The sequence below is a fragment of the Bacillus sp. JZ34 genome (assembly GCF_053903205.1).
This window is the reverse complement of sequence record NZ_CP096403.1, coordinates 3219901-3273869: the sequence shown is the minus strand read 5'-3', so window position 1 is coordinate 3273869 and position 53969 is coordinate 3219901. Positions and strand designations below refer to the sequence as shown.

Below are 53969 nucleotides of genomic sequence, written 5' to 3'. Positions count from 1 at the left end.
GACGGCTTCATCCCGCAACGAAGGAAGCGATCGAATATGCAAAGAAGAAAGGTGTATATGTTACGCTTGTGACGAACAGACATTTTCGCTCCGCTCAAAAAATCGCCAAATCTTTAAAGCTGGATACGAAGCTGATTACGCACAGCGGAGCGATTATAGCGGACAAAATCGACGAACCTTTATTAGAAAAAAGGATTTCCGAAGAACAGACATTTAACCTTGTTCAAATACTGGAAAGCTATGATTGCAATATCAGAATCCTCCATGAAAAATATTCGATTGGAAACCGGAAAAAAACGAATTCAAACCTGCTGGGGAAAACGATGATTCACCCGTCTGACCCGATTTTTTATCCCGTCCAGTTTGTCGATTCGCTGAGCGACATGCTGATGGATGAACCGGTCAGCGCACCGGTGATCGAGGTTTATTGCTCAACAGGACAGTCCGAAGAAATCAGGCAGACGATCACAAATGCATTTCCTCTCGTCGACATCATTGGAGCGGGGGAAAAAATGCTGATTGTCCATAAAGGGGTTTCCAAAGAAGCAGGCTTGACGATGCTCGCCGCCGACCTTGGTCTAAAAATGGAAGATGTCGTTGCGATCGGCCATGAAATCGACGACCTCCCGATGATCGAGCTTGCCGGACTCGGAGTCGCAATGGGCAATGCTCCTCAGAAAGTCAAACAAAAAGCGGATTGGGTGACGCGCTCCAATGATGAACAGGGCGTCGCTTATATGATTAAAGAATACTTCAGAATGCAGCAAAGCAAAGGGTTTCTTAAAAAATTCCATATTAAAAAAGTCTGATTCTGATAGAATCCCCGCTTTCAACTCGAATGCGGGGATTATTCATTCATCGCTGCCACGTAGGAATGTTTGTTTCCCGGATTGATTTTGGCCATTTATTTTTGTACACTAAAGAAAGTTTTGAAACGAAAAAGGTGATGACATTGCGCATTTATATAGAAGGGCTCCAAGATGAAAGGTTCCAGAGACCGCTTGAGCATATAGCCAACTTATTCTTTGAAGAAAGCGAAGTCGCTTTTGGCGAAGAAGCGCCGGCAGACCTTGCGATCGTTCTCGGCTACGACCGGGAAGAGAACGGCGTCAAGGCTTCGGGTATGATAAAAGATACGGACATTAGAGCGGAATATGCAAAAAACATTGACCCCAAACTGACGGAAAAGGAAGCGTTTAAGCAGGTGAAAAATACCGTTTCCTACGTTTTTTTGAGCATGCTTCAGGAGCATACCGGAATCATTCAGAAATGGGGGATTCTCACCGGTGTTCGTCCGACAAAGCTGCTTCATAAAAAGCTGGAGAGCGGCATGCCAAAGGAAGAGGCACATGCCGAGCTGAAACGGGATTATTTAATTCACGACGAAAAAATCGAACTGATGCAAAACATCATTGACCGTCAGCTGAAAGCGGTACCCGATTTGTATGAGCTGAGTCAAGAAGTCAGCATTTACATCGGCATCCCGTTTTGTCCGACGAAGTGCGCCTACTGTACGTTTCCGGCGTATGCGATCAGAGGACAAGCCGGACGGGTCGGCTCATTTTTGTGGGGGCTTCACTATGAGATGCAAAAAATCGGCGAATGGCTCAAGGAGAACGATGTCAGAATAACGACCGTGTATTTCGGCGGCGGAACGCCGACAAGCATTACCGCTGAAGAAATGGATCTATTGTATGAAGAAATGTACCGTTCATTTCCCGATGTAAAAAACATCCGCGAGGTCACAGTTGAGGCTGGACGGCCCGATACGATCACAGAGGAAAAGCTCGCAGTCTTAAAAAAATGGAACATCGACCGAATCAGCATTAATCCCCAGTCTTACGAGAATGAAACGCTGAAAGCGATCGGACGCCACCATACGGTCGAAGAAACGATCGAAAAGTATCATCTGTCGCGAAATGCCGGCATGTCGAACATCAATATGGATTTAATCATCGGCCTTCCGGGCGAAGGGGTAAAAGAATTCAGAAACTCTCTTTCCGAAACCGAAAAATTAATGCCCGAATCATTGACCGTCCATACGCTGTCATTTAAGCGCGCGTCTGAAATGACGAAAAACAAACATAAGTATAAGGTGGCTGACCGCGAGGAGATTGTCGCGATGATGGATGACGCTGTCTCGTGGACGAAACAGCACGGCTACCATCCCTACTATTTGTACAGGCAGAAAAACATTCTCGGCAACCTGGAGAATATAGGCTATTCCCTTCCCGGCCAGGAAAGCATCTATAACATCATGATCATGGAGGAAAAACAGACGATTATCGGGATCGGCTGCGGAGCTGCGAGCAAATTCGTCGATCCGGAAACGGGAAAGATCACACACTTCTCCAACCCGAAAGACCCGAAAACGTACAATGACAGATTTGAACACTATACAAACGAAAAAATCCGCTACTTGTCTGAGCTTTTTCAGAAGGAGGCAAAAAGCGGTTCTCAACAGGAATAGAAGCTGCTGCCGGTATCGCCGGCAGCTTTTTTATTGCGGAATCAAACCGGAATCGGCAACAAAAAAAGGTTTTAAAGGGCGAAGGTGGAATAGTTTAAACAGTATCAATTGTAAACGTATTCACGGAGGTGCAAGATGGAGTATATCAAATGGAAAGACGAAGACGGGATTTTTGAAATTGTGCTGAATCGCTCTGAGGCGTACAATGCCTTGAATGAAAAAATGCTTGAAGAACTGAATGAAGCTTTGCGTATTGCAGAGGAAAGCGAATCGCTGCTTCTCCTTGTGAGAGGCAGCGGCAAAGGATTTTCGGCAGGCGGAGACATTAAGATGATGCTGTCTTCCGGAGATCAAGACAGCTCTGCCCGCGTCATTGACACAATTTCTGAAATTGCGGTGAAGCTTTACAGCATGCCGAAGATGACGACAGCGGCTGTCCACGGGGCGGCCGCAGGTCTGGGATTAAGCCTCGCGCTCAGCTGCGACCATGTGCTGGTCGAAAAAGAGGCGAAGCTGGCGATGAATTTTATCGGCATCGGGCTTGTTCCCGACGGAGGCGGACACTTCTTTTTAGAGCGGAGAATCGGTGAAGCTGCGGCCAAAGAATTGATTTGGAGCGGGAAACAATTGACGGGGGCCGAAGCGCACGAACTTCGGATCGCAGACGCTGTATTCAGCGGGGACTCCGGCCGTTTTGCGCGCATCTATCTTGAAAAGCTTCTGCACGCTCCGCTGGCAGCGATGATTGAGACAAAAAAGATCTATCAGGCGCTGAATGGCGGTAGGCTGCAGAAAACGCTTGAACTCGAGAAAGCGGCCCAAATGAAAATGAGGCTGACAAGCGACCATCAGGAAGGAATCCGCGCATTTTTAGAAAAGCGCCAGCCGCAATTTAACCGTCAGCAAGTATAACAAGAGGGCCCGACAGGAAATTGACCTTGGGAAATGATGTGCAGAAGCAATTGTAAAAAAATTTAAGTTTCTATAAAATGATTCATAAGGACACAGGTCTGTACGAAGTCTTGGGAGGCGGGGAAATTGAAACAGAAGATTCCATCTGAATACGTTGCTAGTAAGCTGAATGATTGGTACAACGCCATTCGGAAAAATCAGATCGCCGCCAGTGAATCATTGAAAGCGGAAATTTTAAATGATTTTCAAGACATGGAAGAAAATCAGGACGTCCTGCTCTACTATTCGCTGCTCGAATTCAGGCATAAGCTGATGCTCAGCTATTTGAAACCACAAAAGACTGAAAATATTGAAAAAAACCTCCGCGACTTAGAAGAGAAAAAGGACCAAATGACAGGTTTACTAAACTATTATTACTGGTTTTTTAAAGGGATGTATGAGTTCAAACAAAAGCGGTTTGTCAAAGCAATCGGCTGCTATAAAACGGCTGAACAAAAAGTCAGCGCCTTGGAAGACGAGGTTGAAAAAGCGGAATTTTATTATAAGCTGGCGGAAATCTACTATTATATCAGCCAGAGATATTTATCGATCAACTATGCGACGCTCGCTTCCGACATTTTTAACCGGTATGAGACGCTAAAAGAAAAAAAGATTTTCTGCGATTTTATCATTGCCGGCAATTGGGTTGAATCGATGACATACGGACCAGCGCTGAAAAGCCTGGCCAACGCGCTTGAAGACGCCGCGAAAATCAAAAACAGCCATTTGACGGCAGCCGCTCATTTTAATTTGGGAAATTGCTATTTCCATCAAGAATCGTACCGGGAAGCCTCAGATCATATGGAGAGCGCCCTTTCCATTTTTGAACAGGAAAGTTCATCATATATTCCAAAAGTGCTGTACAACTTAATGTACGTCCGTCTAAAACAGGGAAATCATGTCGGAGCGGCCGACTGTTATGAAAAAGGCATCCGAAGTGCGGCATCGCTCGGAGATGAAGAACACGCGGCCAAGCTTAACATTCTATCCGGGCTGTATTTGGACGGCGGGGATCGGAAAGCCGTGGAAATCGGATTTGATTATTTGGAGTCAAACCATTTATATGCCGCTGTTGAAGAGCTGGCTTTAGACGCAGCCCAGTACTATAATCAAATGGAGCGGCTTGAAGATGCCATTTTTTACTATGAGAAGTGCGCTCAGGCAAGACGAAAAATCAAAAGGGGAGATGCGTTGTATGAAAGCTAAACTGTTGTTCGTCGCGGTGTCGCTGGCTGTTGTGTTAACGTCTTCAGGCTTTTTGGCAGATGCGGGAAAAGCTCCTTCCTTGTACGCGGACAAAATGATCACGACTGACAAGGAGGCCCGAGTTTAAGAACATGATTTCATCTGAGAATGAGCGGGCTGACGCAGCGAAAGAATGGACGATGTATATTACAGTTTCTTGCCTTTTCATCCTGATCGTCTCTGTGATTTGTTTTTTCGCTCCAGCCTACAGCTTGCAGGATCTGCTGTTTCGACTGTTTGATGCCGTCATCATCTGTGTGCTGGCGGTCAATGGCCTTTATTTTCTGCGAAAAAATAAAGGCGTCGCTTGCTTATCGTTTTTACTCTGTTTCATCAACATGGGACTGCTCATTGTTATGATGATCCACTAGTGTTTGGCGGATTAAAGGGCAGGCGGCAGCGGGAGACCTTCCCCAAAAGAGCCGCCTTGCCCCGTATTTTAGTCAGCTCCGGAAAACAATGATTTTACCGGACGAATGTACTACCCGGTGTGTATGCTCCAAAAATTGCTTTTCCTTCAGCATTCCTCTTCCTTTCTCTTTCGCTTCTTCATCATCGGCCGCTTCAAATCGCTCATTCAAAAGCGTTTCTCCACCAGTATCGAAAACGGTTACATAATAATTTTCCATTTCTCTTCCCCTTTCTCAAAATATGATCTATTTGTTTAAAATTATATAAAAATCAAAAAAATCCTTTTTAAAATGGTATGACTAACGTATGATTGTAAATTGGAAGGAGGAGTTATTATGCTCAAAATCGATCACGTCACGAAAAAGTTCGGTTCATTTACAGCTGTAAACGATCTGACGCTGGAGATTCCAGACAAGCAAATGTTCGGTCTGCTCGGCGCCAACGGAGCAGGGAAAACGACGACATTCCGAATGATATTAGGCCTTTTGAATGCGACAGAGGGTACTGTCACATGGAAAGGACAGCCGATTAACTACGGTATCACAAACAGCATCGGCTACTTGCCCGAAGAGCGCGGACTGTATCCGAAGCTGAAGGTGAAAGATCAGCTCGTATACCTTGGCCGCCTGAAAGGCATGACAAAGCAAAATGCGCTCAAGGAAATGGAGAAGTGGCTCGAACGCTTCCATATTACGGAGTACGCCGACAAAAAGGTTGAGGAGCTCTCCAAAGGGAACCAGCAAAAAATTCAATTCATCACGGCCGTGCTGCACAAGCCGGAGCTTTTGATTCTTGACGAGCCGTTCAGCGGTCTCGATCCGGTGAATGTCGAGCTTTTAAAAGACGCGGTCATTTCTTTGAAAGACGACGGCACTTCGATTGTATTTTCAAGCCACAGAATGGAGCATGTCGAAGAGCTGTGCGAACACGTCTGCATTTTGCAGCGCGGGACGCCTGTCGTTCAAGGGAAATTAAAAGAAATCAAACGTTCTTTTGGAAGAAAGAATGTCACGATTCACGCAGACGGCGACTTGAGCTTCTTGAAAGAGGCGGACGGCATCGTCAAATGGCGGGATCATTCCGAAGGAGTCCGCCTGCAGGTCGAAAATGAAGAAGTCTCTCAAGAGCTGTTTACAATGCTTCAAGGACGCGGGTTTATCAGAAAATTTGAACTTGAAGAGCCTTCTTTGCATGATATTTTCGTCGAAAAGGTAGGTGCCCGTTATGAATAAGTTTTGGATTGTTCTTTTTCATACATATCTCAGCAAGCTGAAAACAAAGTCGTTCATCATTTCAACGGTGATCACGCTTGCGCTTGTCGTGCTCGTCACAAATCTGGGATCGATTATTTCCATGTTTGATGACGGCGGAGAGGGTGATAAAATCGCCGTCATTGACCGTTCAAATCAGCTGTACGACACGTTTGCCCAGCAAGTGAAAGCACTCGACACTGATGAAGCGCTGGAAGTCGAAAAAGCGGATAAACCGGAAAAAGAGCTTGAAAAAGACGTCAGAGACGAAAAGCTCGAAGGCATTTTAATCCTGGACAGAGATAAAAAAGGCGTGCTGAAAGGAACGTATAAAGCGCTCGAAATCGCTGATTCCACAGCTGTCTCCACGATTGAACAGGCGCTCTCACAAGCAAAGGTTGCCGTTGGAACGGCTGAATTGAACGTACCACAGGAAAAGCTGAGTGAACTGTTTACACCGGTAAAAGTCAACAGTGTCGCCTTGAAAGAAGGAGCGAAAACCGAGGAAGAGCTTCAAAAGGCGACAGGGCTTGTATATGTTGTGCTGTTTGTCATCTATTTTTCGGTTTTGACGTACGCGTCAATGATCGCGACAGAAGTTGCGACGGAAAAGTCTTCCCGCGTGATGGAAATTTTAATTTCCAGCGTGCCACCTGTCCAGCAAATGTTCGCCAAACTGTTCGGCGTCGCTCTGTTGGGATTGACACAGATTGCCGCGCTGTTTCTTGTCGGCTATCTTTCGCTCCAGTCCAGCCAGGAAAAGGGAGGGGATGCAGCCGATATGATTAAAGGATTTCTTGACATTTCCGGCGTACCTACTGCAACGCTTGTGTACGCGGCCATTTTCTTGATGCTCGGCTACTTCCTCTATGCAACTCTTGCGGCATTTCTCGGAAGCGTCGTCAGCCGGATTGAAGATGTTCAGCAGATGATTTCGCCGATGATTCTGCTGGTCGTCGCAGGATTCGTAATTGCCATGGTCGGGCTAAGCACACCAGATTCAACGTTCATTACCGTTACTTCATTCATTCCGTTCTTTGCGCCAATGATCATGTTTCTCAGAGTCGGCGTGCTTGATATTCCGTTTTGGGAAGCGGCACTCGGCATCGGCATTACCGCTCTCACCATTGTGATTCTCGCCGTCATCGGGGCGAGGGTGTATAAAGGCGGCGTGCTCATGTACACGAGCGGCGGCGGATTGAAAAATATCAAACAGGCACTTCGTCTGTCGAAAGATCGATAATGAAAGAGAAAAGCAGCTTGAAAGAAAAGCTGCTTTTTTCGTGCAAAGAGTAGAACGTGCATTCGCTTTCAACCCGTGATAGAATGGGAGCAGAATATTTTATGAAAAGGAGCAGAAGATTGACAAACATCACTTTCATTCATGCGGCCGATCTGCACCTGGACAGTCCGTTTCACGGCATCAGCCGGCTACCCGAAGAGGTTTACCGGCGGATCAAAAACAGCACATTTAAAAGCGCTGAAAATGTGTTTAAGCTTGCGATTGATGAAGAGGCCGACTTCATTTTGCTTGCCGGCGATCTTTTCGACGAAGCAAACCGCAGTTTAAAAGCACAGATGTTTTTGAGAAAGCAATTTTTAAAGCTGAAAGAGAACAACATCCAAGTCTATGTGATTTTTGGCAATCACGATCATCTGGGCGGCGATTGGACGCCGATTGATTGGCCGGACAACGTCCACATTTTCTCGTCGGAAGACATTGAAGAAAAATCGTTTTACAAAGACGGCCGGCTCGCCGCAAGCATCTACGGCTACAGCTATCCCGAGCGCTCTGTTTTTGCCAATAAGGCTGCTGAAATCAAAAAAACGACCGACGCGCCCTTGCATATCGGCATGATTCATGGGACGCTTTCCGGGGAGAGCGGCCATGATCCGTACTGTCCTTTTTCCCTTCAAGATTTAAAAAACGGCCGGATGGATTACTGGGCGCTTGGCCATATACATAAAAGACAGGTCATTTCAGCCTCCGAACCGGCGGTGATTTATCCGGGAAACACGCAATCGCGGCACATGAAGGAAACGGGAGAGAAAGGCTGCTATCTCGTCAATGTTTGCGGCGGAGAACTGTCCTTCGAATTTAAAGCCTTATCGGATGTTCTGTGGGAAACGGCCAGCATCGATATCTCAGAGACAAAGCAGATGACAGAGCTGATCAGCCTGATGCAGGATGCCCTTCAATCTTTCAGAAACAGAGGCAAGCCGGCATGCGTCAAGGTGGTATTGACAGGAGAAACACCCTCTTATTTGGCGGAAGGACAGGCCGGCATCGTGGACGAGATCCTTGACATCTTCCATGAAGAAGAGCGGGAGGAAGACGCGTTCATCTGGCTTACCGCGATCGAAGATCAAACAGATGCCGCCTTGTCTGGAATTGAACGGGACGCTTTTTTTCAGGAGCTATTGCAAGAAATGCAGGAATTTCAGGATTTCAGCCTGATTTTTGACGATTTGGAGCGGCATCCGGTCTTTAGAAGGCACGGAGAGCGGTTTCATGAAGAAGACTTCCGGGACATTCGCGCGCAGGCGGAAAAACTGCTGCTTCATGAACTGAAGACATTGAAAAGATAAGGGAGGGTGCAGGGTGAATATACATGCGATACATATATACGGATACGGTAAATTTGCCAATCAGACATTTCGCCTGTCTCCTTCAAATCTGCATTTGGTCTACGGGCTCAATGAAGCCGGGAAAACGACGCTCATGTCGTTTATTGAAAGCGTGCTGTTCGGTTTTCCGAAGACGAAACGGTATGAGCCGAAAACGGGCGTTATTTACGGGGGGATGCTTGAGGTCGGGCACCCTGATTTGGGGCAGATCCGGATCGAACGAACGGCCGGAAAGCCTGAGCGGGTCACCGTTTATCTGGAAGACGGCAGCACGAAGCCGGAAGGTTTTTTAAATGAGCTGCTGTCAGGCGTCGACAGACAGCTGTATAAAGCGATCTATTCATTTGACGTGTTCGGCCTTCAGGAAATTCATAAATTCAACCGCGACAAAATCGGCCGTTTTCTGCTGTTTTCGAGTCTGTTCGGCTCTGATGCGATTTCAAAGATGGATGCCGGCCTCGTGAAAAAGCAGGAAGAGCTGTTTAAACCGAACGGCCGGAAACCTGAACTGAATCAGGAGCTCGACCGGTTAAAAAAGCTTTCCGAAGATTTGAAAAAAGCGAAAGCGCGGGAAGGCGACTACCACCGCCTGTTAAACGAAAAAAAAGGCGCTGAGGCCTCAATAAAGGACAGCGGACAACTGCTAAAAGATCTTGAGCATCTCGTCTCACAAATCGAGCAGGCGATTGAGATTCTGCCGGCAGCCGCGGAAAAACGCCAGCTGGAAGAGCAGCTCGCATCTTTCGGCGGCTCAGGGGAAAGCCGTTTCCCCGAAGGCGGACTTTTTGAGCTTGAAAAGCTCGAATCCCACCTGCATCCAAAAGCGGCTCAGCTGAAGGCGCTGGAAGAGAAAAAGCGCCGTTTGGAACAGCGGGCCGCCGCTTTTGCACCGGCTGAAGACTTTCTCGAGCACGAAGCGGAAGAGCTTTTAAAAACATATCCGTTTTACCAGTCGTATTCCGAAAAAATCGCGTCTTTGACTGATCAGCTTCACCAGATTAACGGACGGGTTCAAGCGGGGCTTAGGCGCCTGAAAATCGAGGAATGCGATATCCTCAATGCGGACACCGCGTATGAATATGAGTGGAAGCTGCAGGAAACCGCTCAGGCATACATCGAGCTGCGTGAACTGAAACGGTCGCTTGACGAACGCTTTGAGCAGGCGAGAGCTGATCTGGAGGAAGCTGAACAGGCCCACGCCGCTCTCAGCAATGAAGTGATGCCGGAAGATGTCCGCAAGCAAAAGGAGGAAACCCTCAGCCGGCTTGCGTCCGCCGGCGGCCATGCCGGAAGGCGGGAAGAGCTGCTCCTTCAGCTGTCCTATCTGAAGCAAGAACAAAAGGTTCGGATGAAAAGAAGAAAGACCGCTTTTGCAGTAGCGCTTTGTGCTGCTTTTGCGGCAGCTTGTGCGGCGCTCTTTTTCAAGGAGTGGTTCCCGGGCGCTTTACTCGTGCCGATCTTGCTCATATTTGCCGCTGTTGTTCTAAAAAAGCCCGAGCCTTCCGCGGCAGCGGCTTTTATTCAAAAACAGCTGGACGACATTGATCGCAGCGGTACAAAAAGCGGAGTGAGTGACAACGCTTTGAGGGAAGAGCTGTGGAAGGACGACCAAACCCGGCAGCTCCTTATCGCAAAACAAGCAGAGCTCAGACAGAGAGAAGCGGAATATGAAAGAGCGATTCAGAAGTTCGAAGCGTGGGAAAAGGATATCCGTCCGTATCAGGAGAAGACCGAACGCTATTTGAGAGAGCTGAACCTGTCAATCGACCCGTCATTTTTAGCCGATGCGTACGCTTTGATCAAGGAACTCCGAGAGGAAATGTTGAAAAAGCGGGATATCGAGCAAGAGCTGAGCCGCCTTCAGGCTAAAAAAGCATCCTTTGAATCGGAATTGAGAAAGCTTGTCTCATCTCTCGGCCGCGCTGGCGAAAGCGTCCAAGAGCAGGTGTTTCTACTGAAAAGCGCGCTTGGTTCCCAAAAAGAAAAACTTCGGCAAAAACAGGAAGCGGACGTGTCTTTAAAGCATACCGCCGAACAAATCAAAGAGCTGACAAAAGAGACGGAATACTTCCAATCCCAAATTGGCGAACTCTTTCAAAAAGCAGGGGCGGACGGCCGTGAGATGTTCATCGGTCTGGCGAAGCGCGACCAAGCCAAAAAAGAATTAACGGCAAGGCTCGGGCAGCTCAAAAGAGAGCTCGGCAGGCAGGACGAGAAGGCCGTCATGCTTGCATCAGAACACTCTCTTGCAGAACTGAAAGGAAAGCTGGCCGAGGCGCAGGAAAAAAGAGCCCGTATAGAAAATAAGCTTGCAGAAGAAAGACAAAAGGCGGCGAATGTCCATGCGGAACTGGTCAGACTTGAGGAATCGGGAGCGGTATCCGAGCTCGCCTATCAGACCGGAATGCAAAAAGAGCGGGTCGCCGAACTGGCCAAAAAGTGGGCTGCCGTCAAGCTGATCCGGCAGGCGGTCAAAAACAAGATCGATGAACATAAGAAGGTTCGGCTTCCGAAGCTGTTACAGACGGCTGAAACATTACTAAACCCATTGACTGCCGGGCAATACGAAAAAATTTATTTTTCTGAAACAGATGAATCCATGATGGTCATGCGGAAAGACGGGGCTGTTTTTTACGCCCACGAACTGTCCCAGGCAACTTGTGAACAGCTCTATTTAGCGATCCGATTCGCTCTGGCCCTCTCCCATCAAAAGGAAGTCAAATTGCCGTTCCAGCTGGATGACAGCTTTGTCCACTTTGACCGGGAGAGGTTTAAACAAGTGCTGAACATCTTAAAAAAGCTTTCAGGCGAAGATCAGCAAATTTTGTATTTTACGTGTCATGAACATGTAAGAGAAGCTTTTCACGACGAAGATGTGATCCTGCTGCCTTCCGTCATGAAAAAGGTGGAAGTGAAGGGTATAACTAACAAATAAAAGTGTGTGCTATAATGATTTTATGTAGGAAAACGGAGGGAGCTTTATCATGGCAAAAGGTATCATGCTGCACGAAGTTGGCGAGCAGGTTGATTTGTATTTGCTCATTAAATCGTCAACGAAAGGAATCGCGAGCAATGGGAAACCGTTTTTAACGCTGATGCTCCAGGATCAGTCCGGAGATATAGAAGCGAAGCTTTGGGACGCCAAACAGCAGGACGAAGTGACCTACGGCCCGCAGACGATCGTGAAAGTGGTCGGCGACATTCATCATTACCGCGGGCGGAATCAGCTGAAGCTGAGAAACATCAGACCTGCGGGCGACAATGACAATGTCAAAATCGATGACTTTCTTGAGACTGCACCGATTCCCAAAAACGAAATGATGGATGCGGTCACTCAATATATTTTTGAAATGAAAAACCCGAGTATTCAGCGAATCACGAGGCACCTCGTCAAAAAATACGGCAAGGAATTCATTGATTTTCCAGCTGCGACGAAGAATCACCACGAGTTCGTATCAGGTCTCGCATACCATGTTGTCTCCATGCTGAACCTGGCCAAATCGGTCGCAGACCTGTATCCGTCGCTCGATCGCGACCTATTGTACGCAGGTGTTATTTTGCATGACCTTGGAAAAGTAAAAGAACTATCCGGACCGGTGTCCACGACCTATACTGTCGAAGGGAATCTGCTGGGGCACATTTCGATTATGGTGACAGAAATTGCAAAAGCAGCCGAAGAGCTTCAAATTGATTCAGAAGAAGTGCTGATTCTCCAGCATTTGATTTTAAGCCATCACGGCAAACCCGAATGGGGCAGTCCAAAGCCGCCGATGGTCAAGGAAGCGGAAATTCTTCACTATATCGACAACCTTGACGCGAAGATCAATATGATGGACAGAGCGCTCGAACGGGTCAAGCCGGGAGAGTATACCGAACGCGTCTTTGCATTGGATAATCGTTCCTTTTACAAGCCTGTTTTTCACAAATAAGCGTCATAACTTGTCTCCCTTTTGCATAATGTCTGATATACAGTTTATTCAAAAAAGGGGGAAAAGCCGTGCTGCTGTTTCCGTGGTGGGTGTACCTTTGCATCGTCGGCATTATTTTCAGCGCCTATAAGCTGATGACGACGGCAAAGGAAGAGGAAAAGATCGATCAGGCTTTTATCGAAAAAGAAGGCCGCATTTATATCGAACGGATGGAAAAAGAAAAAGCACAGCGCATGAAGCGTTCATTGGATGAAGATCAAGAACAGCATGAAAAATCGGCTGATAGTCATTCCATCGCATAAAAAAAGCTGTCCGGCCCCGCGAGGGGAGGACAGCTTTTTTGGCGTCAGCTGCTGCTGCTTGTCTGAGCTTGGCGCTGGTCGACTTGTTTTTTCAACTCTTTGTCTTTTACTTTTAGATCAGCATCTTTGACAAGTTTGTCGATAACAGATTGCAGTTCAGTTTGATCGTTTTGTTTTTGTTCTTGGACCTCTTTTTTGAGATCTTTTTTCATGTCTTCATATTTGCCGCGCTCTTCGTCTTTCTTAATGATGTGATAGCCGAATTGCGATTTCACAGGGCCGCTGATTTCGCCGGTTTTCAAAGCAAACGCAGCTTTGACGAAATCCTTGTCCATGTTATCTTCCTTGCCGACCCATCCGAGGTCGCCGCCTTTTTCGGCTGTTCCGTCAGTTGAATACTCTTTTGCAAGGTCTTCGAATTTTTCGCCTTTTTTCAGCTTTTTCTCAACTTCTTCAGCCGTTTTCTTTTCCTTCACAAGAATGTGGCTCAAGTGGATTTTGCCTTTCAGGCCGTCATAATATTCTTTTACGTCATCATCGGTTACTTTTATGTTATCCTTTGCGGCTTTTTTCATGAGAAGTTCGTATTTGATCTGTTCTTTGACGAAGTCTTCGCCTTTCTGCTCAATGAGCTGGTTGAGCTGGTCACCCATCGACTTTTTGTACTCGTTCAGCTTTTTGTCGATTTCTTTGTCGGAGACATTGTATTTATCATCGAGTACTTTTTGCTGAACGAGCATGTTCAGTGCGTCCGCTCCGGCATTGTCTTTTAATGTTTGATAAAGGTCTTCTTTTGTAATATTTCCAGCTTTTGTTTCTGCAACAACCTCAGAGTCTCCTCCGCTGCATGCGCTGAGAGCCAGCACACTTGTCGCTGTAATCGCCGCAATTGCAATCTTCTTCATAAATGCAAACACTCCTAATCATAACAGTTTAAACTTTCCTTTGAATTGTATCATATCATATTCTGACATGCTGTAAAAAGATTTTCAACAGAGGGGCATCCGTCTAGTCAAATTTTCTTTCCGCTCATACAAATATATTGATCAAGAAAAGGAGGTCAATAACATGAGCGGAGGATACTCAAGCGGTTTTGCTTTATTGGTCGTGTTGTTCATTTTATTAATCATCGTTGGTGCAGCTTATCTGTACTAAAACCTTAGAAAATGAGAAAAGAACCGTCATTTTTTCAGGCGGTTCTTTTCTTTTGGACGATAGCCTAATCGTTTCATGACATTCGTGCATACACTAATGTAACGACTGGGGCAGAGGAGGTGTCAATATGGGCGACGGTTATACAGGAGGTTTCGCTGGCGGCTTTGCGCTGCTTGTGGTACTGTTCATCTTATTAATTATTATTGGTGCTTCTTGGATATGCTAATCAACAAAAGGATAGCTGCCGGATCAATACGATCGGCAGCTATCCTTTTTTTCTTTACACCGTAAAGGAAATCTCAATGAATGATGAGATCAATAAAATTAAGATCAGCACATTAATCATTCTAAACACCTTATCCTGCCGTTCTTCAGGAATCTCTCTGACAAGGCATAAAGAGTTTGTAAGCTTGTTTATGTTGAAGACAGTAAAAACCGCAAACAAGATGAAATAAAAAAGGATGATAGGAGATCCCCCTCTCTGTTTCTGCTCCATACTACATTACCAAATATTTATTAAAAAAGATAGAAAATAGACTGAAAAAAAGGATTTTCCAAGTGCCGAGCGGCTGGATTATTTTTGTATTAAAATATCAAAATCGTCGGCTTCCTGATCGACATAGCAGTTTTTAGGCGCTTTGATCAGTTTCCAGGCAAACAGAAAATCAGGCAGACAATAGCCGAAATGAATGCTTGAAATGATGCAGAAATAATGAGCAAAGCTCGGCATCACAGCCCCCGCGTAAAATAAAGCAGGCGTGATGACGAAAAAAGGGCAGAGAAGAGAGACAAGCATCGTGTTTTTTGGAACTTCTCTCCATGTTCTCATTTTCAACCAATAAATCTTTTTTTCTATTTTTTTCTTGCTGATCAACGGCAAGATATGAAGAATTTTATGGGCAATTATAGCCGCAACCAATAGTCCTGCAAACAAAAGGGCATGATCGCCTCTCTGAACAGTTTGCGGATGAATCAGCTGCATCGCTAAATATTCGGGAATAAAAAATAAAATCATTAAACTGACGGCAGTGAGCACGATGCGCATGCCTCCATAATCTTTAACGAGATTGATGGTTTTCCAGCAACTCATAAATGACATCCTTCCGTTTCAACAAACTGTTATATGAAATCCTCAGAATAATTTACTCCTCTGGATGAGAAAAATCAATCCCTTTTTCGAAAAAAATTTCGTCATTTTCCAAAGAATTTAGAAGGGTGTAAAAGGAACAGAAATCTCCCGTGTTGAACTTTCATCAGAAGGGAATATCGGCTAAAATAAGAGAAAGGGAGAGAAGGGACAAATATGAACTCTATGGAGCAACGCCTTGAGCGGCTGGAATATTACATCAAACTGTTATTGAACAATGCGGATATGGAAGAGTATCCGTATTATAAAATGTTGATCGAAAAGGGCTTATCAGAGGAAGAAGCAAAGGAAACGGAAAAGCTGTGCGAAGAGCTCTCCAAGGAGCTTGAAGAACAAAAAGCGCAAGGATATGTGATGTTCGATCATCTCCTCACGCTTTTTGCGGGACAGTTAAATGAAAAACTTGAAGTGCACGAAACGATTTTCGCCCTTCACAGACAAGGTCTGTACAAACCGCTGATGAGCGAATTCATCAGCATTATCAGGCAATACGATCTGGCTTAGTTTTTAAGAGGCTCAAGCGGTTTGTCCATCTCTATCGATTCCCCGGCTTCTTTTGCTTCTTGTTTTTTCTTCATTTTGCCCTCTTCGCTCGTAAATTCACTTTCGATGTTTGAAAACGATTTTTCGAAAATTTCCATGAAATCATCGCCGTAAATATGGCGGATGATCGACATCATCTCGACGATTTCTGGAAACTTCCCGTACAGCTGATGAAGGGGCTGAGCGCCTTTTAAGACGGCATTCCGGGTCGGATCGTAAGACTCGAGGATTTTAAGGAAAACGTCTTCACCTTTCGGAGTCAGCTGAATGTAAGTGTTTCGTTTGTCATTCAACTTTTTGGAAAACTCCAGGTAACCTCTTTCCTCAAGTTTTTTTGAAAAATTAAACGCTGTGGATACGTGCATGACGCCGAACTTGGCGATTTCCGAAATGGATGCACCGTTCAGCTGGTAAGCGATCCACAAAATATGATGCTCGTTAATGTTCAGATCATAAGGTTTAATCCACTGCTGCCAATCCTTTTCTATTGACTTCCAAAGCGCCTTGCTAAGCTGTGCCATTCTTTGACTGAATAAAAGGGCTTCTTTCACCGTATAGGGCTCTTCCGCTCGATTCATTCACTTCACCTGCTTCTCTTTATCTTATAATTTCTATTATGCCAATAAAATAAAGATTAATAAAGATGTAAATTTACGAAATTTTTAAAAAATCCAGCTTTACGGTGTGAAATCAGGATTTTACCCAAAAAAAGAGCGTGAAAATTTTCCATTCACACCCCTTTTTTAAGGTTCATTTTTTTCGCTGAGTATATTAGTTTTGTAAGGTTTTCTCCAGCTGTTTTATCTTTTCTTCAATCTCAGCGATTTCCTTTTTTAAGTCCTGCTGGTGAGGTTTGATTTCCTCGCGCCATTCCTGGATGGACGTTTGCAGTTCGCTGCCGACGTCTTTGATGATTTCCGCGCCTTCTATGGCGGTTTTGACGAATTGCTCTTTTAATGCGATTCCGTCGTTTTTCAGCCTTTTGACGGTGTCTTCCCATTTACCGCAGTTGGCTTTTAGCTGTCCTCTCAAGTTTTTTCCTGAAGTCGGCGCGGTCAGCAATGCTGCAACACCGCCAATAACACCGCCTACAATCAGTCCAGCTGCTAAAGATCGGCCTTTTGACATGTACATCACCCCGGTTATATTTTTAAAGATCAGGCTTGGCAGGCGCCCGTCTTCTCATGATTAGATACTGGCGTTCGAGCCGGGCCATCCGTTTCTCTTCTTAGAAACTTCTGCATAGCTTGCTTTATTTTAGCATACTTTTAAAAAAAGGAGGGAGAGGGTTGTCTGTCATTATCATTGTTTTGACAATTTTAAGCGCTGTGTTTACCGCCGGCTCCTTTTATTATTTAAGGCTTCTCGGATATTCTGCATCTTACCCGCCGAAACGCATTCTTAAACAAAAAGCGCTTTTTTGCACGGGAAGCGCAGGATTGGCGCTCCTGCTCCTTTTTTTTATTCAGCTTCTTATATAAAATATCGGGCGGATTCCCCTTTTTTTGACCATCAAAATGAAAAAAACCTCTTCAAAAAAAGGATAACCCTTTTCAAGAAGAGGTTCTGGTTTTATTTGACTTGTTCAATCAGCCTTGAGCGCTTCATGATCGACTGCACGATCGGGAAGATGACCGCCATGGCGATCGTGTTGATCAAGGCAGCAGGTAAAACGACAACAGAAAACAGGGTAATGAACCCCTGGTTTCCAGGCAGGCCGACGATGAACAGCGCAGCCGTAAGGAAAATGGTTCCGGAAAGAACCGTTCCTGCAGCAGTTAATCCGGCGGCGGCAAGCGTTTTGCTGTTCAGCTTTTTCACAAGCAGAAATACGCCGAAGAACATCAAGGCTGTTAGCGGTTTGTCGATGATGTTGGGCAGCTGTCCTCCCGGAAAAGCCGTCGTCAACGCGGAAATGACGCCTGTCACGATTCCGATGACAAGAACATTTTGCAATCTAGGGAACAAAAGGATTCCCATAAACATCATGATCAGCATCATATCCGGCTTCATTCCGTAGAAAAAAGGCGGAATCACAGCGTGAAGCGCCGCTCCAATGGCGACAAACAGGGCCATAGCCACTAATTCTTTTGTTTTCATGTCTATTCTCTCCTCATCTAGGCTCTTTTTACGCTTTCCAATAATATGCTCGTCATTTATTGCGAAAGCTTTCTAGTAGTATATCAAACTTTCGAAGGAATGGGGAAGCCTTTTTCGCCATCTTCCATCATCAGGATAAACCATCAGTTTTCTTCGCGGAATTTCTTCATAAAGGCCGCCAGCTTTTCGCAGTCTTCAACAGATACGGCATTGTAAATCGAAGCGCGGCAGCCTCCGACCGAACGGTGTCCGCCAAGCCCTGACATTTTTTCTTCCTTTGCCTTTGCGATGAATGATGCTGTCAGCTCATCATTTTTGAGCGTAAAGGTGACGTTCATGTTTGAGCGGCTGTCTTCTCTCGCATGGCCGCGGTAGAATCCGCCGCTTTCGTCGATCGCGTTGTATAAAATACCGGCCTTTTCTCGATTGCGTTTCTCAATGGCATCGAGGCCGCCTTTTTCCTTGAGCCACTCCAGCACGAGAGACAGCATATAAATCGCAAAAGTCGGAGGGGTATTGTAGAGAGAATCCGCTTTGGCATGTGTTGAGTACTTCAGGATTTTGGCAACTTGCTCGTTTTCTTTGCCGAGCCAGTCTTTTTTCATGATGACAACGGTCACCCCTGACGGTCCGAGGTTTTTCTGAGCGCCGGCATAGATGATGTCAAATTGGGAAACATCGATTTTTCTGCTTAAAATATCGCTGGACATATCAGCGACAACCGGAATCGGAGCGTCAGGGAACTTTTGCCACTGCGTTCCGAAGATCGTGTTGTTGGAAGTCAGGTGGAGGTAAGCACCGTCTAGCGGAATCTCCGGTACTTCGGGAATATAGCTGTACGTATCTTCTTTACTGGACGCGATGATCGATGTGTTTCCGAAGAGCTTCGCTTCGGCGAGCGCTTTTTCAGACCAGGCGCCTGTCATTATGAAGTGCGCCGTTTTGTCTTTGGAGAGGAAGTTCATCGGAATCATTGAGAACTGAAGGCTTGCTCCGCCTTGCAGAAACATGACTTCATAATCATCAGGTATGTCCATCAGTTCCTTTAACAGAGCTTTCGCTTTTTGATGAACGGCGTCATACTCTTTGCTGCGGTGGGACAGCTCCATCACGGACATCCCCGCACCGTTGAAATCAAGAAATTCGTCTTTCGCCTTTTGCAGTACTTCTAAAGGCAGTGCTGCCGGTCCTGCGTTAAAGTTCGTTGTACGTATCATCACAATCGCTCCCTGTTCATGTATAAAAATATAAAACCATCCTAACATAAAAGGTTCCGGTTATACATAAAAAATTTGAATTGTGTGAAATATAGAACAAAGTCTATTTAGTCGTGCCGGGCGATCTGATAAATGTGGAGTTTTTTTGAACGAAAAAAAGACGCCGGCAGCTGCCGGCGCCCTTGGACAATGTCTCGATTACAGGTGCTTGTTGATGGAAGCTGCAATGTTCTGCAAGTCTTCCGGTGAATAGTCGTCCGCATGTGTTTTCCAGACGGCTCCGAATCCGTCTCCTTTGCCGTAGCGGGGGATGATGTGCATGTGATAGTGGAAGACGGACTGCCCCGCTTTTTCGCCATTGTTATTCAGAAGGTTTAAGCCGATCGGCTCGTATTCGTCTTTGATAGCTTGGGCGATTTTCGGAACCGCTTCAAAAAATTCCCTTGAAACATTAGGTGTCATTTCGTAAATATTGGTTTTATGAACTTTTGGAATCACAAGCGTATGCCCTTTTGTGACTTGGCTGATGTCGAGAAAAGCCAGTACATGTTCATTTTCAAATACCTTTGCACAAGGGATTTCTCCGTTTATGATTTTGCAGAAAATACAGTCGCTCATACTTTTCCTCCTTTTTCCATCAGGGAAAGGTTATGTATAAGCAACATATTACCACAATTTGCGCGAAAACACGAAAAACAGGATGAACGGCTCCAACGTTCACCCTGCCTGAAGAAGGTACGCTTTAACGAAGAAACGTTAACTGCCTTTTGCAAGCACCCCATTTTCGTCAAAATGAAAGCTTGTAACGCCTATACATTTCCTGCGACAAACACCTCATTTGATCGTCACACCTTTTTTATATGACGGAGATGTCAAATAAAGCAGGTGCTTTCTCAATTCAGTGGATGAAAGAAATTTCTAAGCTTGACATGTTTCATACTCAGGAACTCTTGCCGATTTTGTCTTTGACAAACACCTCATTCGCCAGAGTTGATAAGCTTTCCCTTCTTCAAGAATTAGAATGTCCTGATGCGCATTCGATTATTCGTTTTATTTTAAGGCCGAAAAGCGGGAGGGAAAACGTTTCAAATACATTCTTGTTTTTGGTACTATTAAGAAAAATGCAGGAAAGGAACGAACGTATGTCACTACTGACTGTTAATGAGTTAACTGGAGGGTATACAAGAAACCCGGTGCTGCGCGATGTTTCATTTGCGATTGAACGGGAGCAGATCGTCGGGCTGATCGGTTTGAACGGAGCGGGGAAAAGCACGACGATCCGGCATATCATCGGCTTAATGGAACCGCACAAAGGATCGGTTGAATTGAACGGCAAAACGTTCATGGACGATCCGGAAAGCTATCGTTCCCAATTTACGTTTATTCCGGAAACGCCGATTTTATATGAAGAGCTGACATTGAAGGAGCATTTGGAGCTGACGGCGATGGCGTATGGCCTTTCGAAGGAAACGTTCGAGAAAAGGCTTCCGCCGCTTTTGAAAGAATTCAGAATGGAGAAGCGCCTGAAATGGTTCCCTGCCCATTTTTCAAAAGGTATGAAGCAGAAGGTTATGATCATGTGCGCTTTCCTTGTCGAACCCGACCTGTACATTATAGACGAACCGTTTCTCGGTCTTGATCCGCTGGCGATCAATGCCCTTCTCGAGCGGATGAACGAAGCGAAGAAAAACGGCGCGGCCGTTTTGATGTCGACGCATATTTTGGCAACGGCAGAGCGGTATTGCGACTCCTTCATTATTCTTCATAACGGCGAAGTGCGGGCGAAAGGAACGCTTGATGAGCTCAGAGAGCAGTTTTCGATGGAAGAAGCGAGCCTCGACGACCTGTATCTTGAACTGACGAAGGAAGAGAGCTATGAATAGCATTCTGGGGATTTGGAAGACAAGAATTGAGGAGTATGTCAAAGAAACAAGATCATATTTGAAATACATGCTGAATGACCACCTTGTCATCGTCATGATTTTTTTCCTTGCAGGAGCTGCGAGCTGGTACAGCAAATGGCTGAAAGAGATGCCCGAAGGTTTTCCCGCCTATTGGGTGATGGCCGTCATCTTTTCGTTCATTTTGACAGGCTCATACGTCCGCACGCTAATTAAAGAAGCGGATCTCGTCTTTTTGCTGCCGCTCGAAGCAAAGATGGAGCCGTATTTTCAGCAGGCTTTCCGATTCAGTTTGTTGACGCAGCTTTTTCCGCTGGCCGCCGCGGCCCTCGCTTTGGCACCGCTCTATTTTGAAGCGAGCGGCCAGGCATTTTCCGCGTACTTCATCTTGCTGATTCAGCTGCTCGTCTTAAAAGGATGGAACACAGCGATGCAATGGCGGATGACGTTTTTCGGCGAAAAAAACATGAGGGTCACCGACTGGATTGTCAGACTGCTTCTCAACACGATCGCGATCTATTTCGCTTTAGCGTCTTCATACGGATTTGCAGCAGCTGTCTACCTGATCATGGCCGCTCTGTATGTGTATTTTAAAATGATCGATAAGAAAAAATCGTTTAAATGGGAGCTGCATATTGAAGACGAAATCAGAAGAAAGCAGCGGTTCTACAGAATTGCGAACCTATTCACAGACGTTCCCCATCTTAGAAAGCAGGCGAAAAGAAGAGCATATCTCGATTGGATGCTCCGGTTTATTCCGTATGAACAGCGCCGGACATTTACATATATGTACGGAAGGGCCTTTATCAGATCAAACGACTATTTCGGTATCGTCGTCAGGCTGACCGCAATTTTTGGTATCATCATCGCTTATTTTTCGACATATGAGTGGGTTTCTGCGGCGCTCATCGTCTTTACCATATTCATTACAGGAATTCAGCTGACACCGCTGTTTGATCATTTTTCACATTTGTCCTTGCAGGAGCTTTATCCCGTCAAAGCTGCAGAAAAGCGGAAGAGCTTTTTCGGTCTGCTTCACATTGTTCTGAGCGTCCAGGCGCTTGTTTTATCTGCCGTTGCCGGAGCCATGATGCAGTGGACCGGGATGCTCGCCGGACTGGCCGGCTCCGCATTGCTTATATTTGTAATTTTGAAGCCTTATTTCAACAGCAGATTGAAGAAAAATGCCAAGAGATCATGAATCCTTTTCTTTTTAAGCAAGTATGATGAAAGAAGAGGTGAGAGGCGCATGAATGAAAACCAGCTTTATTTGGAGGAAGCAATCCGCTGGAAAATGAAGTTTCTCAGAAAGCCGTCGATGGCTGAGCGGATGTCGAAAGGCGTGCAGTCGAAAATCAACGCCCGCATTCCCGCCAAAGTTCATAAAGCGATAACAGAAAGCATTAAAAAGATGGTCGAGGCCACTTTGCTCGGCTCGAATTTGACGACTTTTGACAAGAAAACAGGCACGCTTTCGCTAAGGGAAAAAGATGAGCTGGCTCAGAAGACGATCGCCCAGTATCAAAAGGCGGCTGCCGTTGAAGGGATCGGAACAGGCGCAGGCGGGATTTTTCTCGGACTGGCGGACTTTCCGCTTTTGCTCGGCATCAAAATGAAATGCCTGTTTGAATTGGCGTCGATTTACGGATACGATATCAAGGAAAAAGAAGAGCGGATGTTTCTTCTGTATATTTTTCAGCTCGCCTTCTCAGGGGAAGCTCACCGAAAAGAAATTTTCCGTATGATTGAACATTGGGAAACCGAAAAGCGCGAAATCGATTGGCTGGCATTTCAGCAGGAATACCGGGACTATCTCGATCTTGTAAAGCTGTTTCAGCTTGTGCCGGGCTTCGGCGCGGTCATAGGCGGAACGGCTAACTATAAGCTGCTTGGGCATCTTGGGGAAACAGCGAGACACGTTTTCCATATGAGGTTGATACATGAGACAGCCGGATATTGATGATCCGGCTGTTTTTTGCTTTTTCGGTTGTTACATTGCAGGCGTTTCGCGGAGCGACTGCTCTTTCTCCTGATAGGAGACAGCGGCATTTGCCAGCACCTTGGCTGCGATCAGCAGCGCTTTTTCATCAAGATCGAATTTCGGATGGTGGTGGGGAAACACCGCGTCCGGATTTTCAGGACGGGCGCCTGTAAAGAAAAATGTCCCTTTGACGCGCTCTAGGTAGTAAGCGAAATCTTCCCCGCCCATTTGCATGCCGCTTTCCTCAACGTTTTCGACGCCTTCTGTCTGTTTAGCGATTTTTGCGAGAAAAGCCGTTTCTTCCGGATGATTGCAGACAGGCGGATAGCCCCTTTCGAAGGAATAGTCACAGTCAGCGCCATGCATGCCGCATATACCTTTTGCAATCTGTTCAATTTCGTTTTCAATCAAGGTGCGGATTTCATCATTGAAGGAACGCGCCGTCCCGATTAAAACGGCTTTATCAGCGATTACATTAAAGGAGTTTTCGGCAACAAATGAACCTATCGAAACGACTGCCGGCTGAGTCGGATCGAGCCTGCGGCTGACAATCTGCTGGAGTGAAGCGACGATCTGCGATCCGATCAACACGGCGTCTTTTGTTTTATGAGGCTGTGCGCCATGCCCGCCTTTGCCTTTAATCGTAATCGTAAAACGGTCCGCAGCGGCCATGATCGGTCCTGTTCGATATTGAACGGTTCCCGTCGGCTCAGTAGCCCACAAATGGGTTCCGAAAATCACGTCAACACCGTCAAGACAGCCGTCTTCAATCATCGGCCTGGCTCCGCCCGGGGAATATTCCTCGGCGTGCTGATGGATGAGGACGATCTTTCCTTTTAAACGGTCGGCATGTTCGTTCAAAATTTTCGCGAGGACGAGCAGGGTGGCCGTGTGCCCATCGTGTCCGCAGGCATGCATCACTCCCGGCACCGTCGACCGGTAAGGCACATCTTTTTCATCATGAATGGGCAGCGCGTCAAAATCGGCTCGAAGCGCAATGACGGGGCCGGACGATCCGCCTTCGATGTGCGCGAGAACACCGCCCCCGCCGACATTGGTGCGGATAGGAATACCGAGCGCTTCATAGTAAGAAGCGATAAATGCGGCTGTTTTCTTTTCTTGAAAAGAAAGCTCCGGGTGCTGATGAAAATGACGCCTCAATTTGACCATTTCATCGTAGTGTGCATCAAGCTGCTCATTAATTTGTCGGATGAATGCGGATGCGCTCAAAAAAATTCCTCCTTTTAGGAATGACAAGTTTTTATAATTTTATGACAACTGAAGCCGCTGTTCAACCTTGCTGTCACGTTTTATAGAAGAAAAATGGCGGCAATCGTTGTGACAGTTAATCCGGCTGCTACAGGAATAAAGTTTTTTCTGGCAAGATCGAACGGGTCCACTTTACAAATCGCTGCTACCGGAATGAGCGCCCATGGCACAAGCGTAGCGATACCTATGAAAGACATATAGTTATTTCACGGACAGAATCAGGATCTCCCGGGGCTTTCCTGTACCTCTTTTGTATTCATCTTTTGTATCAATAACCATTTGAGAGAACAGGGTTGTCATCATTTGTTTTCGTTCATATTCATTGGCGATTTCCCATAGTGAGCTAATGTTTTCCGCAATGTAAGTTATGTCTTCGGACTGATCGGCGCTTTTTTTGTATGCTCTCAATTGTGAAGTGATCTCTTTCTCTTCTTCCCTAAGTTTTTCTGTTTTTGTTACTAATTCATCTATATCAATGATATCTCTTTCATACATATTTTTTTGTTTTTCTAGCTTCTTTTCGATGTTCGCTAAGTTATTTTCCAGCTCTTTGATTTTTTCATCTAATGGATTTGTCGCGACGTCTGCCTGCGGGCTGAGCTCGGAAATTAGGTCATCGAAAGACTCGAAAACTTTTTGTACTAAATACTTCTCAAGGACGATATGGCTAGTGCAAGATTTTCCTGCTTTTTTGCCTGAGCATCTATAGGTTTTTCCTGCCGGTGTTTTATGACCAGACATTGAGCTCCCACATCGGCCACATTTCAAGATTGATGAAAAATAGTAATTGCTTGTCTCTCGTTTTCCACCGGCGCCCCGTCTTTTCTCTAAAATCTCTTGTAGTTGCCAAAATTCATCTCTTAGAACTATTCTTTCGTGCTCACCTTCGTATAAAGCCTGTTCCCTTGGCGGTTTTTTAGCCGCTTTAGGGCTATCATTATGTGTGAGGTATCCGGCATATACGGGGTTATTAGCAATCCCTCTCACAGTATCCACATGCCATTGGCCGCCATTCTTAGTGCTATACCCTGTTTCTGTTAGCCTTTTTGCAATAGTGTAGAAGCCGAGGGTCTTTGCCATGCTAAATATCAATTTGACCACTTTGGCTTCCTCTGGATTTATTATGAGCTCATCGTTTTTATAGACATACCCATATGGGGGGAGCCCGCCAGGCCATTTACCAAATTTCACTTTTTTCTCAATCCCCATTTTTACCCGCTCAGCAAGATTTTCTCTTTCCCATTGAGCTATGGCCGCAATGAGGGTAATAAACAGCCTCCCCATTGCGTTTGTTGTGTCGTAAACTTCTGTGGCACTCTTGAATTTACAGCCATTTTCATCGAGCATTTTTAATATTTCGTACAGATCAATTACAGATCTTGTTAAGCGGTCTAAGCGATAGACAAGCAAGACGTCTATCGTTCCCTTCTTAATAGCGTCTTTCATTAAGTTAAACTTTGGTCGGTTTAAATCTTTTGCCGAATATCCATCGTCTATGTAGGTTTCATAGTTTTCCCACCCTTGGGATTTACAAAAAGCCTCAAGTTTTTCTTTCTGAGCATCAAGCGAGTAGCCATGCTTAGCTTGTTCATCCGTACTCACTCTTATATATAGTGCAATTCGCATAATTTATGGGCTCCTTTGTATTTCTGATAAAATTGGAATAGAACATATGTTCTAATTGTGGTAATATAAAGAATATCAAAAGGTATTCGTTTCTTCATCTGCTAAATGGTTTCAAAAGCTTCAAATTTTTTTCAAGATCAAGGAGGCAGTAAATTGAAAAATGACATGGGATCTTTAAAAAAAGAATTGCACTTATTAATTGACAAGACCGACTCCGCGGAGCCTTTAAAATTAATACTTGTCTTTGTCAAAAGGATTTTATTAAATGCCTCTTAAAAAAAAGCAGCCTTTTTGCTAGGTTGCTTTTTTGTTTACCAATATTTCCACCATGTCTTTTACAACTTCAAACTCCTTCCCCTCTAATTGAAACAAAGCCATAACCAAATCACGAACTTCTTTTTTATCATCCTTGAGTAAGTCCGCAAGCTTCTCAACAAATAACTCTTCCTCAGTTGTGGAACTATACATCTCTCCTGTGCCATCCCTCAGCCATTCTTCATTCACATGGAACTGTTTGCAAATTGACTTAATGTAAACATCTCTTGGGGCAACTCTGTTGAGCTCAATGTTTTCTATCACGCCTCTGCTTACTCCGATACGTGCTGCAAATTTTTCGCGGGATAAATTTTCATTCTCCCTGATATTTCTAATCCTTTCAGCTATCACTTTTTTAACACCTCCTTCACAAAGATTACTAACACAAGACAAGTATACATTAGTTGAATTACGTTGACAACGTAAAAAAATAAAAAACTACGTTGACAACGTAAATTAAGGGTGCTAAACTTACGTTGTGAACGTAATTCGAACCGTGAGGGGGTGAATCGTATGGGAAAAGAGCTGACTGAAGTCGATCTGACATTAATTGACAAAATTCGAGAACTAAACGATGTCGAGCTTGGTTATTTGAAGGGCTGGGTCTATGCCAAATTGGACAGCGGGCAACGGCAAAGTCGCCCTACAGAAAAGGAGGTTTCATAAAAAATGACAGTAGGAAAGATTGAGATTACGGAAGAAAAGGTTCGTAAATTGAAGCCTATATTTGAAAGTATAGTCTCTCGTAAGTATGGAAGGGATATCAGATTCACGACATTAACAATGGGCGGCATTACCATAGAGGCGCCGCCTCCTGGAAAGCGGGTGTAAATGATGAAAATTGTACCTAGGCAATGGCTGGCTTTAAGCCCGGCAGCCAAAGCAAACCTGATCATCGCAGAATTCCGAGAAAATTGCAGGCATGAAAATAGAGAAACAATTCCTATTTCAGGATCATATGAGGCATACACCGTCTGCCATGATTGCGGAGCTGAAATCTAGGAGGGTTGAAGGTAAATGCACAATCCATACGACTACTACATTTCGCCGGAAGAGTTTGCAAAAGCCGAAGCCAACGGAATAAGTAAGGATACCGTTGTGGGGAGAATCCGCCGGCAAGGGTGGGATAAACAGCGCGCCCTATCCGAACCAGTCAGATTTGCCGACCGGTCTAGATTCGCCGCAGATTGGGCTATTTATGGGAAGGTTGCTGAAAGAAACGGGGTATCGAGGGCGGCTTTCCGTGTGAGGGTGTATCGAGGGTGGAGCGCAGAAAAAGCGGCCTCAACTCCAAAAGTAGAGAAAAAGGAACAAATAAAGCGAATGACTGAACGATCACCAAGAACGAAATATCGTAAATTCCCGGAAGAAGTCATAAAGCTGGCTGAATCAAACGGAATCCGGTACGGGACTTTAAGGAGCCGCGTGACTCGTGACGGGTGGGATATGCAAATCGCAGCGACAACACCCGTTATGACGCAGCAGGAGATTCAACGAAAAGCCGTTCAAGCCTTTAAGCGTAAATACGGAGATAACCCGATGGGGGCGTTATTTCCAAAAATTAAGGGGGTGAAGGCATGAATTTAGACAAATTCCTTAAAAATGACCGCGAAAAAGCGGAAGAGCTTCTGAAAGCAACCCACACTCTTGTTATTGAATCTATGTTAAAGGCCTGGATTGATAAAGACTACACTGCATGTGTAAAGCACGCAGCCTTGATCATTTCACATTGTCAAGACCTTAAACGCATGGAGACTTGTAAAGCGCTACAAGAGACATTAGATGCTCTTTCAGGAAAAGAAATAAGCCGCCTTGGCAGAGGCGACCTAAATCAAATCAAATAACGTCGTAATTATACCATGCGGCTAAAACTTACGAAACAGGAGGTTTTACCAATGACAGGGATCATGACGGTATCGCAAGCGAACGCGTATTTTCAGGAACTAAACCAAGCAAAGAAAGACCGTACGGCACTAAGCTCAAATATTAGTACCCGGACTGCAGCCCTTATTGCTTTTCTTAGACAGAGCGGCCCAATTCTTGTCTATCGAGAAGACAAAGCGACCATTATTGAAGCTGTGAAAAAGGTTTCAGTTAAATTTGATAAAGCTCAGCTTGGCGCAGCTGTAGGGCTTCCGGCTTCTGCATTAAACCCTATCAAGATCGCAGAGCTTGTGGAAGCAGGGAGGCTTTCAGCAGCACAAGTTGAAGCCTGCCGGTACGAGGAAGAAGACTACAAGCTGAAAACACGTAAAGCAAAAAAGAAAGAGATTGCGGCATTCCGCAATAAAAAATAGGAGGTTATTAATCTATGGATATCAAGGTGAAAATCGAAGTGCCAGGACTGCCTGACGCTATCCACGCATTAGCCCAGGCCTTATCCGGAACTCAAGTTAGCACAATTAAAGAACCAGCGGTAAGGGCAACAAAGGTTGAACCCGGGTCAACTGTTACGGCGGAAAAAATTGGGCCCCTTCCAGACAAAGCACCAACATCGACAAAGAGTGAAAAGGCAGATGTGGAGCCGGAGAAAACAGAGCCTGCAAAGGTAGATACATCCCAGGAAATTGATATCAAGGTAGTTCGTGAGAAGCTGGCCGCAAAAACGCAAGAAGGCAAACAGGCTGAGATAAAAAAACTGTTTGCGAAGTTTGGTGTCAAGAAGCTATCCGAAGTCCCGAAAGAAAAATATGCGGAATTGCTTGAGTTGGCGGAAGAGCTATGACAAAAGCACACGCTGATAGATCTCATGCCCTACTGTCGGCGTCGGGCTCAAAACGTTGGTTAACTTGCACGCCTAGTGCACGACTAGAGGAGCAATTTGAAGAAGAAACAAGCGCGTATGCAGAAGAAGGAACGCTGGCCCACGAGATATCAGAAGTTTTGCTTGAGTATCACACTAGGCAGATTGCAAAAGCAACCAGGACGCGCCGGCTAAACAAACTGAAAAAGAACGATCTGTATTCTGATGCCATGCTGGAATACGTCACAAATTATGCAGATATTGTGATTGAAAAGTTTAATGAGCTTGCAGCGGAAAAAGGAGAGGCAACGATCCTGCTTGAACAGCGCCTAGATTACAGTAAATGGGTACCTGAAGGTTTCGGGACGGGTGACGCTCTGATCATAGCAGATGGGGTTATAGAAGTAATTGATTTGAAATATGGCAAGGGCGTCCCGGTGGAAGCAGAAGAAAATACGCAAATGATGTTGTACGCATTAGGCGCTATTAATCAATTTGAAATGCTTTATGACATTGAACAAATTCGTATGACAATTGTTCAGCCGCGCCTAGATAGCGTGTCGTCTTATGAGCTTTCTATTGAAGAGCTTATGACGTGGGCTGATGAATACGTCAAGCAGCGGGCAGAAATGGCCTGGAAAGGCAAGGGAGCGTTTAAAGCCGGTGAACATTGCCGGTTCTGCCGAGCCAAGGCGACATGCGCTGCAAGGGCAGAAAAGAACCTTGAACTGGCAAAATACGACTTCCAAAAGCCGGAGCTCCTTTCTAAAGAAGATCTGGGACAGATACTCCTAGAGGCTGAAGAACTGAAGCGATGGGCCAAGGATGTTCAAGATTATGCCCTAGCCCAAGCGGAACACCACGGGGAGAAAATACCAGGCTGGAAGCTTGTTGAGGGTCGAAGCAACCGGAAATATGCGGACAGAGAAACTGTAAGAAACACCCTTTTGGCTGAAGGTTTTGAGCCAGACCAGATCCTTACACCAAGGGAAGTCTTAGGGGTATCGGCTCTTGAAAAGAGCATAGGCAAAAAAGCTTTCAATGAAATATTGCAAGATCTCATCATTAAGCCGGCGGGGAAACCGACGCTAGTCCCTGAATCGGATAAGCGTCCGGAATTAAATTCAACGGAATCGGCAATTGCTGACTTTCAATAAAAAGACGGAGGGTTAAAACATGTTCACATTAAATATTGAGCGGCGCCCTAAGCTCCGTAAAACAGAATCGACATTAAACGCAGATTTTTGGATGAACGCTGACGGTGAAATCCTTCCGCTTGATGGATTAGAAAAAGACTACTTACGAAACATCTTGCACTTCTTATACAGAAAGCGGGATTGGTATTGGCTTAATTGCAAAGATACAGATCTTATGGAAAAGTTTCGAGACGGTGATGAATTTTTTCAGCATGTTATCAGGAAAAGCAGATTGTGGTCATCTATTATTAATCAATTAAAAGTGCCAGACGATAGTTTCAATTTCAACTTCAGTACACCTGAATAATTCTGATGTCGATCAAAATTGATCTCAATAAAAAACAAAAACAAAGGAGACATGCAAAATGGCAGTTAACACAAACACAAGCACAAAGGTAGTTACAGGAAAGGTTCGTTTCTCTTATCTTCACGCTTTCGAGCCGCACGCAATTGAGGAAGGGCAGGAGCCAAAATACAGCACATCAATTTTAATTCCTAAAACAGATAAAGAGACTTTGAGAAAAATTAAAGCCGCAGTAGAGGCGGCAAAGCAAGCAGGGGCCGGCAAGTGGGGCGGCAAAATCCCAGCCAATCTTAAAACACCGCTGCGGGATGGCGACGAGGAAAGACCGGATCAGGAAGAATATGCGGGGTGTTACTTCTTGAATGCTTCCAGCAAAACAAAGCCGGGAGTTGTTGACAAGCAGCTTAACAAAATTATTGACTCAGAAGAGCTATACAGCGGATGCTATGGACGCGCTTCAATCAATTTCTATGCATTTAATACGGCTGGAAATAAAGGGATTGCTTGCGGCTTGAACAACATCCAAAAGCTTGAGGATGGGGATTATCTCGGCGGACGTTCCCGCGCTGAAGATGACTTTGATGCTGTGGACGACTATGAAGATGAAGAAGAAAGCTTTTTAGACTAAGAGGGGCTTTGCCCCCTCACTTAATAGAATAGGAGGGCTTATGATGCGGAAAATCATCTTTGTAATATCTGAATATAAAGACCTTTATGATGATGAGGGCGAAGCTTTGGCAACATTCACCGAGAAAGAGGAAAAGGGGCTGCTGAATTATGTAGGCGACCTTGTGACCTCTGATGAGCGTTCATTGAAACAGATATTCGAAGTAGATGTACAAAAAAGTGTGCTGTTTGAAATGGAGCCGAAACTCTCCAATGGAAAGTTAAAAATCGAATACGTGGATCAATAAACGGTTTAGCGGGGGAGGCCAATATATGTTTAATCCTTTGGACTGGTATATCACACCTAAAGAATACGAACGTGCAGCACAGAACGGTGTGAGCAAGGAACTGCTTGAGCGGAGGATAAGGCGATCAGGCTGGGATAAAAAGCGGGCCATCACTACGCCAGCATTAAAGCGGATGCCATTATCTGAATGGGCCGATGTAGCAGAATCAAATGGGATATCAAGAAAACGCTTCTCTTGTCGGATCAACAATCTAGGCTGGGATGAAGAAAAGGCCGCAACTGTTCCCGTGGCCGAAACTAAAGAGAATATGAGAAAAGCACAGAAAAAATCTCCGCGAAACAAATACCGAATCTTATCCCGTGAGTTAGTTGAACTTGCTCAGGAGAATGGAATCAAATATGACACTCTGCTTTATAGGGTTAGAAAAAGAGGTATGAATCCGCATGAGGCAGCAACGATGCCGGCCAGATCAAGTGCAGAAGTTGCCGGGATCGCTCTCTCAGCCTATCTCGAAAAATACGGAAATACAAACTCTTTATTTTTCCAAAAAAGGCGGCAAGCAAATTGAACACATTATCAATTGACATAGAAACATATTCAAGTGTTGATCTATTAAAATCAGGCGTTTACGCCTATACAGAAGCACCGGATTTTGAAATTTTACTGTTTGCCTATGCTTGGGATGATGAGCCTACAAAAATTGTAGATCTGGCCCAGGGCGAAAACCTGCCGTATGAAGTCATGTCGGCCCTAGTCAGTTCCAAACTGATTAAAAAGGCTTTTAACGCAAATTTCGAAAGGGTTTGTATCGCGAAACACTTCAATTTATTGCTGCCAATTAATCAATGGCGTTGTACAGCTGTGCATGCGACTACATTGGGGCTACCGGGAAATTTGGACGGGGTTGCTAAGGTGTTAAAACTTGAAGCTCAAAAGGATGCATCCGGTAAATCATTGATCCGTTACTTTTCCGTTCCTTGTAAACCGACAAAGACGAACGGCGGACGGACTCGAAACCTTCCTGAACACGATCCGGAAAAATGGGAGCAGTTTAAAGCGTACTGCGTCCAGGACGTTGAGGTGGAAAGGGCAATAGGCAAGAAGCTTTCAAAGTTTCAGCCTATGGAGTCTGAGCAGCGCCTTTGGGTGCTAGATCAAGAGATAAATGATAGGGGCGTCCGGGTAGACGGTGATCTTGTAAGGCATGCAATAGCCTGTGATGCCGCTTATCAAGAAAAGCTGGTGTCAGAAGCAAAGGAGCTTACCGGGCTTCCCAACCCGAATAGCGCAGCTCAATTGAAACAGTGGCTTGAAGATCAAGGGCTTACTGTCACAAGCTTAGCCAAAGACAATATACCGAAACTGATTGAAAGTACGGAAGATGAAGACGTCAAGCGAGTTTTGCAGCTTAGGCAAGAAATGTCCAAAACGTCTGTGAAAAAATATCAGGCGATGGAAAAGGCACTTTGCCCTGACGGGCGCATTCGTGGCCTCCTTCAATTTTACGGTGCAAGTCGTACAGGTAGATGGGCCGGTCGATTGGTGCAGGTTCAAAACTTACCGCAAAACAAAATCGCTGATCTGGATACAGCGAGAGAGCTTTTAAAAGGCGGCTATTATGAAGCGATTGAACTTTTATACGGCCAGGTTCCTTTTGTACTGTCTCAGCTTGTCAGAACAGCCTTTATACCATCGGAAGGTAATGAGTTTTACGTCTCTGACTTCTCTGCCATTGAGGCGCGTGTGATTGCCTGGCTTGCTGGTGAAAAGTGGCGCCTGGATGTATTCAACACACATGGGAAGATATATGAGGCGTCAGCTGCCCAAATGTTCAAAATCCCGATTGAATCAATCACAAAAGGCAGCCCGGAAAGACAAAAAGGTAAAGTAGCTGAATTGGCGTTAGGCTATCAGGGAGGAAAAGGGGCCTTAATTCAGATGGGCGCCCTAGATATGGGGCTTTCAGAAGATGAGCTTCCGGATCTGGTTGAAACCTGGCGGACAGCAAATAAGAAAATCGTGAAGTTTTGGTATGACGTTGAGGCGGCAGCAATCAAGGCAGTCAACGAGAAAACGATTGTAAAACTTCAGCACGGTCTGTGTTTCTCTTGCGAATCCGGTATTTTGTTTATACAGCTGCCATCCGGCAGACGGCTAGCTTACGCAAATCCAAAGCTAGAAATTGATAAGAGGTTCGGAAAAAAAGCCCTCACTTACGAAGGAAAAACAACCACAGGAAAATGGGGCCGCCTAAACACATACGGTGGCAAGCTTGTCGAGAACATTGTCCAGGCGGCGGCCAGGGATTGTCTAGCGGTCGCGCTCATGCGATTGGATGAAGCGGGTCATAAAACAGTTATGCACGTACATGACGAAGCTGTCCTAGATGTCCCAAAAGGCAGAAATGAACTTGAACAAGTGGAAGCGATCATGGGCCGGCCTATTTCCTGGGCGAAAGGGCTCCCGCTTACCGCTGACGGCTTTGTCACTAATTACTATAAAAAAGATTAATAGGGGGGCAGTGGGATGAAAGAGAAATACGCGATGTATGACACATTCACAAATGGAGTGGAGTTTTACGAAAGAGAAGAAGAGGCCCTGAAAGATTATGAACAGTTGGAAAAAGACATTTCTGGCATTTGCGATGAAGACACACCCGAACACGTCTTTCTATTCCAGGTCATCAAGCAGGGGGAAGTCAAATAATGCAAAAGATAAAAAGGCTCTTTTGCCGGATACGGGGTCACAACTACGGTCTATTTAATATCTGCGACACCTGCGGGAAGCTGAAGGAAAAGCAATGGTGGAGAGATTGCGGATGACCAGGCGCGTCATACAATGGTCGGCTATAGATTCCGATCGAAAGCGTCTACAGGTTATTACCATCTTTGAGGAAGGTTTAAACAAACAGGACGTAAAACGGGAAGTGCCATTTAGCAGATGGCACAGCGTACTATACAGGACGGAAAGGGGTAAACGCTATGAATTCAAATAGAGATGCTATGATGTCGGATAAAAATTCAAGGTTTGATAGTGAAGTAGTTACCTGGAAGATGACGGAGGAAGAGCGGCTAGCCTACATCAAAAAACACCCAATCATTCCGGAAGAACAGCCATCACCTACTTACGAATGGAAAACAAAAGAAGGGAAGTTATTGCCATGAAAAAACTATTAAAAACCATTGTTACACTGTCACTCTTGCTTTCTGGAACGCTTTTATTCTCACAATCTGCGGCGGCTGTTTGGTCGCCGTGGCAAAAGGAAGCATTCGGCCATACAGCGAGGGTTTTTACTGATGATACCTATTACTATTCGGGAGCGAAAACGGTTGACTGGCGGGCTGAAAAGAAAGGATCAGGGACGCTTTATTATACGGCGGGCGTTTATAAAAAACGTTCTGGCGGCGGATTAACTGATACAAACCTGGTACAGCGCGGATATTTCAAGCATTCAACACCGCTAAAGTCTTTCAGCGTTACAGAGATCCGGAAACGTACCGGGAAAGGGGCATACGTGATCCAGATTGATTGCTACACAGATGCAAAGAAAAACAATTATATTGGCACGTTTGAATCGAAAAAGTTTTATATCAAATAACTTAAAAGGAGCTGTTAATAATGGGCTTTTTGGAACTGTTGACATTAATATTTATTCTTTTGAAGGTGTTTGGGCAAATTGATTGGAGTTGGTGGCTGGTGTTCCTGCCTGTCATCGTTTCCTTCTCTTTCTATATCATTTGGATCTTGTTTGCGGCCGTCGCCTACAGAAAAGTTAAAAAGCGAGTCAATGAAGAGTTTGGAGATTGAAAATATAGCGGCCGTCGCTCTGGCGGCCTCTAATTGAAAGGGGAAACGTTCAATGTGGGGCGTGCACCAAAGACTTGCGGAGCTGTGGAGCCTTAGCAAACAACGGAGGTTGACAGCCGAGGAAATGAGTGAATTTAGGATCTGCCTGGATGCAAACCTGAACAAGTGCTGGAAGGTGGCCGTCTTAAAAAATCAGTCCTTGATTGCACACATGACAAAGGATGACGATTGGCAGCACGATGTATGCAGTCAACTTGAAGAAGTGTATGTGGATTTCCATTGATTATTACAGGAGGGATCGCCGTGTCTGTTCAATTCAGCAAAGCCCGGGGCGCCGTAGTAGATTCCCAAAAAAGGGTTGTTGTTATAAATGGTAGGGTAATACCTTTTCATCCTGAAATGAAGGGCGAAAGCATAACGATGGTTGACGGAAAGCCATTCATTGACGGTTATGAACTGAAAAGGGGCAAATGGAAAAAGACATTAAGGGCTGCTTGTCACAAATATTCTTAAGCGGCCAGCCGGGAAGGAGAATGACCAATGCATTTGATGTCCAAGGGATTAGTTGAGCTTGGCGATCCGTTCCGCGTAAGCGACTACGAGAACGGCGAAAAGGACGGAGCAATCATAATCGGAGGCGTTGATGTTATCAATGCTTTAAAGGGCTCAGAGTTTAACGGCAAAGTGACGGTCGGTGTTATGGATGAAACATTTGACGGCGATTTGTTTATTGAAACTGGCTGGGGGTATTCGGAATGGACGCCAGTTGATCCTGATAAGTTATGTGTGGGCTCGCACGACATCATAAATATTGTTTCACGATATGAAGGCCAGTCAATTAAGCTTGTGATTTCGGATGAACCCATTGATATTTTAGCAGATTCAGATCCGGAAAAGAGGTGAATAGATATGGGTGTTATTGATGATATGGGGTTCACGCCCGCGCAGTATCGGGAATTGAAAGAGACAATGACAGATATGGAAATCGCAGAAGATCATCTTTATTGCTCAATCTATACATTGAAGGCCTGGAAAAGAAGACATGGGTTGGGCCCTAAATACAACAAATCGGCCAAGAAATTCACGGTTGAAGAATGGAAAGAGATGAAGAAGCTTGGCATGTCCGAAAATGAAATTATGAAGGCATTCGGCTATAGGACTTACCGGCATTACCTGAATCATAAGAAGAAGATCGGCATTCCGTCTTTGAAAAAGAGAAACGGGAGGGGCTAAGAGTGGGAAAACTAGAAGGTGAATTCTACGGGATTATATGTGGGATAATTCGAGAGAAAGAAAAAGAAATGTTAGAGACAGAGGCGAACAGCCCTGAAGCTTTCCACCGCTCAGGGGAATTATGCGCCCTGAAAAAGATCGCTGGGCTATATAAAAAGACCTTCTTGTCTGAGGAACGGCGGCTACTGATCAAAGAAGCATCAGCTTTTCATGCCCCAGATAGGGGGCCTGATTTTAATAATATGTCCAACGGACAGATCGCGCAGCACATCGCAAAACTCGAAGGAGCGTTCAAACTTGAGAAAGTTGGTGCAGCGAAGTGAAAACGTTAACGATTGAAGCGGATAGCACAATAGAATTTTCAGAAGTCGCTTATATAAATGGGAATCTGATACCTTTTGACAAGGGTTCCGATCTATTTGACACGTTTGCTCTTAAAGGGCTACATGGAGAAATTTCTTTCGAGGGTAAGGAATATATCATCACAGATATAGACTTTGGCTTATATTATAGGCGACTTGAGGCGGTCGAAAAACAGGCCTATTTAGAATCTTTAACAATAGCGTGGAGGGCAGCAGAATGAAGGCACGGTGTATGGAATGCGGAAACGAAAGGTTCTTTTATCAGGAAGTATCGGTGCCGGCAAGACGGTTGATTGATGCAAACGGTGGCGCAAGAAACGGCAAGATTTTTGCAGCTAGCCGAGACAAAATAGATCGCATTTTTAGCGACGGTTACATTTGCGACAGCTGCCATTCCGATAATGTTCAAGTAAAAGGGGCGAGCCCTGCCGGGAAGGTTGAGTAAATGGACAATAAAAAACGTTTAGAAGAAATAAAAGAATCTTATTCAAATTGCATTGATATAGCTTTGTCTGAGGGTGAAACGTTGCCCTATTACGATATAGAAGTAGCCGATCTGAATTTTCTTATCGAACAGGTTGAAAAAGGGATGGTGGAAAATGCCGCGGTCATGCGTTCTTTACATGAATGCATAACGCGCATGCAAAAAATTAAATTCATATGCCAAAAGGCAAAGTGGCATTACATCGAAAAAAAGGACATCGATGAGATTTTGAAACTGCTTGAAGGGAAGGTGTAAAAATGAATTGGAAAAAAGCAAAAGAAATTTCTAGCAAGCATCCTGACGAACTGTCACAAGAGGACATAAAGTGGATCAAATCAAACCAGGAAGAGGTCAAGCGGAAAACCGTTGAGATTTGGGAGCAAATAAAAAAAGGTTAATTCGCAAAGCAGCGGCCGCCAGCCGGGGAGGAGTATGAGAAATGCCAAAGAAGCACATCAAAACTCTTTATTTCGTATCAGGGAAGGATGCAGTGGAAGCTGTCCAGGAAGCTTGGAGCTTGAAGTTTGGGGCAGACATCGAGAACGTCCGTCCTGGCCCTGGAGAAGTTGAACTGTTTGGTATACCGGATGAAGAAAAAAGCTTTCGAGTGCATATATTCGAGTTTGTCGAGAAGGAGAAATGAAACATGAAAAAAGCTATCGCAACAATGGCAGTCTTGCTGCTAGTCGCAATTATAGCCGGCTGCCAATCAGAATCATGGGACAGAACAGCGAAAGACATTGAGTCCGCGCATAACGGGCTGGATCGAACAGCGACCGTGTATGACCAGAAAGGGAATGAGATCAAAACCTACAAAGGGAAATTTGATGTTGAAGTTAACGAGTATGGGAACAAAGTGAAATTTGACCTGGATGGAAAGCGAATCTTAATTAGCAACGCCGTTGTGATCGTTGAAGAAAATTGAGGAAGATTGGGGGTGCCGGTGATGGAAACAGCTTTAAATCATAAAGTGCAGCATGATGGGTCTATCACCATAGCAACAGGGCGCAACCGATGGGATAAGGCTTGGAAAAATAAAGATCTGCTATGGTCTGACTTGCTGAAAAAGCTATCAACACCAAACTATACCAACGAAACTTACGCAGAGTATAAAAAGATGTCAAAGGCGCAGCAAGATCAGATCAAAGATGTCGGCGGTTTCGTTGGTGGATCTTTAAAAGGTGGGCGGCGGAAAACAGATTCCGTCGCCTGGCGCCAAGTCGTCACACTGGACGCTGATTTTATTAAAGGCGACCTTTGGGCCGCTGTTGAAATGATGTATGACTTTGCATGTGCTGCCTATTCAACGCACAAGCACAGCAATAAGACGCCGCGGCTACGCCTAGTGATTCCGCTTAAACGGCCTATTACGCCGGATGAGTACCAGGCTGTATCCCGGCGTTTAGCCGCTGATATAGGAATTGACTTTTTCGATGATACGACCTATCAGGCCCACCGTTTGATGTATTGGCCGTCAACTTCTTCAGATGGTGAGTTTGTTTTTAAGTTACAGGACGCACCCTGGCTTGATCCTGATGGAATACTGGCAAGTTATGAAGATTGGACAGATCCCGTTAATTGGCCTGAATCGTCCAGAATCCAAAAAAGCCGTCAAAAGCTTGCGGACAAACAAGGTGACCCACACGAAAAAAGTGGTATGGTTGGGGCCTTCTGCCGCACATATTCGATCCCAGAAGCCATTGAAACCTTTCTGACTGATGTATACGAAGAGGCCGGGCCCGGTCGCTATACGTATAAAGAGGGTTCGACAACCGGCGGTCTAATTCTCTATGATGACGAGAAATTTGCCTATTCCCATCACGGTACAGATCCGATAGGCGGGCAACTAGTCAATGCTTTTGATTTAGTCCGAATCCATAAATTCGGGATGCGCGATGAGGACGCAGCACCAGGGACGCCGGTTGTCCGTCTTCCTTCTTTTACAGCTATGTCTGATTTTGCGATGGATGACAAAAATGTCAAACGTACAATCGGTCAGGAGAAGCTTAACCAAGCTGCTGACGAATTTGGGGCGGTTGTAGACGAAGACATGAACTGGCTTGAACAATTAGACGTCAAGAAAAACGGTGATGTCCTTTCTACGGCCAAGAATATTATATTGATACTCAAAAATGATCCGCGGCTTGCCGGGAAGATTGCCTGGAACGACTTTGCACATCGTGCAGCGGTCTTAGGTGATTTACCTTGGCGCAAGCTGTCAGAGGGGGACTACTGGACAGACAGGGACGATGCTTCATTGCGTAACTACCTGGAAACCGTTTATAACATCTCAGGTCAAGGCAAAGTCCACGACGCGCTTATGGAGGTTCAAGGGAAGAACAAATTCCATCCGGTGCAGGATTACCTGAACAGCCTGGAATGGGATGGTCTACCACGCCTTGACACGCTTTTCATTGAGTATCTAGGAGCCGAAGATTCTGAGTATGTCCGGGCCGTTACCCGTAAGATTTTCACGGCTGCAGTCGGACGTGTACTCAAGCCAGGGGTGAAATTTGATAACGTCCTTGTCATGGTTGGGCCGCAGGGTGTCGGGAAAAGCTACATTATCAAAAAACTTGGAATGGATTGGCATTCTGACTCCATCACAACCGTTCAGGGGAAAGAAGCCTATGAACAATTACAAGGAGCCTGGCTCATTGAGCTGGCTGAGCTGTCTGCAACTCGGAAAGCTGAGGCGGAAGCCGTTAAGCATTTCATATCTAAACAAGAGGACAGCTATCGGGTGGCATACGGCCGTCAAATTTCTGTTTTTCCGCGCCAGTGCGTCTTTTTTGGTTCAACAAATGACGTGACGTTTCTGAAAGACCGAACAGGAAACCGACGTTTTTGGCCTGTTGTTGTAGCAACGCAAGAACGGACTAAAAGCATATGGAAAGACTTGAATCAATACGAAGTTGATCAGATATGGGCTGAGGCGGTTAATTGCTGGATTGAAAAAGAGCCGCTTTACCTGTCAGGGGAGCTTGAGGCCGCGGCCAGGGAAGCCCAAGAGGCGCACACAGAAGAAAGCGCAAAAGCCGGCTTAATCGAGGAGTATTTAAACACACTATTGCCTGAAGATTGGATGACTAAAGACATTAGTGAAAGACGTCGCTTCATCCACGGCAGCGATTTTGGGGATGCAGAAAAAGGCACCGTTAAGCGCGACAAGGTTTGTGCTATGGAGGTATGGGTTGAATTGTTTGAAGGAGATCCAAAGCAAATGAACCCGATGCAGGCCAGAGAAATCAATGATATTTTGAGACGCATCCCGGGGTGGAAGGCATATTCAAAAAGTCGAGGGCGGCTATATTTTGGGAGGAGCTACGGGAACCAAAGAGCGTTTATAAGGGTCTGAAATTCATATGTCCATGACCTGAATCATATGTCCATGTAAAATGTGGAAAATTTAAAAGCGTATGTCCATGTGTCCATGGTTTATGTCCATGTTTTCAGACCATGGACATATCGTAAAGCCAGGCATACCAAGGGGTTATCTATATATATGTCCATGATGTCCATGAATTCTATATAAAAGATATATTAAAGAATATAGCGTATATACGTATGAAAATCTCTATAATCTCTTTATTTCAATAGTCTATATAGGGGCATGGCCATATGGACATCATGGACATAAGCATAAAAGGAGTGAGGCCGTTTTGCAGGAAAGTCAAATAGAGCGATTCTTTAAAAGGGAGGTTGAAAAGCAGGGAGGCAAAGCGATGAAATTCGTATCACCCGGATTATCAGGTGTGCCGGATCGCCTTGTCCTGTTACCGGGAGGAAGAGCCGTCTTTGCCGAAATGAAGGCACCAGGTGAGCAGCTGCGGCCATTACAGGAAAAGAGAAAACGGGATTTAGAGGCTTTGGGCTTTGAGGTTCATGTTTTAGATTCGCATGAATCCGTAAAAGCCTTTGTGGGGAGGTTTTTCAGTGAGATTCACACCGCATAAATATCAAGAACACGCCATCCAGCACATTATTGACAGTGAAGCTGCCGGGCTTTTCCTTGATATGGGTATGGGGAAAACGGTAAGCACATTAACCGCCGTGCAAGATCTACTTTATGATTATTTTGATGTATCGAAGGTTCTTGTCGTAGCACCTTTGAGAGTGGCGGAAGACACATGGGGCCGAGAGACAGAAAAATGGGATCATACGGCAAATTTGAAAGTCTCAAAAGTTTTAGGCCCTGAATCTTCACGGATTATGGCCCTGCATGAGAAAGCCGACATATACGTTATTAATCGGGAAAATGTCGAATGGCTTGTAAACTTCTACGGCAAGAAATGGCCTTTTGACATGGTTGTGATAGATGAGCTTTCGAGTTTTAAATCTTCTAAGGCTAAAAGATTCAGAGCCTTAAAGAAAGTCCGGCCTTTCATCAAGAGAATTGTCGGGCTAACGGGTACGCCGGCACCAAACAGCTTAATTGATCTATGGCCGCAAATGTATTTATTGGATCAAGGTGCGCGCCTGGGTAAAACGGTCACAAAATACAGGGAAACCTATTTCCAGCCCGATAAACGAAACCGAACCATTATTTATAGCTGGAAATTAAGAGAAGGCGCCGAACAGGCTATACATGAAAAGATTTCAGATATCTGTATCAGTATGCAAGCTAAAGACTGGCTGGATCTGCCTGAAAGGATCAACAACATTGTAAAAGTGAAAATGCCGGAAAAAATAAAAGCAAAATATAAGCAGCTAGAAAAGGATTTACTTCTCCCGTTTTTAGATGGTGATATCGTGGCCGACACAGCTGCCGTTCTATCAAATAAACTGCTTCAGCTAGCAAATGGCGCTGTCTACGATGAAAACGGAGAAATTCGAAGGTTGCATGATGAGAAATTGAATGCGCTTGAAGACATAGTGGAAGCAGCAAACGGGAAACCCATCCTGGTTTTCTATAACTATAAGCATGACAAAGACCGCATCCAGCAAAAGTTTAAAAAGGCCAAAACCTTAGAAGATAGCAGCGACATCGAAGCCTGGAACAAAGGGAGAATTGAAATGCTATTAGCCCATCCAGCATCAACGGGTCACGGGCTCAATCTTCAAGATGGAGGGCATATCATCGTCTGGTTCGGCATGACGTGGAGCCTGGAACTGTACCAACAGGCAAATGCGAGATTAGACCGGCAAGGCCAAAAACACAGTGTTATTGTTCATCATCTTGTGACTGAAGGGACAGTGGACGAAGACGTCATGAATGCTTTGGAAGGGAAAGCAGTTGGGCAAAACGCACTGATGGAAGCAGTTAAAGCGAGATTGGAGAAAATCAATTGAATAAGAGAAATTTTGGGCTCCCAATAAAATTGGGGGCCTTTCTTAATTGGAGCTTAAAAGCATATCTATTGATAAGTTTTACTTATGTTGAATTTACGGGAGAAGCGCCTTTCCCTTATCAAAGGCGAATCCGGATGCGGAACAAAGGTGTTGAGGAATGAAGCCGAACGAGAGGAACATTCTGAGCCTGGATAGCAGCCAGTCTGCGGCAGCCGCATCGGGGGATAGTATTTTCGTTTTACCAAGCGATCTTACTATATTTGGCTACCTCTCGGAATATATGAAGATTGCAACAAATAATTTAGTGCAGGAATTAAACCCTTAAATGTTGAAGTGTAGATACAAAAAGGGGGTTTATAGATATGGGAATGTTTAGCCCGAAAGGTAAAAGCTTAACGAGTGAGGAATACATTGAGAAATATGATTTATCTGGCTTGAGTCAGCAAGATGTAGTTCAGAAGATAGCTAACGATCTTACAGCTAGTGGATTAACTAAGGGGAGCTTATCTAAAGCAAATGTTAATTTAGAGGCACAAGTTTTATATCTGGAAACGATAGTAGAACAAAACTGGTTAATCTTGAAACAGCTCGAAAAGCTTAATAGTAAATAAAGCACCCAGTAAAGGGTGCTTTTTATATTGTCTGCAAACTGGCTCCAGTGAATCTCAGACAAGACTATTGGCGGCCGAATGCCTCTGAGTGTGGGGCCAGTTTAGAGACAATAAACTCAGGCGCTTTCCCAATCGGGGAGGCGCTTTTAATTGTGAGGTGGGGGATATGAAACAGACTAACCCATTCTATAAATCTAAGCGGTGGGAGGATAAGAGGAGGAACATCTTACGCCGTGATCAGTATGAATGCAGAGAGTGCAGGAGGTATGGGAAGGCAACAGCTGCCACGATGGTTCACCACATCTACCCACTGGAGCAATACCCTGAATATAAATTATCATCTGTTAATCTAATCAGTTTGTGTAGCAAGTGCCATGAGAAGATGCACACAAGAACCAACAATGAGCTGACCGAACTTGGAAGGCAATGGATTGAAAGAGTAAAAGATAAACTTGAAGGGGGATGAAAGGGATGGAGCCTGTAGATCTATTTAAAAAATTAAGAGATGTTAGCGATGATGTTGTTAATGTGCTTGAAGGTGAAGGTGCAGATGATGAAAAAGAGCTTGAAAGAGTACTTGGAAGATTTTTTATTTTGATGATGGAGATTGAAGGACTCAAGTAGCCCCCCACCCTCAAGCTGAAAAAATTTTCGTCTTGGGGACCGAGAGGGGGAACTTTTTCCAAGGGAGCGGCTCTCCAAAAACTTTTTTTTGGGAGGTGAAGACGAGTGTCAAAAGTACCGACGAAAGAAACAATCAAAAGGCGCACAATTGCAGACATGAAATCTTTGGGAGTCCACAAAAGCGCGTATAATCGCTTAATTGACATATATGCTGATGCTGTCCATCAGTATTTACTGGCGCAAAAAGAGTTTGAAGAAGGTGGCTACCAATATGAGACGGAAACAGCCGCAGGGGGCACTAAAAAATCTGCAATTGTCGCAACTATAGAAAATCTCAGGAAAGACATTCTGGCATACTCCGACCGTCTTTGCCTAAACCCTAAATCTACCCAGACAGGGAATAGCAGCCCCGGGGAGAAAAAATCAAAATTAGCAAATGTGTTACGCAGACGTGAATGACGAATACAAAAACTATACCGCGATTATGGAGTATGCTAAAAGCGTTGTATCTGGGGAGAAAATAGCGGGCCGTGAAATTATCCAGGCTTGTGAGAGGTTTTTAAGCGATTTAGAAAATGATAAATATGATTTTAAGCCTGATGATGCTGAATATGTCATCGAGATTATCGAAAATACATTCGTTCATGATAAAGGAGAGCGCTTAGACGGCACGCCATTAAGGGGCGAGCCTTTTTTATTGGAGCCTTGGCAAAAATTCATCATATATAACTTATTAGGGTTCTTTTATAAGGACTCAAGGATTAGGCGCTATAAAGAGGCGTTTATTTTTATACCACGAAAAAACGGAAAGACAAGATTTGTGGCCGCTTTATCCTGGGCGCTTGCACTACTTGAGATGAAATCAGGATCGACCATTTATATTGTAGGTGCTGCATTGCGTCAGGCGCTTCAAAGCTTTGATTTTATCAATTTTAATTTGGCGCAGATGGGCGAGAAAGGTACCTTTCGGGTGAGAGACAATAACCAAGAGCATAGTATAAGCGGCGAGCTGGAGGGCGGGTCTTTGCATATTGAAGCGCTGGCCGCTAATCCGGATACGCAAGATTCTTTGAACAGTAATATTGCGATTGCGGACGAGCTTCACGCCTACAAAACGCCGAAGCAGTACAACATTATCAAAGAATCGATGAAGGCGTACACGAATAAGCTTATGATTGGCATTACAACCGCCGGAGATGACATGACAAGCTTTTGTTTTCAGCGGCTTCAGTATTGCAAAAAGATATTGGATAAGACGATCACGGCGGAACATTACTTCATATTCATTGCAAAGGCTGATGAAGGGGAGCGCGGTGAAGTCGATTACACAAACCCGATACAACATGAAAAAGCAAACCCAAATTACGGGGTAACAATTAGGCCGCAGGACATTTTAGACGATGCCCTGGAGGCGCAAAACGATCCGCAGCAGCGAAAAGATTTCTTGGCCAAGTCTGTAAATATTTTCACCTCAGCCATGAGAGCTTATTTCAATATTGATGAGTTTAAAGCGTCTGATCAGCAATACAAATGGACATTGAAGGATTTAGCAAAACTTAAAATTGATTGGTATGGCGGGGCCGACTTATCGAAAATGCACGATTTAACCGCGGCCGCATTGTACGGGACGTATAACCATAAGGGAAAAGAGATAGATATTGCTATCACGCATGCCTGGTTCCCCGTAGTTACGGCACACCAAAAGGCTGAAGATGACGGCATACCATTGTTTGGCTGGAAAGATGACGGCTGGTTAACCATGTGTAATACGCCGACCGTAAATCATGACGATGTTATTAAATGGTTTCTAGAAATGAAAAAACGAGGGTTTCGGATTAAACAGGTCGGCTTTGATAGAAAATTCGGTGCTGAGTTTTATCTAGGCATGAAGCAAAAGGGTTTCAAGATTGTGGATCAACCGCAGTATTTCCATAGGAAGTCTCAAGGCTTCCGCAGGATCGAAAAGAAAGTAAAGGATGGGCTTTTCTACTATCTGCATTCCCAGGCCTTTGAATATTGTGTTCAAAACGTACATGCGATAGAAAAGACAGATGACATGATCCAATATGAAAAGGTTATGCCTGAACAACGAATTGACATTTTTGATGCGGCGGTTTTTGGAGCCGTTCGAAAAATAGAAAACATGGAAAGGGCCACGTCTGCTTCTGATTGGCTCGGGAAAGGTTAAAGGAGGTGAGACAGTGAAATGGTTTAGACGGACTTTTGGACGAATGCGGACAAGATCTGAGCCAAGCAGCGTCATGAGCTGGTTTTTAACACAGGATGCCAATGACACGCTATGCGTACCAGGATATACAAGGCTTTCAGACAATCCAGAAGTAAGAATTGCGGTTGATAAAATCGCAGATCTTATTTCCTCTATGACAATTCAGTTAATGCAAAATACAGATGATGGTGATGTAAGAGTAAAAAACGCACTATCAAAGAAGATCGACATAAACCCATACAGTCTCATGACTCGTAAAGCCTGGGTTTACAATATCGTTAATACGATGCTATTAGAAGGTGACGGGAACTGTGTTGTTTTCCCGAAAATGAAAAGTGGCTTGATAGATGAGCTTGTCCCTTTGGCTCCCTCTAAAGTCAGTTTTACGGATACAGACACCGCCTATAAAGTGTTGTATCAAGGCAAGCCTTATAACTATGATGAGGTGCTGCATTTCACCATAAATCCCGATCCGGAAAAGCCCTATATGGGAAAAGGGTATCGAGTGGTGTTAAGGGATATTATTGATAATCTAAAGCAAGCCACAAAGACAAAGAAAGGATTCATGTCTGACAAATGGAAACCAAGCATTATTGTTTCCGTAGACGCCATGACAGAAGAGCTTGCAAGCGAAGAAGGCCGTGAGGAGATACTCCGGAAATATATTTCGGAAACCGGCGGTGGGAAACCTTGGGTTATCCCTGCGGATCTTGTGAAAGTTGATCAGGTAAAGCCTTTGTCATTAAAAGATTTGGCGATTAATGAAGCGGTTGAATTGGATAAAAAAACAGTTGCAGGCATCCTCGGGGTTCCTGCTTATTTTCTTGGCGTTGGCGAGTATAAAAAGGAAGAATACAACAACTTTATTAATTCCCGGATTCTCCCGATCGCTCAGGGAATGGAACAGGAGTTAACGCGCAAGCTGCTAATTAGCCCTGATATGTATTTTAAATTCAATCCACGGAGCTTATATGCTTATGACTTAAAAGAATTGGCCGATGTAGGATCATCTCTTTACGACAAGGGTCTGATGTGGGGTAACGAGGTTCGGGATTGGATCGGCCTTTCACCAAAAGAAGGTTTGAATGAATTGGTCATCTTAGAAAATTACATCCCAGCTACACAGATTGGGGATCAAAACAAACTGAAAGGCGGTGATGACAATAGCGAATAGAGAGGAAAGGCAAATGCGAAGCATAGCCGCAGATCTCAAGACAAGGGCTGAAGAAGATGAAATGACCATCGACGGATATTTTGCCGTATTTAATTCAGTCACAGAGTTGTTTCCAGGAGCTTTTGAAGAAATCGCGCCAGGGGCTTTTGATAAAACTTTAAGTAATGATATTCGGGCGCTAATTAATCATGACACCGCTCTTGTTTTAGGGAGAAATAAGGCGGGGACGCTTGATCTAAAAGTAGATAGCCGCGGCCTTTGGGGCAGCATTCGTGTAAATCCAAATGATACTGACGCAGTCAACCTCTACGAGCGAGTTAAACGTGGCGACGTTGATCAGTGTTCACTTGGATTTAATATTTTGCAGGAAGAAACGGACTTCCGTGAAGACGGAACTGTTAAATGGATTCTCAAAGATATTGACCTACATGAAGTGTCTGTAGTCACTTTTCCAGCTTATGATGCTACAGGTGTACAAGCAAGGAAAAAAGAAGTGCGGCAGCACGAAGCACGGAAAATGGAGAAAAGAAAAAATCAGTTAAAGGAGCGGTTAAAAAATGGCGTTAAAACAGCTAATGATCCAGAAAAAGATTGAGCAGAGAAAATCTTTGCTGGATGGCTTGAAGAAGCAAGAAGAAGAGTTTGCAACACGTTCGGCCGAATTGGAAAATGCAATTAATGAGGCGAAAACGGACGAAGAAGTGAGCACGGTTGAGGAGGAAATCAATAAACTTGAAACCGAAAAAACGGATGTAGACAGCAAAAAAGCAGGACTTGAGGAAGAAATTTCAGAGCTTGAAGGGGAGCTGGAAAGCCTGAATGAAGCTGCACCAACAAATCCAAATGCTGAAGAGAGGGGATTAAAGAGCATGTCAAAAGAGAAAAGAAATTTAAAGAGCGAATATTTCACTAGAGAGGTGCAGGATTTTTATAGCGAATTGCGTTCACGCTTAGAAGCGCGCGCAAACGGTCAAGTGCTTCCTCCAGGTGAATCCGGAGCTGAGTTAATCATTCCGGACATTGTTGTAAACCGTATCCGTGAACGTATTGGAGACTTTACAACGCTTTATCCACTGGTTGATAAAGTTAAAGCAGGCGGCCGAGTAAAATTAATTCTCGATGTTGATGCGGGGGAAGCTACTTGGCTAGAAATGCGGGGGCCGCTGCCAGAAGAAGATGATTCAAAACTTACTGCTGTTGAGTTTGATGGATTCAAAGTTGGTCGTGTGGTTTATATTGACAATTCATTACTTGAAGATTCTATTATTAACCTAGATGAATACTTGACGAAACGTATTGCACGATCTATTGCGAAAGCAGTAGACAAGGCCATTGCAGTTGGTGAAGGGGCTCCGGCAAAACAGCCAGAAGGGATTATTCCAGCGATTCCAAAGGCTAACAAAGTAACTGCACCACCAACCTACGCCGATATTGTCCCGCATCTTGGGAAAATTGATACAGGAGAGGATGCAAGCGGCGAAATTATAGCTGCTATGCACCGCCAAACTTATTATGCTAAGGTTGCTACACTCACACTTCATGTAAATTCAGAAGGCCAAGACGTGGTGCAACTGCCTAATTTGGCACAACCAAATTTTCTAGGATTAAGAGTAGTTTTTAACAACTATATTCCAAAAGATAAAATTATTTTTGGGGATTACGAGTATTACACACTGGTTGAACGTGAAAGCACACGTGTTGATATGTCAGGGCATTATAAATTTAGAGAAGATCAAACAGCGATTCGCGGCGTTGGCCGTTATGATGGGAAACCTGTTAAGCCAAAAGCATTTGTGGAAGTCACTTTACAAGACGGAGGTGTGGAAGGCTAATGGCTACATTTAAAGCAATCGTTACAGAAGATATCCCAGCAAATAGGCTTTTGAATAAAACCAGTGGAGAAGATGGCATTGAAATTGCTGTCGCTAAGGATGGCGACACTCCGGAATTTAGATCTACTGGAGAGTTAACAGCTGGTCAAGAAGTTACAGTGAATGTCTTGGACAGCCCGATCTGGAAAGTGGAAGCCGGAGCCGACATTAAAGCCGGTGAACAGGTAAAGGTTGGCACCGATGGCACGGTTGTCCCTGCGGCAGAAGACACAGGCCTTGGCTATGCAACTGCTGCCGTAAGCAAAGGGGATCTTGCTAGCATTGTATGGGGTGCCGGCGGTTCAGGTGGAAGCGTCGGGCCTGGTACAGTCGGAACTGATGATCTTGAAGACGAGGCAGTCACCCACCAGAAATTAGGAGTTAATGCCGTACTCAATAAAAATATTGGTGATGGCTCTGTTCAAAACAGAAATATCGGAACCGGAAGCGTGCAAGAAAATAACATCGGGGCCAAGGCTGTGCCTTTAGACAAGCTGGGGGATGACGTGACATCCCTTTTAGACAAAAAGCTTACAGCCTCCCAAGCAGCCGCACAAGATGACAGCACGGCGAGCGATGTTGAAGGCCTTGTGGCTGATCTCAATGCCTTGCTGGCAAAACTCAAGACGGCAAAGATCATGGCATCATAAAGGATGCGTTTAAATGGACAAGGATCAAGTTTTACAGCTCGTCAAAGCACGCCTTGGCATAAGTATGGCGGTTAGGGATACGTACCTGGCCGCCATTATTGATGGTGTTATAAAAGAACTGACAGATGAAAAAGGGATCATTCTACAAGATGATAATGCTAATCACCTGATGTTTGTCGTTGACTATTCCGCATGGAGATATCAAAACAAGGACAGCACAGGAGCTTTGCCACGTCATCTACAGTTTAGACTGCACAATCTTTTTATTCATAACGGTGGTGGCGCTGATGGCGACGTATGATCATGAATTAACGCTAATTCAGCAGGATTTTGATAGCGATAAAATCGGTAATCAGATCCCAACTGAAACTAGAACTACCGTTTTATGCAGTAAAAAGTCTGTCACCCGAACTGAGTTTTATAACGCTGCTAACAGCGGGGCGAAACCGGTTTTAGTGTTTACGGTTCACAGCTACGAATATAACGATCAGCAAAAGGTTGAATTTGAGGGCCGGCCATATTCCGTTATTCGAACATATGAGAATGACTTTGAAGAGATTGAATTGACTTGCGAAAGGGTGATTGGGAATGGCAAGAAATGATATCGCGCGGGAGATTTCGCAAGCCTTGAAAGGGTTCACTACGGAAGTTGAAGAGGGTTTGGAGCGGGAGAAAGAAAAAGTGGCAAAAGAAGGAGCCGGAATTTTAAAAAGAACTAGCCCGAAGGATACAGGGAAATATGCCAGGGGCTGGCGTGCCAAAAAATACGGCCGTGCCTGGGTAGTTCATAACGCGACGAAGCCGCAGCTCACGCACCTTTTAGAAAAGGGCCACGCAAAACGGAACGGCGGAAGGGTTGCTGGAAAAGAACATATTCGTCCAGTTGAGCAGAAAATGATAGAAGAGTTTGAGGCAGCAACAGAAAGGCTGATCAGGGGATGACATTAGCAGAATTAAAGAAATTGCTTGAGGCCACGGGATATCCTGTGGCCTATTCCCATTTCAATGAATCGGCTTCAAAATCGCCGCCTGACCCGCCTTTTATTACGTATTCAGCTCCCGACACATCAAATTTCATGGCTGATAACAAGGTTTATAAAAAAATTACAAACGCTCAGATTGAGCTGTACACAAATATCAAGGATCTGGAAGCGGAAGCAAAACTGGAACAGCTGCTAGACGGGAGCAACATCCCTTATGAAGCGGACGAAACGTGGATTGAATCTGAACAACTGTTTCAAAGAATATATGACTTAGGAGTGATTTAATAATGCCAGAAAATAAGGTTAATTATGGCTTACAAGATGTGCATTATGCACCTTTTACTGTAGAAGATGGCATAGTCACGTATGATAAGCCAATCCCTATCCCGGGAGCGGTTGAACTATCACTAGAGCCACGCGGCGACATGATCGAATTTTATGCAGATAACATGCTTTATTACTCTGCAAGTAATAACCAAGGTTATGAGGGTACGCTCTCTATTGCGAATATCCCTGAACAGTTTGCAATTGATGCCCTGGGCGAAGAAAAAGACCCTGATGATGGGGTCATTAATGAGCTAGCAAACGCAAAACAAAAACCATTCGCGCTGCTATTTCAGTTTGAAGGAGATGTGAAAGCGACAAGGCACGTCATTTATAACTGCACAGCTAACAGGCCAACCGTCTCCTCATCTACAAAAACAGATTCTGTAGAGCCTACACCAAACGAACTGACATTTGTTTCGGCCCCGCGCCCCACAGATTCAGCAGTTAAAACCAAGACCACGCTATCTACTCCGGCGGCGATTTATGATGCTTGGTACGAAAAAGTTTATCAAAAAGCCGGTACTGGCGGCGGGGGAGTTGAAGGTTAATGGAAAAAACACTGACAATTGATGGCCGTCAGGTTCGATTTAAATCAACGGCGGCTACCGTACTAAGATATAAAGCACAATTTGGCAGGGATTTCTTTGCTGATTTACTCAAAATGGCTCCGTTGACGAAACTACAGGAACAGGGCGTTACCACTGAAAATATGAATGCGGAAATTATGAAATTGGTTGATTTTGAAGTGCTTTACAATATTGCCTGGGTTTTGGCGAAGACAGCAGATAAAACAATAGCTGAACCGGTTGAATGGCTCGATACATTTGATGAATTCCCTTTAATGGATATTCTCCCGGAACTGCAAGAATTAATTGAAAAAGCTTTAGGCACTAAAAAAAAGTAGAAGATGAAGAATCGGACGGTGAACCTCTCACCACCGATTCTTTTTTGTTTATGTGCAAAAGAGTCGATCTGACTTTACCGGAAATGGAACTGATGACCATAGGCATGTGCCTTGACTATATGGATGAGTTTATTAATCAAAGCAACCCAGACAAAAAACCAAAAGCGCGAAAAACAAGAAAAGCCACCCAAGCAGATTATGACAGCTTCTAAACATAGGGGGTGAGGTGATGGCAAAGCGGATAAAAGGCATCACAATTGAAATTGATGGAGAAACAAGAGGATTAGACAGAGCGCTCCAAGACGTAAATAAACGCTCTCAAGATGTTAACAAGGAATTGCGCGAAGTTGATAGGCTATTAAAATTTAATCCCGGAAATACAGAACTCATCGCCCAAAAACAAAAATTGCTTGGTGATCAAGTGGCTGCAACCAGGGATAAATTAAATCGGCTAAAAGATGCACAAGCGCAAGTACAACGCCAGTTTGAAAATGGTGATATTGGTGCTGAACAGTACCGGGCCTTTCGGCGAGAAATCGTAAAAACAGAAAGTCAGCTTGAAAAATTTCAAAGAGAACTGGCTTCCGTGGATGACGGCCGGGATCTTGAGAATCTACAGCAGGACATGCGAGGTGTTGAAAAGGAGACAGACCAGGCAAAATCAGCAATCGGAGATCTAGGAACCGCTTTAGCCGGTGCTGCTGCTGCTGGTGTTGGCGCAGCGACTGCAATAGATAAAGCCCTGGACTTTTCCACCTTGGATACTCAAATAGATATATCGTTTAACGTTCCGGAGGAATCAAAAAAGTCGGTCAAACAAGCTGTGAAAGATGTATCTGCTTATGGCGTAGACGCAGAAGAAGCGCTGGAGGGTATTCGCAGGCAGTGGGCTTTGAACGCAAAGGCAAGTGACGAATCAAATGCAAAGGTCGTTAAAGGTGCGGCCGCTATTGCGAAAGCCTATGCCGGTATTGATTTCACAGAACTCATTCAAGAGACAAATGAAATATCAAAAGCCTTGAAAATCTCAGATAGTGATGCTTTGGGGCTTACTAATTCCCTGTTAAAGATCGGATTCCCGCCAGAACAGCTTGACATTATTTCTGAATACGGAACACAACTGAAAAATGCCGGCTACGATGCCGAAGAAATCCAGGCTATTATGGCCGCCGGTGTCGAGACTGGAACGTGGAATATTGATAACTTACTTGACGGTTTAAAAGAGGGCCGTATCCGGGTTTCTGAATTTGGGCAAGAAGTGCCGAAAGCCGTTAAGGGGCTTCTTGAAGGAACAAACATATCAGCTAAACAATTGCAGAAATGGGGCCAGGAAGTTGCGAAAGGCGGCGAAGGCGGAGCACAAGCCATGCAAGAAATCGCAAAAGCACTTAATGGCGTAGATAATGAAACGCAAAAAAATCTATTGGGCGTACAGATTTTTGGAACGATGTATGAAGACCAAGGGCAGAACATTATTGATACGCTTTTAAATGCGGAAAATCAAACGGTCAGCCTTAAAGAAAATACAGACGGTTTAAACTCCTCTGTGCAGTCATTAGATTCTTCACCCGCTGTTTTAATGCAGCAAGCCTTTAATGACATTCAAACGGCGCTTGGCCCATTGCTAGAAAAGATTGCGGGTTTTGTTGCAAATGTTGCAAGTTGGGCATCCAAAAATCCGGAACTCACAGCCACCATTGTTGCGGTTGTATCAGCAATTGGAATCTTACTGGGAGCATTAACGGCAATCACTCCAATCATAACCGCCTTGGCGTCTTTGGCGGGTGTTCTTGGGGTGAGTATTGGAGCAATTTCGGCCCCCG

Annotated in this window: 77 protein-coding genes and 2 pseudogenes (1 of these 79 running past the window's edge); 66 read left to right on the top strand and 13 right to left on the bottom strand. The window is 44.9% G+C overall.

Features of this window, described 5'->3' with window-relative positions:
* The 6 genes from M1D90_RS16690 to M1D90_RS16665 form a co-directional block, all read left to right on the top strand.
* Nucleotides 1-809, top strand: the 3' portion of a protein-coding gene (locus tag M1D90_RS16690; protein WP_026579965.1) for a Cof-type HAD-IIB family hydrolase. Its footprint begins 55 nt before the window's first position; 809 of the gene's 864 nt are visible here — the last part of the coding sequence; the start codon falls outside the window, past its left edge; the stop codon is at nt 807-809.
* A 143-nt stretch (nt 810-952) separates the two neighbouring features.
* Nucleotides 953-2470, top strand: a complete 1518-nt coding sequence (locus M1D90_RS16685; protein ID WP_103749107.1) for a coproporphyrinogen III oxidase — start codon at nt 953-955, stop codon at nt 2468-2470.
* A 135-nt stretch (nt 2471-2605) separates the two neighbouring features.
* Nucleotides 2606-3382 (top strand): enoyl-CoA hydratase, encoded by a 777-nt coding sequence (locus tag M1D90_RS16680; RefSeq protein ID WP_020450783.1) that lies wholly within the window; start codon nt 2606-2608, stop codon nt 3380-3382.
* A gap of 126 nt (nt 3383-3508) precedes the next feature.
* Nucleotides 3509-4627 (top strand): Rap family tetratricopeptide repeat protein, encoded by a 1119-nt coding sequence (locus tag M1D90_RS16675; RefSeq protein WP_026579963.1) that lies wholly within the window; start codon nt 3509-3511, stop codon nt 4625-4627.
* Nucleotides 4617-4754: a hypothetical protein gene (locus M1D90_RS16670; RefSeq protein WP_167564567.1), complete on the top strand. Its 138-nt coding sequence runs from the start codon at nt 4617-4619 to the stop codon at nt 4752-4754. Before M1D90_RS16675 ends, M1D90_RS16670 begins: the two co-directional genes overlap by 11 nt.
* Nucleotides 4755-4758: 4 nt before the next feature.
* Nucleotides 4759-5037 carry a hypothetical protein gene (locus M1D90_RS16665; protein ID WP_020450785.1) on the top strand — a complete coding sequence of 93 codons (279 nt, stop codon included), beginning with the start codon at nt 4759-4761 and terminating at the stop codon, nt 5035-5037.
* 72 nt (nt 5038-5109) lie between these two features.
* On the opposite strand, the gene M1D90_RS16660 is transcribed toward M1D90_RS16665, so the two are convergent.
* Complete coding sequence (locus M1D90_RS16660) at nt 5110-5295, bottom strand: YhzD family protein (protein WP_026579962.1); 186 nt, start codon at nt 5293-5295, stop codon at nt 5110-5112.
* Between the two features lie 117 nt (nt 5296-5412).
* On the opposite strand from M1D90_RS16660, the gene M1D90_RS16655 reads away from it, so the two are divergent.
* The 6 genes from M1D90_RS16655 to M1D90_RS16630 all read left to right on the top strand — a co-directional run bounded on the left by M1D90_RS16655 (nt 5413) and on the right by M1D90_RS16630 (nt 13186).
* The gene (locus M1D90_RS16655) at nt 5413-6309 is read left to right on the top strand and encodes an ABC transporter ATP-binding protein (protein ID WP_020450787.1); all 897 of its coding nucleotides are present in this window, start codon (nt 5413-5415) and stop codon (nt 6307-6309) included.
* A complete protein-coding gene (locus M1D90_RS16650; RefSeq protein ID WP_020450788.1) occupies nt 6302-7570 on the top strand; it encodes an ABC transporter permease in 1269 nt (422 codons plus the stop codon). The genes M1D90_RS16655 and M1D90_RS16650 overlap by 8 nt, the downstream gene beginning before the upstream one ends.
* A gap of 119 nt (nt 7571-7689) precedes the next feature.
* On the top strand, nt 7690-8916 hold the full coding sequence (locus M1D90_RS16645) for a metallophosphoesterase family protein (protein ID WP_023856551.1): 1227 nt from the start codon (nt 7690-7692) through the stop codon (nt 8914-8916).
* A 13-nt stretch (nt 8917-8929) separates the two neighbouring features.
* Nucleotides 8930-11890 carry an AAA family ATPase gene (locus M1D90_RS16640; RefSeq protein WP_128822860.1) on the top strand — a complete coding sequence of 987 codons (2961 nt, stop codon included), beginning with the start codon at nt 8930-8932 and terminating at the stop codon, nt 11888-11890.
* 49 nt (nt 11891-11939) lie between these two features.
* Entirely contained in the window at nt 11940-12884 is a 945-nt protein-coding gene (gene yhaM, locus M1D90_RS16635) for a 3'-5' exoribonuclease YhaM (RefSeq protein WP_035339075.1), read from the top strand.
* 68 nt (nt 12885-12952) lie between these two features.
* Entirely contained in the window at nt 12953-13186 is a 234-nt protein-coding gene (locus tag M1D90_RS16630; protein ID WP_020450792.1) for a sporulation YhaL family protein, read from the top strand.
* A gap of 44 nt (nt 13187-13230) precedes the next feature.
* On the opposite strand, the gene M1D90_RS16625 is transcribed toward M1D90_RS16630, so the two are convergent.
* Nucleotides 13231-14091 (bottom strand): peptidylprolyl isomerase, encoded by an 861-nt coding sequence (locus tag M1D90_RS16625; RefSeq protein ID WP_020450793.1) that lies wholly within the window; start codon nt 14089-14091, stop codon nt 13231-13233.
* A gap of 163 nt (nt 14092-14254) precedes the next feature.
* On the opposite strand from M1D90_RS16625, the gene M1D90_RS16620 reads away from it, so the two are divergent.
* Together M1D90_RS16620 and M1D90_RS16615 are read left to right on the top strand one after the other, a co-directional pair.
* The gene (locus M1D90_RS16620; protein WP_003180245.1) at nt 14255-14341 is read left to right on the top strand and encodes a YjcZ family sporulation protein; all 87 of its coding nucleotides are present in this window, start codon (nt 14255-14257) and stop codon (nt 14339-14341) included.
* 127 nt (nt 14342-14468) lie between these two features.
* Nucleotides 14469-14567: a YjcZ family sporulation protein gene (locus M1D90_RS16615; protein WP_020450794.1), complete on the top strand. Its 99-nt coding sequence runs from the start codon at nt 14469-14471 to the stop codon at nt 14565-14567.
* Between the two features lie 54 nt (nt 14568-14621).
* On the opposite strand, the gene M1D90_RS16610 is transcribed toward M1D90_RS16615, so the two are convergent.
* Complete coding sequence (locus tag M1D90_RS16610; protein WP_003180249.1) at nt 14622-14837, bottom strand: hypothetical protein; 216 nt, start codon at nt 14835-14837, stop codon at nt 14622-14624.
* A gap of 78 nt (nt 14838-14915) precedes the next feature.
* A complete protein-coding gene (locus M1D90_RS16605) occupies nt 14916-15431 on the bottom strand; it encodes a DUF3267 domain-containing protein (RefSeq protein WP_020450795.1) in 516 nt (171 codons plus the stop codon).
* Nucleotides 15432-15644: 213 nt separating this feature from the next.
* Between M1D90_RS16605 and M1D90_RS16600 the strand changes: the two genes are divergently transcribed.
* Nucleotides 15645-15992, top strand: a complete 348-nt coding sequence (locus M1D90_RS16600; protein ID WP_456282902.1) for a YhaI family protein — start codon at nt 15645-15647, stop codon at nt 15990-15992.
* Here the strand turns inward: M1D90_RS16600 and M1D90_RS16595 are convergent.
* Both M1D90_RS16595 and M1D90_RS16590 read right to left on the bottom strand, forming a co-directional pair.
* Nucleotides 15989-16609 (bottom strand): HTH-type transcriptional regulator Hpr, encoded by a 621-nt coding sequence (locus M1D90_RS16595; RefSeq protein ID WP_020450797.1) that lies wholly within the window; start codon nt 16607-16609, stop codon nt 15989-15991. The two genes, M1D90_RS16600 and M1D90_RS16595, sit on opposite strands and share 4 nt — an antisense overlap.
* Before the next feature lie 193 nt (nt 16610-16802).
* The gene (locus M1D90_RS16590; RefSeq protein ID WP_003180256.1) at nt 16803-17159 is read right to left on the bottom strand and encodes a YtxH domain-containing protein; all 357 of its coding nucleotides are present in this window, start codon (nt 17157-17159) and stop codon (nt 16803-16805) included.
* 161 nt (nt 17160-17320) lie between these two features.
* Here M1D90_RS16590 and M1D90_RS16585 point away from each other — a divergent pair, with 161 nt between their 5' ends.
* The gene (locus M1D90_RS16585) at nt 17321-17512 is read left to right on the top strand and encodes a hypothetical protein (protein WP_020450798.1); all 192 of its coding nucleotides are present in this window, start codon (nt 17321-17323) and stop codon (nt 17510-17512) included.
* Nucleotides 17513-17603: 91 nt separating this feature from the next.
* Here M1D90_RS16585 and M1D90_RS16580 read toward each other — a convergent pair whose 3' ends face one another.
* The 3 genes from M1D90_RS16580 to M1D90_RS16570 all read right to left on the bottom strand — a co-directional run bounded on the left by M1D90_RS16580 (nt 17604) and on the right by M1D90_RS16570 (nt 19966).
* A complete protein-coding gene (locus tag M1D90_RS16580; RefSeq protein WP_020450799.1) occupies nt 17604-18131 on the bottom strand; it encodes a tryptophan transporter in 528 nt (175 codons plus the stop codon).
* A gap of 143 nt (nt 18132-18274) precedes the next feature.
* Nucleotides 18275-19348, bottom strand: a complete 1074-nt coding sequence (gene serC, locus M1D90_RS16575; protein ID WP_020450800.1) for a 3-phosphoserine/phosphohydroxythreonine transaminase — start codon at nt 19346-19348, stop codon at nt 18275-18277.
* Nucleotides 19349-19546: 198 nt separating this feature from the next.
* The gene (locus M1D90_RS16570; protein WP_128822855.1) at nt 19547-19966 is read right to left on the bottom strand and encodes an HIT family protein; all 420 of its coding nucleotides are present in this window, start codon (nt 19964-19966) and stop codon (nt 19547-19549) included.
* 524 nt (nt 19967-20490) lie between these two features.
* On the opposite strand from M1D90_RS16570, the gene M1D90_RS16565 reads away from it, so the two are divergent.
* The 3 genes from M1D90_RS16565 to M1D90_RS16555 are packed head-to-tail and all read left to right on the top strand — an operon-like array spanning nt 20491 to nt 23209.
* Nucleotides 20491-21231: an ABC transporter ATP-binding protein gene (locus M1D90_RS16565; protein WP_020450802.1), complete on the top strand. Its 741-nt coding sequence runs from the start codon at nt 20491-20493 to the stop codon at nt 21229-21231.
* On the top strand, nt 21224-22450 hold the full coding sequence (locus tag M1D90_RS16560; RefSeq protein WP_023856558.1) for an ABC transporter permease: 1227 nt from the start codon (nt 21224-21226) through the stop codon (nt 22448-22450). The genes M1D90_RS16565 and M1D90_RS16560 overlap by 8 nt, the downstream gene beginning before the upstream one ends.
* Before the next feature lie 48 nt (nt 22451-22498).
* Nucleotides 22499-23209 carry an EcsC family protein gene (locus M1D90_RS16555; RefSeq protein WP_023856559.1) on the top strand — a complete coding sequence of 237 codons (711 nt, stop codon included), beginning with the start codon at nt 22499-22501 and terminating at the stop codon, nt 23207-23209.
* A 30-nt stretch (nt 23210-23239) separates the two neighbouring features.
* On the opposite strand, the gene M1D90_RS16550 is transcribed toward M1D90_RS16555, so the two are convergent.
* The 4 genes and pseudogenes from M1D90_RS16550 to M1D90_RS16535 all read right to left on the bottom strand — a co-directional run bounded on the left by M1D90_RS16550 (nt 23240) and on the right by M1D90_RS16535 (nt 26791).
* A complete protein-coding gene (locus tag M1D90_RS16550) occupies nt 23240-24400 on the bottom strand; it encodes a M20 family metallopeptidase (RefSeq protein WP_164504584.1) in 1161 nt (386 codons plus the stop codon).
* A 140-nt stretch (nt 24401-24540) separates the two neighbouring features.
* Nucleotides 24541-24690, bottom strand: a pseudogene (locus M1D90_RS16545) (hypothetical protein); the annotation flags it as partial.
* Between the two features lie 10 nt (nt 24691-24700).
* On the bottom strand, nt 24701-26125 hold the full coding sequence (locus M1D90_RS16540; protein WP_208738716.1) for a recombinase family protein: 1425 nt from the start codon (nt 26123-26125) through the stop codon (nt 24701-24703).
* A gap of 294 nt (nt 26126-26419) precedes the next feature.
* Nucleotides 26420-26791 (bottom strand): helix-turn-helix domain-containing protein, encoded by a 372-nt coding sequence (locus M1D90_RS16535; protein ID WP_039072590.1) that lies wholly within the window; start codon nt 26789-26791, stop codon nt 26420-26422.
* Between the two features lie 162 nt (nt 26792-26953).
* Here M1D90_RS16535 and M1D90_RS16530 point away from each other — a divergent pair, with 162 nt between their 5' ends.
* From M1D90_RS16530 to M1D90_RS16300, 47 genes and pseudogenes are all read left to right on the top strand, one after another.
* Complete coding sequence (locus M1D90_RS16530; RefSeq protein ID WP_156125023.1) at nt 26954-27106, top strand: hypothetical protein; 153 nt, start codon at nt 26954-26956, stop codon at nt 27104-27106.
* A gap of 3 nt (nt 27107-27109) precedes the next feature.
* Complete coding sequence (locus M1D90_RS16525) at nt 27110-27271, top strand: hypothetical protein (RefSeq protein WP_197063012.1); 162 nt, start codon at nt 27110-27112, stop codon at nt 27269-27271.
* Nucleotides 27272-27457: 186 nt separating this feature from the next.
* Nucleotides 27458-28021, top strand: coding sequence for a hypothetical protein (locus M1D90_RS16520; protein ID WP_456282901.1), 564 nt, complete (start codon nt 27458-27460; stop codon nt 28019-28021).
* Nucleotides 28018-28284, top strand: coding sequence for a YqaH family protein (locus M1D90_RS16515; protein ID WP_456282900.1), 267 nt, complete (start codon nt 28018-28020; stop codon nt 28282-28284). Before M1D90_RS16520 ends, M1D90_RS16515 begins: the two co-directional genes overlap by 4 nt.
* Before the next feature lie 51 nt (nt 28285-28335).
* Nucleotides 28336-28737 carry a hypothetical protein gene (locus M1D90_RS16510; RefSeq protein ID WP_268015819.1) on the top strand — a complete coding sequence of 134 codons (402 nt, stop codon included), beginning with the start codon at nt 28336-28338 and terminating at the stop codon, nt 28735-28737.
* 14 nt (nt 28738-28751) lie between these two features.
* On the top strand, nt 28752-29165 hold the full coding sequence (locus M1D90_RS16505; protein ID WP_456282899.1) for a hypothetical protein: 414 nt from the start codon (nt 28752-28754) through the stop codon (nt 29163-29165).
* Nucleotides 29162-30340 carry a DUF2800 domain-containing protein gene (locus M1D90_RS16500; protein ID WP_456282898.1) on the top strand — a complete coding sequence of 393 codons (1179 nt, stop codon included), beginning with the start codon at nt 29162-29164 and terminating at the stop codon, nt 30338-30340. Before M1D90_RS16505 ends, M1D90_RS16500 begins: the two co-directional genes overlap by 4 nt.
* Nucleotides 30341-30359: 19 nt before the next feature.
* Nucleotides 30360-30686, top strand: a complete 327-nt coding sequence (locus M1D90_RS16495) for a hypothetical protein (RefSeq protein ID WP_039072595.1) — start codon at nt 30360-30362, stop codon at nt 30684-30686.
* 58 nt (nt 30687-30744) lie between these two features.
* Nucleotides 30745-31311 carry a DUF2815 family protein gene (locus M1D90_RS16490; RefSeq protein WP_456282897.1) on the top strand — a complete coding sequence of 189 codons (567 nt, stop codon included), beginning with the start codon at nt 30745-30747 and terminating at the stop codon, nt 31309-31311.
* Nucleotides 31312-31354: 43 nt separating this feature from the next.
* Nucleotides 31355-31597 (top strand): hypothetical protein, encoded by a 243-nt coding sequence (locus tag M1D90_RS16485; RefSeq protein WP_039072597.1) that lies wholly within the window; start codon nt 31355-31357, stop codon nt 31595-31597.
* Nucleotides 31598-31622: 25 nt separating this feature from the next.
* Entirely contained in the window at nt 31623-32165 is a 543-nt protein-coding gene (locus tag M1D90_RS16480) for a hypothetical protein (RefSeq protein ID WP_456282896.1), read from the top strand.
* Nucleotides 32162-34108, top strand: coding sequence for a DNA polymerase (locus M1D90_RS16475; RefSeq protein WP_456282895.1), 1947 nt, complete (start codon nt 32162-32164; stop codon nt 34106-34108). Before M1D90_RS16480 ends, M1D90_RS16475 begins: the two co-directional genes overlap by 4 nt.
* 15 nt (nt 34109-34123) lie before the next feature.
* A complete protein-coding gene (locus M1D90_RS16470) occupies nt 34124-34303 on the top strand; it encodes a hypothetical protein (protein WP_456282894.1) in 180 nt (59 codons plus the stop codon).
* A 275-nt stretch (nt 34304-34578) separates the two neighbouring features.
* Complete coding sequence (locus tag M1D90_RS16465; RefSeq protein ID WP_039072601.1) at nt 34579-34761, top strand: hypothetical protein; 183 nt, start codon at nt 34579-34581, stop codon at nt 34759-34761.
* A complete protein-coding gene (locus M1D90_RS16460) occupies nt 34758-35195 on the top strand; it encodes a hypothetical protein (protein WP_456282893.1) in 438 nt (145 codons plus the stop codon). The genes M1D90_RS16465 and M1D90_RS16460 overlap by 4 nt, the downstream gene beginning before the upstream one ends.
* 20 nt (nt 35196-35215) lie before the next feature.
* Complete coding sequence (locus M1D90_RS16455) at nt 35216-35404, top strand: hypothetical protein (protein WP_039072603.1); 189 nt, start codon at nt 35216-35218, stop codon at nt 35402-35404.
* A 52-nt stretch (nt 35405-35456) separates the two neighbouring features.
* Complete coding sequence (locus M1D90_RS16450; protein WP_039072604.1) at nt 35457-35687, top strand: DUF7667 family protein; 231 nt, start codon at nt 35457-35459, stop codon at nt 35685-35687.
* 20 nt (nt 35688-35707) lie between these two features.
* Complete coding sequence (locus M1D90_RS16445) at nt 35708-35917, top strand: hypothetical protein (RefSeq protein ID WP_456282892.1); 210 nt, start codon at nt 35708-35710, stop codon at nt 35915-35917.
* Nucleotides 35918-35944: 27 nt separating this feature from the next.
* Nucleotides 35945-36307, top strand: a complete 363-nt coding sequence (locus M1D90_RS16440; RefSeq protein WP_456282891.1) for a hypothetical protein — start codon at nt 35945-35947, stop codon at nt 36305-36307.
* Nucleotides 36308-36313: 6 nt separating this feature from the next.
* Nucleotides 36314-36637, top strand: a complete 324-nt coding sequence (locus M1D90_RS16435) for a hypothetical protein (RefSeq protein WP_456282890.1) — start codon at nt 36314-36316, stop codon at nt 36635-36637.
* A gap of 2 nt (nt 36638-36639) precedes the next feature.
* The gene (locus tag M1D90_RS16430) at nt 36640-36960 is read left to right on the top strand and encodes a hypothetical protein (RefSeq protein ID WP_456282889.1); all 321 of its coding nucleotides are present in this window, start codon (nt 36640-36642) and stop codon (nt 36958-36960) included.
* Nucleotides 36957-37220 carry a hypothetical protein gene (locus tag M1D90_RS16425; protein ID WP_456282888.1) on the top strand — a complete coding sequence of 88 codons (264 nt, stop codon included), beginning with the start codon at nt 36957-36959 and terminating at the stop codon, nt 37218-37220. Before M1D90_RS16430 ends, M1D90_RS16425 begins: the two co-directional genes overlap by 4 nt.
* Nucleotides 37217-37444, top strand: coding sequence for a hypothetical protein (locus M1D90_RS16420; protein ID WP_456282887.1), 228 nt, complete (start codon nt 37217-37219; stop codon nt 37442-37444). The genes M1D90_RS16425 and M1D90_RS16420 overlap by 4 nt, the downstream gene beginning before the upstream one ends.
* Complete coding sequence (locus M1D90_RS16415; RefSeq protein WP_456282886.1) at nt 37445-37738, top strand: hypothetical protein; 294 nt, start codon at nt 37445-37447, stop codon at nt 37736-37738.
* 2 nt (nt 37739-37740) lie between these two features.
* A complete protein-coding gene (locus tag M1D90_RS16410; protein WP_456282885.1) occupies nt 37741-37881 on the top strand; it encodes a hypothetical protein in 141 nt (46 codons plus the stop codon).
* 41 nt (nt 37882-37922) lie between these two features.
* The gene (locus M1D90_RS16405) at nt 37923-38126 is read left to right on the top strand and encodes a hypothetical protein (protein ID WP_224145902.1); all 204 of its coding nucleotides are present in this window, start codon (nt 37923-37925) and stop codon (nt 38124-38126) included.
* Between the two features lie 3 nt (nt 38127-38129).
* Nucleotides 38130-38408 (top strand): DUF5052 family protein, encoded by a 279-nt coding sequence (locus M1D90_RS16400; protein ID WP_456282884.1) that lies wholly within the window; start codon nt 38130-38132, stop codon nt 38406-38408.
* Nucleotides 38409-38429: 21 nt separating this feature from the next.
* Nucleotides 38430-40841 carry a virulence-associated E family protein gene (locus M1D90_RS16395; protein WP_268015811.1) on the top strand — a complete coding sequence of 804 codons (2412 nt, stop codon included), beginning with the start codon at nt 38430-38432 and terminating at the stop codon, nt 40839-40841.
* Nucleotides 40842-41208: 367 nt separating this feature from the next.
* Entirely contained in the window at nt 41209-41439 is a 231-nt protein-coding gene (locus M1D90_RS16390) for a VRR-NUC domain-containing protein (protein ID WP_197063014.1), read from the top strand.
* On the top strand, nt 41420-42775 hold the full coding sequence (locus tag M1D90_RS16385) for an SNF2-related protein (RefSeq protein WP_224146091.1): 1356 nt from the start codon (nt 41420-41422) through the stop codon (nt 42773-42775). The genes M1D90_RS16390 and M1D90_RS16385 overlap by 20 nt, the downstream gene beginning before the upstream one ends.
* Nucleotides 42776-42932: 157 nt before the next feature.
* Nucleotides 42933-43100, top strand: a complete 168-nt coding sequence (locus M1D90_RS16380) for a hypothetical protein (protein WP_224145905.1) — start codon at nt 42933-42935, stop codon at nt 43098-43100.
* A gap of 37 nt (nt 43101-43137) precedes the next feature.
* On the top strand, nt 43138-43386 hold the full coding sequence (locus M1D90_RS16375; protein WP_224145906.1) for a hypothetical protein: 249 nt from the start codon (nt 43138-43140) through the stop codon (nt 43384-43386).
* Nucleotides 43387-43552: 166 nt separating this feature from the next.
* Nucleotides 43553-43852 (top strand): HNH endonuclease, encoded by a 300-nt coding sequence (locus M1D90_RS16370; RefSeq protein WP_268015810.1) that lies wholly within the window; start codon nt 43553-43555, stop codon nt 43850-43852.
* Between the two features lie 5 nt (nt 43853-43857).
* A complete protein-coding gene (locus M1D90_RS16365; protein WP_456282883.1) occupies nt 43858-44010 on the top strand; it encodes a hypothetical protein in 153 nt (50 codons plus the stop codon).
* A gap of 105 nt (nt 44011-44115) precedes the next feature.
* Nucleotides 44116-44469: a P27 family phage terminase small subunit gene (locus tag M1D90_RS16360; RefSeq protein WP_208738730.1), complete on the top strand. Its 354-nt coding sequence runs from the start codon at nt 44116-44118 to the stop codon at nt 44467-44469.
* 25 nt (nt 44470-44494) lie between these two features.
* Complete coding sequence (locus M1D90_RS16355; RefSeq protein WP_396021748.1) at nt 44495-46198, top strand: terminase large subunit; 1704 nt, start codon at nt 44495-44497, stop codon at nt 46196-46198.
* A gap of 13 nt (nt 46199-46211) precedes the next feature.
* Entirely contained in the window at nt 46212-47411 is a 1200-nt protein-coding gene (locus M1D90_RS16350) for a phage portal protein (RefSeq protein ID WP_317985344.1), read from the top strand.
* Between the two features lie 13 nt (nt 47412-47424).
* Nucleotides 47425-48006, top strand: a complete 582-nt coding sequence (locus M1D90_RS16345; protein ID WP_268343719.1) for an HK97 family phage prohead protease — start codon at nt 47425-47427, stop codon at nt 48004-48006.
* The gene (locus tag M1D90_RS16340; protein WP_456282882.1) at nt 47969-49243 is read left to right on the top strand and encodes a phage major capsid protein; all 1275 of its coding nucleotides are present in this window, start codon (nt 47969-47971) and stop codon (nt 49241-49243) included. The genes M1D90_RS16345 and M1D90_RS16340 overlap by 38 nt, the downstream gene beginning before the upstream one ends.
* Nucleotides 49243-49932, top strand: a complete 690-nt coding sequence (locus M1D90_RS16335) for a head fiber protein (protein ID WP_456282881.1) — start codon at nt 49243-49245, stop codon at nt 49930-49932. The genes M1D90_RS16340 and M1D90_RS16335 overlap by 1 nt, the downstream gene beginning before the upstream one ends.
* A 13-nt stretch (nt 49933-49945) precedes the next feature.
* Entirely contained in the window at nt 49946-50233 is a 288-nt protein-coding gene (locus M1D90_RS16330) for a hypothetical protein (protein ID WP_456282880.1), read from the top strand.
* Nucleotides 50220-50534 (top strand): phage head closure protein, encoded by a 315-nt coding sequence (locus M1D90_RS16325; protein ID WP_456282879.1) that lies wholly within the window; start codon nt 50220-50222, stop codon nt 50532-50534. The genes M1D90_RS16330 and M1D90_RS16325 overlap by 14 nt, the downstream gene beginning before the upstream one ends.
* Nucleotides 50521-50874, top strand: coding sequence for a hypothetical protein (locus M1D90_RS16320; RefSeq protein WP_039072622.1), 354 nt, complete (start codon nt 50521-50523; stop codon nt 50872-50874). The genes M1D90_RS16325 and M1D90_RS16320 overlap by 14 nt, the downstream gene beginning before the upstream one ends.
* Entirely contained in the window at nt 50871-51200 is a 330-nt protein-coding gene (locus M1D90_RS16315; RefSeq protein ID WP_456282878.1) for a hypothetical protein, read from the top strand. Before M1D90_RS16320 ends, M1D90_RS16315 begins: the two co-directional genes overlap by 4 nt.
* A gap of 2 nt (nt 51201-51202) precedes the next feature.
* Entirely contained in the window at nt 51203-51790 is a 588-nt protein-coding gene (locus M1D90_RS16310) for a major tail protein (protein ID WP_456282877.1), read from the top strand.
* Complete coding sequence (locus M1D90_RS16305; RefSeq protein ID WP_039072625.1) at nt 51790-52146, top strand: hypothetical protein; 357 nt, start codon at nt 51790-51792, stop codon at nt 52144-52146. The genes M1D90_RS16310 and M1D90_RS16305 overlap by 1 nt, the downstream gene beginning before the upstream one ends.
* Nucleotides 52147-52375: 229 nt before the next feature.
* Nucleotides 52376-53536, top strand: a pseudogene (locus M1D90_RS16300) (DUF2207 domain-containing protein); the annotation flags it as partial.
* Nucleotides 53537-53969: the final 433 nt, after the last annotated feature.

Bases quoted from the DNA above. Each gene is read 5' to 3' on its own strand.
- M1D90_RS16590 (WP_003180256.1), bottom strand. From the start codon at position 17,159: ATGTCAAAAGGCCGATCTTTAGCAGCTGGACTGATTGTAGGCGGTGTT.
- yhaM (WP_035339075.1), top strand. From the start codon at position 11,940: ATGGCAAAAGGTATCATGCTGCACGAAGTTGGCGAGCAGGTTGATTTG.
- M1D90_RS16620 (WP_003180245.1), top strand. From the start codon at position 14,255: ATGAGCGGAGGATACTCAAGCGGTTTTGCTTTATTGGTCGTGTTGTTC.
- M1D90_RS16465 (WP_039072601.1), top strand. From the start codon at position 34,579: ATGAATTCAAATAGAGATGCTATGATGTCGGATAAAAATTCAAGGTTT.
- M1D90_RS16510 (WP_268015819.1), top strand. From the start codon at position 28,336: ATGACAGGGATCATGACGGTATCGCAAGCGAACGCGTATTTTCAGGAA.
- M1D90_RS16330 (WP_456282880.1), top strand. From the start codon at position 49,946: ATGGACAAGGATCAAGTTTTACAGCTCGTCAAAGCACGCCTTGGCATA.
- M1D90_RS16480 (WP_456282896.1), top strand. From the start codon at position 31,623: ATGTTTAATCCTTTGGACTGGTATATCACACCTAAAGAATACGAACGT.
- M1D90_RS16515 (WP_456282900.1), top strand. From the start codon at position 28,018: ATGAATTTAGACAAATTCCTTAAAAATGACCGCGAAAAAGCGGAAGAG.
- M1D90_RS16550 (WP_164504584.1), bottom strand. From the start codon at position 24,400: ATGGTCAAATTGAGGCGTCATTTTCATCAGCACCCGGAGCTTTCTTTT.
- M1D90_RS16500 (WP_456282898.1), top strand. From the start codon at position 29,162: ATGACAAAAGCACACGCTGATAGATCTCATGCCCTACTGTCGGCGTCG.
- M1D90_RS16680 (WP_020450783.1), top strand. From the start codon at position 2,606: ATGGAGTATATCAAATGGAAAGACGAAGACGGGATTTTTGAAATTGTG.
- M1D90_RS16650 (WP_020450788.1), top strand. From the start codon at position 6,302: ATGAATAAGTTTTGGATTGTTCTTTTTCATACATATCTCAGCAAGCTG.
- M1D90_RS16485 (WP_039072597.1), top strand. From the start codon at position 31,355: ATGCGGAAAATCATCTTTGTAATATCTGAATATAAAGACCTTTATGAT.
- M1D90_RS16435 (WP_456282890.1), top strand. From the start codon at position 36,314: ATGGGTGTTATTGATGATATGGGGTTCACGCCCGCGCAGTATCGGGAA.
- serC (WP_020450800.1), bottom strand. From the start codon at position 19,348: ATGATACGTACAACGAACTTTAACGCAGGACCGGCAGCACTGCCTTTA.
- M1D90_RS16525 (WP_197063012.1), top strand. From the start codon at position 27,110: ATGACAGTAGGAAAGATTGAGATTACGGAAGAAAAGGTTCGTAAATTG.
- M1D90_RS16355 (WP_396021748.1), top strand. From the start codon at position 44,495: ATGGAGTATGCTAAAAGCGTTGTATCTGGGGAGAAAATAGCGGGCCGT.
- M1D90_RS16490 (WP_456282897.1), top strand. From the start codon at position 30,745: ATGGCAGTTAACACAAACACAAGCACAAAGGTAGTTACAGGAAAGGTT.
- M1D90_RS16615 (WP_020450794.1), top strand. From the start codon at position 14,469: ATGGGCGACGGTTATACAGGAGGTTTCGCTGGCGGCTTTGCGCTGCTT.
- M1D90_RS16605 (WP_020450795.1), bottom strand. From the start codon at position 15,431: ATGAGTTGCTGGAAAACCATCAATCTCGTTAAAGATTATGGAGGCATG.
- M1D90_RS16530 (WP_156125023.1), top strand. From the start codon at position 26,954: ATGGGAAAAGAGCTGACTGAAGTCGATCTGACATTAATTGACAAAATT.
- M1D90_RS16415 (WP_456282886.1), top strand. From the start codon at position 37,445: ATGGACAATAAAAAACGTTTAGAAGAAATAAAAGAATCTTATTCAAAT.
- M1D90_RS16370 (WP_268015810.1), top strand. From the start codon at position 43,553: ATGAAACAGACTAACCCATTCTATAAATCTAAGCGGTGGGAGGATAAG.
- M1D90_RS16375 (WP_224145906.1), top strand. From the start codon at position 43,138: ATGGGAATGTTTAGCCCGAAAGGTAAAAGCTTAACGAGTGAGGAATAC.
- M1D90_RS16450 (WP_039072604.1), top strand. From the start codon at position 35,457: ATGTGGGGCGTGCACCAAAGACTTGCGGAGCTGTGGAGCCTTAGCAAA.
- M1D90_RS16560 (WP_023856558.1), top strand. From the start codon at position 21,224: ATGAATAGCATTCTGGGGATTTGGAAGACAAGAATTGAGGAGTATGTC.
- M1D90_RS16670 (WP_167564567.1), top strand. From the start codon at position 4,617: ATGAAAGCTAAACTGTTGTTCGTCGCGGTGTCGCTGGCTGTTGTGTTA.
- M1D90_RS16505 (WP_456282899.1), top strand. From the start codon at position 28,752: ATGGATATCAAGGTGAAAATCGAAGTGCCAGGACTGCCTGACGCTATC.
- M1D90_RS16420 (WP_456282887.1), top strand. From the start codon at position 37,217: ATGAAGGCACGGTGTATGGAATGCGGAAACGAAAGGTTCTTTTATCAG.
- M1D90_RS16325 (WP_456282879.1), top strand. From the start codon at position 50,220: ATGGCGACGTATGATCATGAATTAACGCTAATTCAGCAGGATTTTGAT.
- M1D90_RS16570 (WP_128822855.1), bottom strand. From the start codon at position 19,966: ATGAGCGACTGTATTTTCTGCAAAATCATAAACGGAGAAATCCCTTGT.
- M1D90_RS16565 (WP_020450802.1), top strand. From the start codon at position 20,491: ATGTCACTACTGACTGTTAATGAGTTAACTGGAGGGTATACAAGAAAC.
- M1D90_RS16655 (WP_020450787.1), top strand. From the start codon at position 5,413: ATGCTCAAAATCGATCACGTCACGAAAAAGTTCGGTTCATTTACAGCT.
- M1D90_RS16365 (WP_456282883.1), top strand. From the start codon at position 43,858: ATGGAGCCTGTAGATCTATTTAAAAAATTAAGAGATGTTAGCGATGAT.
- M1D90_RS16380 (WP_224145905.1), top strand. From the start codon at position 42,933: ATGAAGCCGAACGAGAGGAACATTCTGAGCCTGGATAGCAGCCAGTCT.
- M1D90_RS16595 (WP_020450797.1), bottom strand. From the start codon at position 16,609: ATGAATCGAGCGGAAGAGCCCTATACGGTGAAAGAAGCCCTTTTATTC.
- M1D90_RS16335 (WP_456282881.1), top strand. From the start codon at position 49,243: ATGGCTACATTTAAAGCAATCGTTACAGAAGATATCCCAGCAAATAGG.
- M1D90_RS16660 (WP_026579962.1), bottom strand. From the start codon at position 5,295: ATGGAAAATTATTATGTAACCGTTTTCGATACTGGTGGAGAAACGCTT.
- M1D90_RS16440 (WP_456282891.1), top strand. From the start codon at position 35,945: ATGCATTTGATGTCCAAGGGATTAGTTGAGCTTGGCGATCCGTTCCGC.
- M1D90_RS16315 (WP_456282878.1), top strand. From the start codon at position 50,871: ATGACATTAGCAGAATTAAAGAAATTGCTTGAGGCCACGGGATATCCT.
- M1D90_RS16520 (WP_456282901.1), top strand. From the start codon at position 27,458: ATGCACAATCCATACGACTACTACATTTCGCCGGAAGAGTTTGCAAAA.
- M1D90_RS16400 (WP_456282884.1), top strand. From the start codon at position 38,130: ATGAAAAAAGCTATCGCAACAATGGCAGTCTTGCTGCTAGTCGCAATT.
- M1D90_RS16580 (WP_020450799.1), bottom strand. From the start codon at position 18,131: ATGAAAACAAAAGAATTAGTGGCTATGGCCCTGTTTGTCGCCATTGGA.
- M1D90_RS16600 (WP_456282902.1), top strand. From the start codon at position 15,645: ATGAACTCTATGGAGCAACGCCTTGAGCGGCTGGAATATTACATCAAA.
- M1D90_RS16390 (WP_197063014.1), top strand. From the start codon at position 41,209: ATGAAATTCGTATCACCCGGATTATCAGGTGTGCCGGATCGCCTTGTC.
- M1D90_RS16495 (WP_039072595.1), top strand. From the start codon at position 30,360: ATGTTCACATTAAATATTGAGCGGCGCCCTAAGCTCCGTAAAACAGAA.
- M1D90_RS16460 (WP_456282893.1), top strand. From the start codon at position 34,758: ATGAAAAAACTATTAAAAACCATTGTTACACTGTCACTCTTGCTTTCT.
- M1D90_RS16665 (WP_020450785.1), top strand. From the start codon at position 4,759: ATGATTTCATCTGAGAATGAGCGGGCTGACGCAGCGAAAGAATGGACG.
- M1D90_RS16455 (WP_039072603.1), top strand. From the start codon at position 35,216: ATGGGCTTTTTGGAACTGTTGACATTAATATTTATTCTTTTGAAGGTG.
- M1D90_RS16540 (WP_208738716.1), bottom strand. From the start codon at position 26,125: ATGCGAATTGCACTATATATAAGAGTGAGTACGGATGAACAAGCTAAG.
- M1D90_RS16555 (WP_023856559.1), top strand. From the start codon at position 22,499: ATGAATGAAAACCAGCTTTATTTGGAGGAAGCAATCCGCTGGAAAATG.
- M1D90_RS16410 (WP_456282885.1), top strand. From the start codon at position 37,741: ATGAATTGGAAAAAAGCAAAAGAAATTTCTAGCAAGCATCCTGACGAA.
- M1D90_RS16340 (WP_456282882.1), top strand. From the start codon at position 47,969: ATGGCGTTAAAACAGCTAATGATCCAGAAAAAGATTGAGCAGAGAAAA.
- M1D90_RS16305 (WP_039072625.1), top strand. From the start codon at position 51,790: ATGGAAAAAACACTGACAATTGATGGCCGTCAGGTTCGATTTAAATCA.
- M1D90_RS16470 (WP_456282894.1), top strand. From the start codon at position 34,124: ATGAAAGAGAAATACGCGATGTATGACACATTCACAAATGGAGTGGAG.
- M1D90_RS16310 (WP_456282877.1), top strand. From the start codon at position 51,203: ATGCCAGAAAATAAGGTTAATTATGGCTTACAAGATGTGCATTATGCA.
- M1D90_RS16610 (WP_003180249.1), bottom strand. From the start codon at position 14,837: ATGGAGCAGAAACAGAGAGGGGGATCTCCTATCATCCTTTTTTATTTC.
- M1D90_RS16345 (WP_268343719.1), top strand. From the start codon at position 47,425: ATGCGAAGCATAGCCGCAGATCTCAAGACAAGGGCTGAAGAAGATGAA.
- M1D90_RS16625 (WP_020450793.1), bottom strand. From the start codon at position 14,091: ATGAAGAAGATTGCAATTGCGGCGATTACAGCGACAAGTGTGCTGGCT.
- M1D90_RS16320 (WP_039072622.1), top strand. From the start codon at position 50,521: ATGGCAAGAAATGATATCGCGCGGGAGATTTCGCAAGCCTTGAAAGGG.
- M1D90_RS16405 (WP_224145902.1), top strand. From the start codon at position 37,923: ATGCCAAAGAAGCACATCAAAACTCTTTATTTCGTATCAGGGAAGGAT.
- M1D90_RS16395 (WP_268015811.1), top strand. From the start codon at position 38,430: ATGGAAACAGCTTTAAATCATAAAGTGCAGCATGATGGGTCTATCACC.